At 51.7% G+C, this 50,262-nt stretch carries 60 protein-coding genes, 6 tRNA genes, 1 rRNA gene and 2 pseudogenes; 15 read left to right on the top strand and 54 right to left on the bottom strand.

All coding sequences use genetic code 11. From position 1 onward, the window contains the following. The 44 genes and pseudogenes from D5269_RS09130 to D5269_RS08915 form a co-directional block, all read right to left on the bottom strand. Window positions 1–488 (bottom strand): annotated as a pseudogene (locus D5269_RS09130) (hypothetical protein); the annotation flags it as partial. A 21-nt stretch (window positions 489–509) separates the two neighbouring features. Next, complete coding sequence (locus tag D5269_RS09125; RefSeq protein WP_120486177.1) at window positions 510–1,391, bottom strand: hypothetical protein; 882 nt, start codon at window positions 1,389–1,391, stop codon at window positions 510–512. Between the two features lie 2 nt (window positions 1,392–1,393). Continuing rightward, complete coding sequence (locus D5269_RS09120) at window positions 1,394–2,119, bottom strand: putative phage tail protein (RefSeq protein ID WP_120486178.1); 726 nt, start codon at window positions 2,117–2,119, stop codon at window positions 1,394–1,396. Beyond that, window positions 2,113–3,318 (bottom strand): baseplate J/gp47 family protein, encoded by a 1,206-nt coding sequence (locus D5269_RS09115; protein ID WP_120486179.1) that lies wholly within the window; start codon window positions 3,316–3,318, stop codon window positions 2,113–2,115. Before D5269_RS09115 ends, D5269_RS09120 begins: the two co-directional genes overlap by 7 nt. Beyond that, window positions 3,318–3,725 carry a DUF2634 domain-containing protein gene (locus tag D5269_RS09110; RefSeq protein WP_120486180.1) on the bottom strand — a complete coding sequence of 136 codons (408 nt, stop codon included), beginning with the start codon at window positions 3,723–3,725 and terminating at the stop codon, window positions 3,318–3,320. Before D5269_RS09110 ends, D5269_RS09115 begins: the two co-directional genes overlap by 1 nt. Continuing rightward, window positions 3,722–4,132: a DUF2577 domain-containing protein gene (locus D5269_RS09105; RefSeq protein ID WP_120486181.1), complete on the bottom strand. Its 411-nt coding sequence runs from the start codon at window positions 4,130–4,132 to the stop codon at window positions 3,722–3,724. The genes D5269_RS09110 and D5269_RS09105 overlap by 4 nt, the downstream gene beginning before the upstream one ends. Beyond that, window positions 4,125–5,105 (bottom strand): hydrolase, encoded by a 981-nt coding sequence (locus D5269_RS09100; RefSeq protein ID WP_120486182.1) that lies wholly within the window; start codon window positions 5,103–5,105, stop codon window positions 4,125–4,127. Before D5269_RS09100 ends, D5269_RS09105 begins: the two co-directional genes overlap by 8 nt. A 10-nt stretch (window positions 5,106–5,115) precedes the next feature. After that, window positions 5,116–5,796 carry a LysM peptidoglycan-binding domain-containing protein gene (locus D5269_RS09095; protein WP_120486183.1) on the bottom strand — a complete coding sequence of 227 codons (681 nt, stop codon included), beginning with the start codon at window positions 5,794–5,796 and terminating at the stop codon, window positions 5,116–5,118. Next, window positions 5,796–8,423, bottom strand: coding sequence for a hypothetical protein (locus D5269_RS09090; protein ID WP_120486184.1), 2,628 nt, complete (start codon window positions 8,421–8,423; stop codon window positions 5,796–5,798). The genes D5269_RS09095 and D5269_RS09090 overlap by 1 nt, the downstream gene beginning before the upstream one ends. 201 nt (window positions 8,424–8,624) lie before the next feature. Next, complete coding sequence (locus D5269_RS09080; RefSeq protein WP_120486186.1) at window positions 8,625–9,056, bottom strand: hypothetical protein; 432 nt, start codon at window positions 9,054–9,056, stop codon at window positions 8,625–8,627. Window positions 9,057–9,083: 27 nt separating this feature from the next. Beyond that, window positions 9,084–9,566, bottom strand: coding sequence for a phage tail tube protein (locus D5269_RS09075; RefSeq protein WP_120486187.1), 483 nt, complete (start codon window positions 9,564–9,566; stop codon window positions 9,084–9,086). A gap of 18 nt (window positions 9,567–9,584) precedes the next feature. Next, a complete protein-coding gene (locus D5269_RS09070; protein ID WP_120486188.1) occupies window positions 9,585–10,922 on the bottom strand; it encodes a phage tail sheath family protein in 1,338 nt (445 codons plus the stop codon). Window positions 10,923–10,925: 3 nt separating this feature from the next. After that, on the bottom strand, window positions 10,926–11,135 hold the full coding sequence (locus D5269_RS09065; protein WP_147408000.1) for a hypothetical protein: 210 nt from the start codon (window positions 11,133–11,135) through the stop codon (window positions 10,926–10,928). After that, a complete protein-coding gene (locus D5269_RS09060) occupies window positions 11,098–11,577 on the bottom strand; it encodes a DUF6838 family protein (protein ID WP_199735744.1) in 480 nt (159 codons plus the stop codon). Before D5269_RS09060 ends, D5269_RS09065 begins: the two co-directional genes overlap by 38 nt. Before the next feature lies 1 nt (window position 11,578). Beyond that, on the bottom strand, window positions 11,579–12,148 hold the full coding sequence (locus tag D5269_RS09055) for an HK97 gp10 family phage protein (RefSeq protein ID WP_120486190.1): 570 nt from the start codon (window positions 12,146–12,148) through the stop codon (window positions 11,579–11,581). Further along, complete coding sequence (locus D5269_RS09050) at window positions 12,148–12,528, bottom strand: hypothetical protein (protein ID WP_243126872.1); 381 nt, start codon at window positions 12,526–12,528, stop codon at window positions 12,148–12,150. The genes D5269_RS09055 and D5269_RS09050 overlap by 1 nt, the downstream gene beginning before the upstream one ends. A 2-nt stretch (window positions 12,529–12,530) precedes the next feature. Beyond that, a complete protein-coding gene (locus D5269_RS09045) occupies window positions 12,531–12,926 on the bottom strand; it encodes a hypothetical protein (RefSeq protein WP_120486192.1) in 396 nt (131 codons plus the stop codon). An 18-nt stretch (window positions 12,927–12,944) separates the two neighbouring features. Beyond that, window positions 12,945–14,012 carry a major capsid protein gene (locus D5269_RS09040; protein WP_120486193.1) on the bottom strand — a complete coding sequence of 356 codons (1,068 nt, stop codon included), beginning with the start codon at window positions 14,010–14,012 and terminating at the stop codon, window positions 12,945–12,947. A 22-nt stretch (window positions 14,013–14,034) separates the two neighbouring features. Beyond that, window positions 14,035–14,619 carry a phage scaffolding protein gene (locus tag D5269_RS09035; protein WP_120486194.1) on the bottom strand — a complete coding sequence of 195 codons (585 nt, stop codon included), beginning with the start codon at window positions 14,617–14,619 and terminating at the stop codon, window positions 14,035–14,037. Between the two features lie 64 nt (window positions 14,620–14,683). Then, window positions 14,684–15,094 carry a hypothetical protein gene (locus tag D5269_RS09030; RefSeq protein WP_120486195.1) on the bottom strand — a complete coding sequence of 137 codons (411 nt, stop codon included), beginning with the start codon at window positions 15,092–15,094 and terminating at the stop codon, window positions 14,684–14,686. A 258-nt stretch (window positions 15,095–15,352) separates the two neighbouring features. Further along, a complete protein-coding gene (locus D5269_RS09025; protein WP_120486197.1) occupies window positions 15,353–17,860 on the bottom strand; it encodes a minor capsid protein in 2,508 nt (835 codons plus the stop codon). Next, window positions 17,847–19,385 (bottom strand): phage portal protein, encoded by a 1,539-nt coding sequence (locus tag D5269_RS09020; RefSeq protein WP_347707292.1) that lies wholly within the window; start codon window positions 19,383–19,385, stop codon window positions 17,847–17,849. Before D5269_RS09020 ends, D5269_RS09025 begins: the two co-directional genes overlap by 14 nt. A 68-nt stretch (window positions 19,386–19,453) precedes the next feature. Continuing rightward, window positions 19,454–20,722 carry a PBSX family phage terminase large subunit gene (locus tag D5269_RS09015; protein ID WP_120486198.1) on the bottom strand — a complete coding sequence of 423 codons (1,269 nt, stop codon included), beginning with the start codon at window positions 20,720–20,722 and terminating at the stop codon, window positions 19,454–19,456. Further along, the gene (locus D5269_RS09010) at window positions 20,703–21,134 is read right to left on the bottom strand and encodes a terminase small subunit (protein WP_207709113.1); all 432 of its coding nucleotides are present in this window, start codon (window positions 21,132–21,134) and stop codon (window positions 20,703–20,705) included. The genes D5269_RS09015 and D5269_RS09010 overlap by 20 nt, the downstream gene beginning before the upstream one ends. A 70-nt stretch (window positions 21,135–21,204) precedes the next feature. After that, window positions 21,205–21,681: a hypothetical protein gene (locus D5269_RS09005; RefSeq protein ID WP_207709112.1), complete on the bottom strand. Its 477-nt coding sequence runs from the start codon at window positions 21,679–21,681 to the stop codon at window positions 21,205–21,207. A gap of 40 nt (window positions 21,682–21,721) precedes the next feature. Then, window positions 21,722–22,606 (bottom strand): ADP-ribosylglycohydrolase family protein, encoded by an 885-nt coding sequence (locus D5269_RS09000; RefSeq protein WP_120486199.1) that lies wholly within the window; start codon window positions 22,604–22,606, stop codon window positions 21,722–21,724. 45 nt (window positions 22,607–22,651) lie between these two features. Then, a complete protein-coding gene (locus D5269_RS08995) occupies window positions 22,652–23,845 on the bottom strand; it encodes a ParB N-terminal domain-containing protein (protein WP_120486200.1) in 1,194 nt (397 codons plus the stop codon). Window positions 23,846–23,902: 57 nt separating this feature from the next. Then, a complete protein-coding gene (locus tag D5269_RS08990; RefSeq protein WP_166545162.1) occupies window positions 23,903–24,955 on the bottom strand; it encodes a hypothetical protein in 1,053 nt (350 codons plus the stop codon). A 22-nt stretch (window positions 24,956–24,977) separates the two neighbouring features. After that, window positions 24,978–25,748, bottom strand: coding sequence for a ParA family protein (locus D5269_RS08985; protein WP_120486048.1), 771 nt, complete (start codon window positions 25,746–25,748; stop codon window positions 24,978–24,980). A gap of 20 nt (window positions 25,749–25,768) precedes the next feature. Next, window positions 25,769–25,969 (bottom strand): hypothetical protein, encoded by a 201-nt coding sequence (locus D5269_RS08980; protein ID WP_120486049.1) that lies wholly within the window; start codon window positions 25,967–25,969, stop codon window positions 25,769–25,771. Beyond that, window positions 25,966–26,601 carry a hypothetical protein gene (locus D5269_RS08975; RefSeq protein WP_120486050.1) on the bottom strand — a complete coding sequence of 212 codons (636 nt, stop codon included), beginning with the start codon at window positions 26,599–26,601 and terminating at the stop codon, window positions 25,966–25,968. The genes D5269_RS08980 and D5269_RS08975 overlap by 4 nt, the downstream gene beginning before the upstream one ends. A gap of 18 nt (window positions 26,602–26,619) precedes the next feature. Then, the gene (locus tag D5269_RS08970) at window positions 26,620–27,081 is read right to left on the bottom strand and encodes an ASCH domain-containing protein (protein ID WP_158604984.1); all 462 of its coding nucleotides are present in this window, start codon (window positions 27,079–27,081) and stop codon (window positions 26,620–26,622) included. Next, complete coding sequence (locus D5269_RS08965) at window positions 27,044–27,532, bottom strand: DNA N-6-adenine-methyltransferase (protein WP_120486052.1); 489 nt, start codon at window positions 27,530–27,532, stop codon at window positions 27,044–27,046. The genes D5269_RS08970 and D5269_RS08965 overlap by 38 nt, the downstream gene beginning before the upstream one ends. Next, window positions 27,507–27,737 (bottom strand): hypothetical protein, encoded by a 231-nt coding sequence (locus D5269_RS08960; protein WP_120486053.1) that lies wholly within the window; start codon window positions 27,735–27,737, stop codon window positions 27,507–27,509. Before D5269_RS08960 ends, D5269_RS08965 begins: the two co-directional genes overlap by 26 nt. A gap of 12 nt (window positions 27,738–27,749) precedes the next feature. Continuing rightward, window positions 27,750–27,875, bottom strand: coding sequence for a hypothetical protein (locus D5269_RS18895; protein ID WP_256374372.1), 126 nt, complete (start codon window positions 27,873–27,875; stop codon window positions 27,750–27,752). Then, a complete protein-coding gene (locus D5269_RS08955; RefSeq protein WP_120486054.1) occupies window positions 27,872–28,420 on the bottom strand; it encodes a Holliday junction resolvase RecU in 549 nt (182 codons plus the stop codon). Before D5269_RS08955 ends, D5269_RS18895 begins: the two co-directional genes overlap by 4 nt. Window positions 28,421–28,437: 17 nt before the next feature. Continuing rightward, complete coding sequence (locus D5269_RS08950; RefSeq protein ID WP_120486055.1) at window positions 28,438–29,259, bottom strand: hypothetical protein; 822 nt, start codon at window positions 29,257–29,259, stop codon at window positions 28,438–28,440. Window positions 29,260–29,612: 353 nt separating this feature from the next. Continuing rightward, window positions 29,613–30,500: a site-specific DNA-methyltransferase gene (locus D5269_RS08945; RefSeq protein ID WP_120486056.1), complete on the bottom strand. Its 888-nt coding sequence runs from the start codon at window positions 30,498–30,500 to the stop codon at window positions 29,613–29,615. Between the two features lie 40 nt (window positions 30,501–30,540). Continuing rightward, entirely contained in the window at window positions 30,541–30,762 is a 222-nt protein-coding gene (locus D5269_RS08940; RefSeq protein WP_147407993.1) for a hypothetical protein, read from the bottom strand. 389 nt (window positions 30,763–31,151) lie between these two features. Then, window positions 31,152–31,301 (bottom strand): annotated as a pseudogene (locus tag D5269_RS18560) (AbrB/MazE/SpoVT family DNA-binding domain-containing protein); the annotation flags it as partial. Between the two features lie 121 nt (window positions 31,302–31,422). After that, on the bottom strand, window positions 31,423–31,689 hold the full coding sequence (locus D5269_RS08930; protein ID WP_120486059.1) for a hypothetical protein: 267 nt from the start codon (window positions 31,687–31,689) through the stop codon (window positions 31,423–31,425). Continuing rightward, window positions 31,686–31,847 carry a hypothetical protein gene (locus tag D5269_RS08925; protein WP_158604985.1) on the bottom strand — a complete coding sequence of 54 codons (162 nt, stop codon included), beginning with the start codon at window positions 31,845–31,847 and terminating at the stop codon, window positions 31,686–31,688. The genes D5269_RS08930 and D5269_RS08925 overlap by 4 nt, the downstream gene beginning before the upstream one ends. A gap of 18 nt (window positions 31,848–31,865) precedes the next feature. Further along, window positions 31,866–32,186 carry a hypothetical protein gene (locus D5269_RS08920; RefSeq protein ID WP_120486060.1) on the bottom strand — a complete coding sequence of 107 codons (321 nt, stop codon included), beginning with the start codon at window positions 32,184–32,186 and terminating at the stop codon, window positions 31,866–31,868. 15 nt (window positions 32,187–32,201) lie between these two features. Beyond that, complete coding sequence (locus D5269_RS08915) at window positions 32,202–32,363, bottom strand: hypothetical protein (protein WP_166545160.1); 162 nt, start codon at window positions 32,361–32,363, stop codon at window positions 32,202–32,204. Between the two features lie 119 nt (window positions 32,364–32,482). Between D5269_RS08915 and D5269_RS08910 the strand changes: the two genes are divergently transcribed. Then, window positions 32,483–32,914: a hypothetical protein gene (locus D5269_RS08910; protein ID WP_120486061.1), complete on the top strand. Its 432-nt coding sequence runs from the start codon at window positions 32,483–32,485 to the stop codon at window positions 32,912–32,914. Window positions 32,915–33,056: 142 nt separating this feature from the next. Here the strand turns inward: D5269_RS08910 and D5269_RS08905 are convergent, their stop codons facing one another. Beyond that, window positions 33,057–33,275 carry a helix-turn-helix domain-containing protein gene (locus D5269_RS08905; RefSeq protein ID WP_120486062.1) on the bottom strand — a complete coding sequence of 73 codons (219 nt, stop codon included), beginning with the start codon at window positions 33,273–33,275 and terminating at the stop codon, window positions 33,057–33,059. 153 nt (window positions 33,276–33,428) lie between these two features. Here D5269_RS08905 and D5269_RS08900 point away from each other — a divergent pair, with 153 nt between their 5' ends. The 6 genes from D5269_RS08900 to D5269_RS08875 all read left to right on the top strand — a co-directional run bounded on the left by D5269_RS08900 (window position 33,429) and on the right by D5269_RS08875 (window position 39,057). Beyond that, window positions 33,429–33,797 carry a helix-turn-helix transcriptional regulator gene (locus D5269_RS08900; RefSeq protein WP_120486063.1) on the top strand — a complete coding sequence of 123 codons (369 nt, stop codon included), beginning with the start codon at window positions 33,429–33,431 and terminating at the stop codon, window positions 33,795–33,797. 77 nt (window positions 33,798–33,874) lie between these two features. Further along, the gene (locus D5269_RS08895; RefSeq protein ID WP_120486064.1) at window positions 33,875–34,444 is read left to right on the top strand and encodes a Uma2 family endonuclease; all 570 of its coding nucleotides are present in this window, start codon (window positions 33,875–33,877) and stop codon (window positions 34,442–34,444) included. A gap of 122 nt (window positions 34,445–34,566) precedes the next feature. After that, complete coding sequence (locus tag D5269_RS08890; protein WP_158604986.1) at window positions 34,567–35,919, top strand: recombinase family protein; 1,353 nt, start codon at window positions 34,567–34,569, stop codon at window positions 35,917–35,919. Between the two features lie 228 nt (window positions 35,920–36,147). Beyond that, window positions 36,148–37,200 (top strand): ABC transporter substrate-binding protein, encoded by a 1,053-nt coding sequence (locus D5269_RS08885; RefSeq protein ID WP_120486066.1) that lies wholly within the window; start codon window positions 36,148–36,150, stop codon window positions 37,198–37,200. A 116-nt stretch (window positions 37,201–37,316) separates the two neighbouring features. After that, window positions 37,317–38,270, top strand: coding sequence for an ABC transporter permease (locus D5269_RS08880; protein WP_120486071.1), 954 nt, complete (start codon window positions 37,317–37,319; stop codon window positions 38,268–38,270). Then, the gene (locus tag D5269_RS08875; protein WP_120486067.1) at window positions 38,263–39,057 is read left to right on the top strand and encodes an ABC transporter ATP-binding protein; all 795 of its coding nucleotides are present in this window, start codon (window positions 38,263–38,265) and stop codon (window positions 39,055–39,057) included. The genes D5269_RS08880 and D5269_RS08875 overlap by 8 nt, the downstream gene beginning before the upstream one ends. Window positions 39,058–39,166: 109 nt before the next feature. Here the strand turns inward: D5269_RS08875 and trxA are convergent, their stop codons facing one another. Next, a complete protein-coding gene (gene trxA, locus D5269_RS08870; protein WP_016315555.1) occupies window positions 39,167–39,484 on the bottom strand; it encodes a thioredoxin in 318 nt (105 codons plus the stop codon). A gap of 265 nt (window positions 39,485–39,749) precedes the next feature. Here trxA and D5269_RS08865 point away from each other — a divergent pair. The 6 genes from D5269_RS08865 to D5269_RS08840 all read left to right on the top strand — a co-directional run bounded on the left by D5269_RS08865 (window position 39,750) and on the right by D5269_RS08840 (window position 44,689). After that, window positions 39,750–39,823, top strand: a tRNA-Gln gene (locus tag D5269_RS08865). A 22-nt stretch (window positions 39,824–39,845) separates the two neighbouring features. Further along, window positions 39,846–39,922: transfer RNA gene (locus D5269_RS08860), tRNA-Pro, on the top strand. A 223-nt stretch (window positions 39,923–40,145) separates the two neighbouring features. Then, window positions 40,146–41,195: a glycoside hydrolase family 25 protein gene (locus D5269_RS08855; protein WP_022788357.1), complete on the top strand. Its 1,050-nt coding sequence runs from the start codon at window positions 40,146–40,148 to the stop codon at window positions 41,193–41,195. A 156-nt stretch (window positions 41,196–41,351) separates the two neighbouring features. Beyond that, window positions 41,352–43,103 carry a methyl-accepting chemotaxis protein gene (locus tag D5269_RS08850; RefSeq protein WP_120486068.1) on the top strand — a complete coding sequence of 584 codons (1,752 nt, stop codon included), beginning with the start codon at window positions 41,352–41,354 and terminating at the stop codon, window positions 43,101–43,103. 140 nt (window positions 43,104–43,243) lie between these two features. Continuing rightward, window positions 43,244–44,113 (top strand): polysaccharide deacetylase family protein, encoded by an 870-nt coding sequence (locus D5269_RS08845; protein ID WP_243126863.1) that lies wholly within the window; start codon window positions 43,244–43,246, stop codon window positions 44,111–44,113. 63 nt (window positions 44,114–44,176) lie between these two features. Then, window positions 44,177–44,689: a hypothetical protein gene (locus D5269_RS08840; RefSeq protein ID WP_016315551.1), complete on the top strand. Its 513-nt coding sequence runs from the start codon at window positions 44,177–44,179 to the stop codon at window positions 44,687–44,689. A gap of 104 nt (window positions 44,690–44,793) precedes the next feature. Here D5269_RS08840 and D5269_RS08835 read toward each other — a convergent pair whose 3' ends face one another. From D5269_RS08835 to D5269_RS08825, 3 genes are all read right to left on the bottom strand, one after another. Beyond that, window positions 44,794–46,389 carry a peptide chain release factor 3 gene (locus D5269_RS08835; protein ID WP_120486070.1) on the bottom strand — a complete coding sequence of 532 codons (1,596 nt, stop codon included), beginning with the start codon at window positions 46,387–46,389 and terminating at the stop codon, window positions 44,794–44,796. A 149-nt stretch (window positions 46,390–46,538) separates the two neighbouring features. After that, complete coding sequence (locus D5269_RS08830; protein ID WP_016315549.1) at window positions 46,539–47,594, bottom strand: nitrilase-related carbon-nitrogen hydrolase; 1,056 nt, start codon at window positions 47,592–47,594, stop codon at window positions 46,539–46,541. A 6-nt stretch (window positions 47,595–47,600) separates the two neighbouring features. Then, window positions 47,601–48,314: a hypothetical protein gene (locus tag D5269_RS08825; protein WP_016315548.1), complete on the bottom strand. Its 714-nt coding sequence runs from the start codon at window positions 48,312–48,314 to the stop codon at window positions 47,601–47,603. A gap of 239 nt (window positions 48,315–48,553) precedes the next feature. Here D5269_RS08825 and D5269_RS08820 point away from each other — a divergent pair, with 239 nt between their 5' ends. Continuing rightward, a complete protein-coding gene (locus tag D5269_RS08820; protein WP_016315547.1) occupies window positions 48,554–49,165 on the top strand; it encodes a hypothetical protein in 612 nt (203 codons plus the stop codon). 23 nt (window positions 49,166–49,188) lie between these two features. Further along, window positions 49,189–49,497 (top strand): hypothetical protein, encoded by a 309-nt coding sequence (locus D5269_RS08815; protein ID WP_016315546.1) that lies wholly within the window; start codon window positions 49,189–49,191, stop codon window positions 49,495–49,497. A gap of 198 nt (window positions 49,498–49,695) precedes the next feature. On the opposite strand, the gene D5269_RS08810 is transcribed toward D5269_RS08815, so the two are convergent. From D5269_RS08810 to rrf, 5 genes are all read right to left on the bottom strand, one after another. Next, window positions 49,696–49,771, bottom strand: a tRNA-Thr gene (locus D5269_RS08810). A gap of 31 nt (window positions 49,772–49,802) precedes the next feature. Further along, window positions 49,803–49,878 (bottom strand) — tRNA-Trp (locus tag D5269_RS08805). A gap of 47 nt (window positions 49,879–49,925) precedes the next feature. Further along, window positions 49,926–50,002, bottom strand: a tRNA-Ile gene (locus D5269_RS08800). 39 nt (window positions 50,003–50,041) lie between these two features. Continuing rightward, a tRNA-Asn gene (locus tag D5269_RS08795) sits at window positions 50,042–50,117 on the bottom strand. A 6-nt stretch (window positions 50,118–50,123) separates the two neighbouring features. After that, window positions 50,124–50,240 (bottom strand): 5S ribosomal RNA (rrf, locus tag D5269_RS08790). Window positions 50,241–50,262 lie beyond the last annotated feature (22 nt).

Here is a 50,262-nt window from a genome sequence, read left to right as displayed (position 1 = left end):
TGCACGATGCCTTTGGCATCCAGTGCGGCATCGGGTACCTCCAGATCGTCCCATGTGATGGTAACCGCCCCGGTTTTGCCGTTGACCGAAATCACCGCGCCCCGTGTCGCGCTGTCGATCCAGCCTGCCGGTTCGCCGTCAGCGTCCCAAATCCAGACGGTATCGGTCAAGCCAACGACCGCGAAATCTCCGGCATTCGCAGAGGGCAGCGCTTCTCTCAGGGCTTCCGGGGCCGCGTAGTAGCCCTTGTTGTGCTCCAACAGCGACGGGATCAGGGACAGCGGCAGCCGCCCTTCCTCATCCAACCCCGCATAACCACCCGGTTTGTTTTTGCTGGCTGCATCCTCCTTTGCTTCAAAGGCCGCGATCTGACCGTCCGTCAAAAACCGGTGCTGCGGGTCGGTCTCGACCTGTGCCGCCACCGTTTTGGGATAACGGTCCTCCCATTTTCCGTTCACAAATACTCTCTGCGTGTAGTTCTGCGCCATGTCTACATTCCTCCTTTTTCATCACAGCGCTCCCCAGATTACCGAGGTATCTCCGGGCGGGTCTGCGCTGAATACCATATTTTTGACCGCAATTACGTCTGCGGGAATCTCAGGGACCGTCCCTGCATTGCAAAGCAGCTGAATATACAAACTGTCGGCATCGTTCCCCTCAAAGGTGACAATATAACGGCAGTTGTCCAGCCTCCGGACGACCGGTGTTCCCATCTGAAAAACCGGACGGACGGTCCGGATGCTCAGGCTATACGGGTCGTGATGGATCACCTTGACCGGGTGCATCTCCATATCTGTGCCGCCCGCGGGTGTCTCACCAGACCGTCCAAGACCCGCGCCATACCTGAGCGCGCCCAGCTCGACCAACGGATAGCACCCAAGCCCATGCTGAATCCGAAGCAGCGTATAGTTGGTCAAAAGGGGTTCCGCTTCCTCATGTGTCAGGAACGCCATAGGCGGATAATCCAGTTCCACCTTCAGCTCTTTTGACAAAACGATCGCCACCGGATACCGTCTGACGTCGATCCGTCCGCTGCCATATGCCGAAACATATTCCGGATAATCTCCCAGCGTTGCATAATACAGCATGATCTCTCCGTCGCCGTCCTGCACAAAAACGCCAAATTCGGTGAGCCAAAAACCTGTTGCAAGGCCGCCGTTCATGTCGTTCCGGTACTCTACGATGAACGAGACTTCCAAGCCGTTGACCAGCTGCTGTGTCGATGCCGCATCGGCAACCGGGTTGACCAAATCGGTCAAATCCGCGGGATTGGTTTCCTCCGGCAAAACGCCTTTCCCAACGGCGACACGTGTAATGTGGAGCGTATCCCCGGCGACCATCCTCGCCAGTTTACGCCATCCGGCAGCGGTAATGGTAAATCCAGATTCCAAGATCAATCATCCCTTTCTGAAATTGGTGGCAGACGTGTAACGGTGTATTTCCAGCGGCCTACCGCAGCCTGCACAGATGTCCGAAGCGTGTAATGCCGCGGAAACGCAAGCATTTTTGATGACGACAGGCTCCCCGCGGTCATCGTCCCTGCTCTCACAGGCGTCCGGAACGCCCGCACCCACGCAAATTCCGACAGCTTCGAGGAAGATATGACCGGTATAACCGCACCGCCAATCCGCATCTGTGCGGCTGGCAGCGGGGTTGTCTGCTCAAAGACAGCGCCCCAGATGATGTTGGCCGGGACGATATGGTCCAGCAGTTCCCGTACGATCGGGAATAAATCCGGTTTTCCGTCGAGGACATTCACTTCCAACGTATACCGGTCTGTGTCCACACCAGCCGACCGGAAGCGGTCTCCGCAGATGTTTCCAAGCAGTTCCCGCAAGGCGCGGAGCGTATACGGCCGGCGCTCGTTCAAACGGGCGAGGATATGCAGCCTGCGTTCCTCCAGGGTTTCACTTTTTCCCGGATGAATCTCGAGGATTTTTTCAAACCGCGAAAGCCCATAACCGTCCGCACTTACTACAAAGTTGTTGTCCAGAATCCATTGTGTTTCCTTCCAGACGGCCTTGAATTCTGGATTTTCAGCATTCAGAGCCTGCATCAGCTCCCGGTATTCCTGTAAATAGGGCGGCAGATAGCCGGGCAGGTCTACATTCCTCAACATGCCGCCGCACCTCCAAACACCGGCACCTCGTATCTGCCAAGGACCAGATTTTCCGGGCTTCCGTTCAGCGCCGTATCCTGAATATCAATCACCCCTTTGATCGAAAGGAGCCGCGCTTCGATCTGGCTGAGACGCACAATCAAACAGCTGGCGTCCTCCCACCCTCTGCGCAGCTCCAACAGGTAATTTGAAATTACACCTTCAATCTCCGCCTGGAGATTGTCCCAACTGTATCCCTCCTCAAACAAAAGCCGGGTGGTGAGGTACACCGCTGCCGCGTCCGCACTTTTCACCGTGACGACATGCCCGATCGGGGCCAGCCCATACCCCTCTCCCGCATCTTCAGGCGGGTCGATGGTGTTCTGTACAGTCTCTATGAGGACATCCGACGCCGGGTTGTGATCCGCGCCGAGGATGGTCAGGAGCACGGTACCGCCCGTGGTCAGCTTCTTTTGGCTTGCCGCTGCGTATACCGCGTCCAGCCACGACCGGATTTCCCCGACCTCCAATGTCCCGATGATCTCCCGATACCACGCATTCACCCGCGGCGTGGGGATCATTTCAGCAGGCCGGATGTCACAGTTCCAGACCCTTGTGACCTTCACGCTTCCAACACCGGGGATCGCGTGCACCTTTTCCAGGTAATCCCGCACGTTCCCGCCAAACGCCTCCCCCTTGAAGGAATCGAAATACCGCTGGCGCAGCGCTTCGGTCTCCTCCTCATCCTCCCCAGGGATCAACACTTCCACCAGCTCGGCATTCGTAAGGCCGTTTATGTATTCGATCGGGATCAGTTTTCCCAGATGCTGATGTCCAATGATGCCGGGAGTTTCGCACCGCACCTGATAGGCATCCCCTGAAATCCGTTCCAGAACGACATAGTTCAGGACATCCAGGCTGAATTTTTTTCCGGTCACATCAATGTCCGCCGGAGAAAAAATCCCTTTCAAAACAGCGTGGGATGCCGGATATGGCGTAATGCCGCGCTCCTTGCAGCGCCGGATCAGGAATTCCCGTGCCGCCGTATCTCCGTAAGAATTCCGGATGATGGTGTCCAGCTCCAGATACAGAATCTGAAACTCGATCGCTGTTGGCGAATGGGAATCCCAGATCACCGATCCTTCCCGTTTATCAAATTTATCGGACACCCGGCCCAGCATCCGCTCCAAAAGGAGCTCATAGGTTACATTCTCGTACATCAAATATTCACCGTCTTTTCTGCCTGCACATCCCCAAAGATGGTATGCACCGTAAAGGTGGTATGCAGCACGCCCCTTTTCGGGCTGTCAAAGGCAAAATCCGTTACATCCAGGATTCTCTGATCCCAGGTCAGCGCTTCCACAATCCGGCGTTCCAGTTCAGGGCAGACATAGGAGATCGGCTCCCCAAACAGGTCCGCCAGCTCGATCCCGTAATTCCAGGAATAGATCAGATACTGATACCGTTCGGTGTTCAATATCTTGAAGATCGCCTGCTTCATCGCTTCCAGCTCATCCGTATAGCCCCGGATGTTTTTCCCGGTTTTCAGGTCCATCTGATAGGTTTTGGTGGGCTGCTCGGCAAAATCAAAGGTCAGGTTCAGCAGGTTTGTATTTGACGGAATCATAGCCACTGCCCCTCCACCGTGTGGTCGCATACCCGGTCAACCACCAGAAATTTCTGCCCTTCCTGAAAGCGGATGATAATCACCCGTTCCCCGGGCTTCAGTCCGTTGTAAATCATGATTTTTTTTCGCCCCTTGTACTCGTGTTTGTGCTTTTCGTAGGCTTGCGCGCCTGTGCCGCCTTCCTTTTCCTCGGTCTCATGTTTTACCTCAATATCGACGTAATGATCCACGACCGCCCTTGTCAGGACAAGCTGTGCCTGCGACAGGGTCATCTTCTGCTCGACGTCAATTTTCAAAGGGGCCGCGCTCAAAACCGTCCCATAGTAGACCGCAGCCGGCTTTTTCGCGTCGACCGCATCAAGGGCGGTCTGCTTGAGCATCTTGACGAGCTCTGTGCAATCAGCCAACAAATTCACCTCCGCGCAGATTCAAAGTCATGAAATGCTCATGCTCGCCGAAAACATGGACTGCTTTCTCCACCAGCATATAGGAATTTACAACGATGTCCCCCAAATCCAGGGACACCGCCACCATTGACCCAGCCCTGACCCGCACATCCCCGAACGCCCTGGTGATCTTGAGCCGCCGGGTCTTGCTGTTGTAGAGGGACAGCAGCGCGTCCGCCTTTGCCGCGCCGTTTTCCCCCTCCTTCAGCGTGCCGAAATACTGCAAAACGCCCCATTCGTTGATGTGGGCGCTGTCCTTGGCAATAAAGATGTCCCGCTTTCCGGTGTTTTGATTGTCATAGGCCAGCTTGATCTGGTTGTAGGTCTGTTCGTCAATGCTGGATGTGTAGTCATAGTTCTCCCCGGTCTGCGGATCAATCAACAGATTCAGCCGCATGTTGGAAATATTTTTCAAGGTGAGCTTCCCCGCATCGTCATACAGGACGAACATCTCCTTCTGGTTGGTCAGTTCCAGGTCAAGGGCGTTTTCGATCATATCCAGCAGAGTCGCGTTCTCCTCGGTCCTGGACGGGATGACATAAGAGGTGCTTTCGATCTCCCCCAGATTCAGCCCATAATCGGCAGCAACCATCTTGATAAACACATCCGCGGTCTTGTTTTCATAAACATAGGTATCCTTGTTTTTCAGGTAGCGGATCTGGTCATAGGCGGTGCAGCGGATCACCCCGCCGCCGTTCGTCTTATCCCGCTGTTTGGTAAAGACGAAGCCATAAAAGACGGTTTTTCCATTTACCAGCAGATTCACAGCCGAGCCTTCGCCAAACTCGCCGATATTTCCCAAAGCTTTGTCTTTGAGCACAGTGAACTTCAAGGTACCTGGGGAACCCCTGCGGTCGGTGGTCCATTCCACCCCCTCTTCCACCAACGGGAAAAAGGAAACACCTTTTTCATTTGTAATCAGAAGCTGTGCCATACTCCCCCTCCTATGATTCTTTGGGGATGGTCAACGCATCCCCGACATAGAGAACGTTGGGGTCACTCATGTTATTTGCCTTTGCGATCAGGGTGTATTTCGAGCCGTCCCCGTAATATTTCTTTGCCAGATTCCAAAGGCAATCCCCGCTTTGAGCTTTGTAGGACATGGGCAGTCCGGGCGTATTGTCTGTGCTGGACGGGGCGCGTTCCACCTGCTTGGTTGCCGTTGCGGTGTTCTGCTGCACCTTGATCTTACAGATTTTTGTAGAATAGCTCCGATACTGTTTCAACTTGATTTTCACCATCAGGTCAAACCCGTTTTTGCTTTCGTCTGTGATCGAATAGCTTTCCATCGAAACCTTGATATTCGTACTGAACAGAACCTTGCCGCTCGGCAGTGTCCGAGAAACAATAAACTGAAATGGTTTCCGGCTGGTTTTTAGCTTTTCAAAGTAGTTTAAAAAATAGGACGCCTTTTGGAATCCACCGGAATAGACCGCGAACGGATACCGGACCTGCGGGATCATGCATTCAAATTCAATGTCCGTCAGCTTGGCCTTTTTCAACACATTGATCTGCCCTTCATCAATCAGGATATAGGTGCTGTTGTTATTGTTGATGGTCAGCTTCAACTGCGAGGGAGCGACAGGCAGCAGACATTTTTTCAGATAGAAATGGTATTGACTCATCAGATATGCGTCCCTTCTGTGATCTTGTCCACCGCTTCACTCACACCGTCCGTCAAGCCGGTTACAAGCCCATCCAGGTCCATCCCGCTGCTGACGTTGTTATGGTTGGTCTGCTTGATGGTAATTGCGGCGGTTGTGTAACGGTTGATTGTCTCCTGTTCCGCGATGTCGCGTAAATATTTCAGCTCTTCGCCGGTATCGGTCAGACCGTCCGCCATACTGCCGGTATGGTTCGCAATGTCGGCAACGTTCCCGGCCAGTCCCGACCGGGAGAGATAGTCGGACATATCCAGCGGTTCCACGCCGAACAGGTCATTGATCGAAAAATTGGAGATGGTCTCTTCCACTCCCTCGCCGAACCTGTAACCAGCAGCCGCGGCATCGGTATAGTCGATATAATCCATCTTCTGGACGTATTCCACCCAGCCGGATTCATCCTTCACCTTCTGCTGTGCCTGTTCCAGCCCGCTGTAAAAGCTGTCCAAGCCGCTTGTGATGTCCACCGTCACGCCGGGGATTTTGTTAATCACCGCTTCGATGGCCGCGGCCATATTTTCGATGTAACCGATCACGGTCAGCGCCATGTCGTAAAACAGGACGGTCACAGCGCTTGTTTTGCCATGAAACACATTGCCGAAAAAATTCGCGAGGGAAGCGAACCCGTTCCAGAGCGGGATGGTGAAGGTGTTCAAAATGTGTGCACCTGCCACTGCAAATGCGCCTGCTATGATTCCGGTGGCACTGGCGCTGGTTCCTGTAAAATGGTTCACCGCCGCCACAGCCGCATAGATCAGCGCGATCACAGCAATGACCGACAGGATGATCCATGTGATCGGACAGGCCAGCAGCGCCGCGTTCAGGCCGTATTGCGCCGCTGTTGCAAGGACTGTCTGTCCCGTACTCATTGCCAAAGCTGCGGCATGTGCGGTCTCCCGAATCTCTGCTGCCGCCTTGATGCCGTTGGTAATCGACTGAACAGTGTTATACGCAGCCAATGCAGCAACATAGGCTGTCATTGCCGCCGTCGCGCCATAAACGATTGGGCCGATCCACGACCAGTTGTCGATCATCGCGGAGGAAACATTGACAGCCCCCTTCGCAACCATTCCAAGAATCCCGATCAGCAGCTGTAACCCCGTGGTTACCTTGGCAATCACAACTTCGATTGTCCCCCAGTTTTCGTTGATTGCATCCACAATTTTGAGGATATAGGGATAGACCCCCGCGCCTACCTGTTCTTTCAGGTCTCCGTAAGCGTTGGAAAGCTGGATAATCTTTCCCTGCGGGGTGTTGGACATGGCCTCGTACAGGCCGTCCCACGATTCGGAGACCACAGCGTTAATTGCCGCGGCAGCCTGCATATCCGCGGAAGCGTCCAGATATTCTTCACCAATCGCTTCTATAATCTGCGCCTGTGTGGCCGTCCCTTCGATCACCGCTTTCTGGGCGTCTGTGAACTCGAAGCCCTTTTTGGTCATGGCGTCATAGCTGCCGGACATAATCTTCCCGATCCCCGTCGCATAGTCGGTGATGGCCTTGCTGTCCAGCGCCCCGCCCCCGGACATCCCCATGGAATAATCCGCGAGGGTGTCCATCATGGACAGCAGCGCATCCGGATCGGAAAAATAGGTTGCTAACTCTGCGGCTCCGGCAATCATCGCTTCGTCCCCGTAGATGCCAAGACCCTGAATTTCACTCGCCTTGGCCGTAATGGTATCAAACGCCCCGTCCACATCCTCCTCCAGCATATTCCCCAATACGGTGGAGAGCTGGATTTCAGCATTTAACTGTGTGTCGAACAGGCCGGCGCTTTCCTGTATGACCCCGAATGCCTTTCTCATCCCAGCCAACCCGACAAACCCGGCCACCGCATTCCGGATGGCGTTGGACAGGCTGTCCGCGGCGCTTACCCCTTGATGGATCGCGTTGTTGAAACGGCCCTGTTCGTCCACGTTATCCCGGATATACTGTTCGGTTCCCCCCACAATCTGGGACAGACGATTATACGCATCGTTGGCCGCTCCCACATCCATATCTGTAACCGCGCGGTTCAGCGCCTCCTGCGCTGTCAGGGCCTGGCCTAACTGCATCCGCAGCTGTTCCAATTCATTGTTTGCCTGCTCCGAACCCATGTTGATGGGGTTGTTGGCAATCTGAGAAATCCGGGCCTGAATGGCCTGCATCCGGTTTTGTATCCGGTTCAAATCTGCGGCAGCGTTGGGAGGCAAAATCTCGGCTGCCATGGCCTGCGCGTTGATCTGAAGCTGTGCATGATTCAAATCGCTCATCAGGTCTGCGGCGCTCTGAACCTCCTGCCGGAATCGCTCGATCCCTGTACCTGTAAAAACAGGCATCTGGTCCGTCTGCCACACGACAGGGACCTCGACGGGGGCGGGAACCTCCCCGCCCCCGATTTGAGAATACGCGTCATTGAGCGCCTGCATCGCCATGGTCGCCTTGTTTGCGGCTTCCCACGCTCCATCCAGGGAACGGGTATCCACATCATTGCCGCTGATGCGCTGCATGTCCCCAAAGGCTGAAACGGTAAGGTTCAGGGCGTTTATGATGTTGTTTAAGACCGGGCTGAAACCGTCGTACAGCTCAACCCCGCTCTGCAAAATTCCCATATTCTTACCTTCTTCTCCTTCTCCGGCCTTTTGGACGTTCCGCCTTTTGGGCAGCTTTTTTCTCCTTTTCGAGCTTGATGCGGATCGCCGCGATGATGAACGCCTTTTCCTGATCGTCCATCCTCAGATACTGATTTGGGCGGATGTGCAGTTTGTGGAGACAATAGTAAGCGTAGTTCGCTTCCGGATCGTCCCCCTCGATCAGTTTTTTGCCTCTTCCACCTTCTCCTCAAAGGATTTGGTAAACCCGTTAAAGTCCTGCACAAAGGCTGTAAATGCGTCATACTCGCCCGGATCGTCCACCAGCGCGAACAGCAGGTCCTCCGGGGACATCACCCCGTAGGAATCCTGCAATTCCCGGTCGTAGAGGTCCGGGCTGACGCACGAGGCGACCAGTATTTTGGAGATGTATTTTGCGGTATTCATCTTCTGCCGATACGCATTGGGCTTGCCGAGGACCTGCACTTCCTCCATACAGTCCTCCCGGATCTCGGCATTTTCCCGGCTGGAAACCGGTCTGAGCGTCCACAAAACCGGCTCGCCGTTCTTATCCACAATGGAACGGGTCGCGGCATAGGTTGTGTTTTCCTTCTTTTTCTTGTTCTCTTTCATGAACTGTGTAAAAGTTGACATGCTGCATCTCTCCTTTTTGAATAAACACTAGTTGGTGAGGAACCCGTCCAGATGCCTGAAAGTCTCCGGCATCTTGAAATCTTCAAAGGTGAAGTCCATATCCTCATCCAGATATTCGCCGTCCGCGTCGAACTTCGCCAGAACGCCGCCATCAATGTTGCAGTCGATCAAAACGATCGTCTGCCGCCCCACCTTGGAGGTCGGGTCCTCGTTGGTGATCTGGATGTCAAAATAAACGTCCTCGCCCGTGTCCTTGTACTGCTGCATCATCTGGCGGAAGATCGACGTGTTATAGTGGAAGGTTGCCGATCCGGTTCCCTTCCATCCCGCGGCCTTGTTGCCCTTGCCGGGCTTCCCCAGAATGGGAACCTCCACCTTGTTTTTCTCAAACTTTGCTTCCAGGTTGATCGCCTGCATGAAGTTATACCGTCTTGTTCCTACGGTGATATAGCATTCGGCAAGCGCCGCAAAAACGGTATCCTTGCCGTGCATGATAACCCTGCTCCCCATCTTCCTTTATCCCCTTTCTCAGGATACGGTTACGGTCATATACAGCTTGCCCATCGCGTTGATGACCGTGATCGCGTCTTCTACAACAACCGCCATCTTGGTGTCGCCCTGCGCAATCGTGATGTCCGTATCCTCAAAATTTTCAATCGCCCGGATGTCCTGCAATTGCTGGTGCAGCTTTACGATGTCTGCCCAGAGGGAGGTCCGGCCATCCGCATCGTTGGGCACCACGCCCAGGTACTTTGTGTTGAACACCACCGCCACATCGTTCGCAATCTGGTCGCAGACATGGATCGTCTGGTTGCTCTTGAACACGTCTCCCATCGTGTCGCTGGTGGTGACAAACGTGTTGATGTCCTCCAATACCCGCACATCATCCCCCACCTGATGGAAGATGAACCTGCCCGCGTCAATCGCATTTTCAAGCTCTTTCTGCGTGTAGTTGACATCGACGGTGTACTCCCCGTCGTACTTTTTGTTCATGGCGGATTTGTTTACAGCGATACCGCCTTCGACGCCGGTCACCCAGTAGACCAGCGCGGCTTCATCCGGGTGCACCATCTTCCCATCGACGCGCTGCGCCCCGTCGGTGCAGATGTTTTCCACGCTCACCGCGCCCATATAATCAGGCTTGGTGTACCGGTGGAGGACCAGCTGGAACTTCATGCCGACCTCATCCCGCATCCGCTTGACAAACGCCGAAAACAGGGATTTGACCGTATTGTCGGTCGTGACAACACCCATGGCGTTGAAGGTATATTTTTCGATCGCGTCAAGGTATTTCTGATAGCTGCCGCCCGTGACCTCCCCGTTGGTTCCGCCCTCCAGCGGCATACCCGCCGTTTCCTGCAATACCGCATCGGTGTTCCACTTCACATAATCGTTGTCGAACAGCTCCTTCATTTCGGTTACCGTCTGGGTTTCGATCTGGTCAACGCCCATGTAGGTCGAAACGTCGAACAGCTCCGGTTCGTCCACATTCGCCGAGATCACGGTAATCAGGTCGTTGCCCCGTGTGCCGCTGTACCTGGCCGTGGCATAGGCGTTGGCGGCTTTTTTCCCGCCGCCGTTCAGCCGGTAGGCATGCAGGGTGATCGCGTTCATGAACAGGTCGCGCAGGCCCTTGAGTTTTTCACTGGTATAGTCATAGCCGAAATATTTCATCGAATGCTTGATGAAATCCCCATTCTCGACGGTGAACACGGCGTCATCCGGTCCCCAATCGAGAGCAAGCGGCATCGTCACCGTACCGCGGTCCGAAAGGGTCGCGCTCGCTGTGGGCAGGCTCACAAAGTTGATGTAGCTGCCCGGAAGTTTTTTGTTCTGCACCAGAAAGGTGCCGCCGCCAAGTGCCATTCGTTATCCTACCTTCTTTCCGAAAAATGCGTCCAGCAGGTCCTGTGCCTGCCTGACGGTGTACCGCTTATCCTCTTCCAGGACGGCCAGAAGCGCGTCGCGCCGGTGCTGGAAATGCTTTGAGGCGGCGAGCTGTTTCCTTGTAAATACCGCCTCTGGCTTTACCGCTCCTGTGTCAGTTGTTTCGAGATGCATGGGTTTCTTTCCCGCCATCGGTTTTCTCTCCCTTCTTTTCCTGCATGGTATGGTTCAACTTCCCCATAAAGTTGTAGTCCGCCTGTTTCATCACAAAGAGGTCGTAATTCACGAAGAAATGCAATACGCCGTCAACCGTCTTATGGCGCATCTTTTTCCCGCCCAACAGCGTTTCCTCCTCGTGCAGAGCCAGCCATTCCAATGCGCTGTAGAGCTGTTCGGCCGCGGCTTCGCATTCGGCCCGAGGGGTATCGGTTGAAGCGGGGAAATATTGGATGCAGAACTGGTGTGTCCGGTAATACCGCTTCCCGCGAAACAGGTTGTTCCCCGCTTCCAGACACTGAATAAAAAAACAGGGCTCTTTCAAGTCCTGTTCCACACCCTCCCAGTAGATTGTAACGCCCTCACCGAAAGCCGATTCCAGCGCGATCGCAATGGATTCAATCAGAAGCTTTATCATCTCATGTAAAATATCCCTCCAAAAATGTCTTTAACCGCTGCGCGAGCAGATTCGGAGCAATCTGCCGGATATGCTCTTCCGCAATCGTCAGCATGAATTTTCCCGGCACCCACCCTTTATGATCCGGCGTCCGGTGCCCATACTCCACGTAGGAAGCGTATTCAACCGGATTTACCAGTTCAATCCGGTAGGTATCCCCCACATGGGTGACGGTGATCTTGTCCAGAAATTCGACGACATTGGAAAGCCCGCTTCCGTGCCCTGCCGCCGCTTCCCCCTTCGTCTGGGAGGTCCAGCCCCGGCGCAGTGTACCGCCTGTCTTGCCGCTCCGGTTTACCCGCTTGGTGTAAGTCTCCCCTTTTTTGTGGTGTTTGGAATCCTTCTTTGCAACCACCTTTACTTCCGTGGAATAATCACCAACCGGGGTATTGCGGATCACGTCCCGCAGCAGACGGGCGGCAAGCTCTTTCGCACAGGCGGTCAGGAATGCGTCCATGTCCGGCTGCTGCACCTTGCTTAACTTCTCCTGCAATTTTTTCAGCCCACCCAAATTACAGCTTCCAAACTTCATCACGCCCACCTCTCAAAAGCGACCAGCACTACCTCCTGATGTGTAGGGTACACAGCAGGGATGCCGGACCGGCTGTATTCCGCCATATGCCCCTCGTGCGTCACTACCAATTTGGAGCCGGGAGGGACCGTCACCTCGGGGGCGAGGAACAGCTTGATCGTCTGTGAAACAGCGGCGGCTGTGTCCGTCCCTTCCGCGCTTTTGACCGTCTCAAAGGACAGCTTGCATGGGACATCCTCCAATAAGATCACTTCCTGCTTGCTGGTCAGCTTGGTTTTGGGGTCTTTCCTGTCCTGATACACGCTCACACTGCACAGGTCTTTGTAGTGAAATTTCTCAAGGGCGGTCCGCGCTGCCGCTTGTGCTTTCTCTATGTTCATGGCTACCACCTGATCCGCCGGAACGCGGAAAACTGATCCGCACCGTAGGAAAGCAGATGGTTGATGAAGGCTGACAGGCGGCTTCCGTCTGTTTCCGTTCCCTCACCGGATGCGAGCACGAAATTGGTATCCCCGGCCTGGATCTGCCTGACTGCCGCGCCGGACAAGTCCAGCATGGAAAGGTCTGCGGGGGCAAAGGTCTTTTTGTGCAGGAGAAATTCGCCCACCACACGGCAGACGAGGACGTTTTCCAGCTCCCGCGGGACCTCTTTCCAGTTGATTTCGTTCCGGATCTCGCTTTCCACCTTGGAAATGACAAAACGCAATGCAATTTCGTCGCTGTCTGAAACCGCGCCGTATCCTATGGCCGCAAGCAGTTCGACTATCTTCTCATACACAAAAGCCGCCGCCTTTCCTTACCCCTGCGAAATGATCCGCACAATCGCGATCGCCTTATGGGAAATGGCCTCTTTCCCGTCGTTGATGACGTTCCAGTTGGCCCCGGCTTTCAGGTCGGCATTGGAAGCGGAAGCGGTCACACTTGCGGGCTTCTCAAAGGAAATCCCATCCACGCCGCAGATATAGCGGTCCCGCACGAAAAGCGTATCCTGCCCGCCGTTGGTCTTGGGGTCGCGGCTCATCTCGTAAGGCACCGAATCTCCAATATCATCAAGGACAATCGCGCCCTCGCCCAGAACATAGGTTGTGTACTTGGTACCGCCTGCTTCCAGGCTCTCCGCGGGCATGTCGTCGTCGATGAGCACGGTGCGTCCGTTCCACGTCCCAAGCGCAAGGTCATGCTGGATGCCGTCTTTGTCCGTGTAGGTCATGTATTTCAGGAGCCTCAGATTTTCCAGCCGGGTTGCAACCGCGCTGTGCATGATAACCAGCTTGAAGATGTTCTTGTTGTCGCCGCAAGCCTGCTGGATCGCCGTATTCAAGGTAGTTGCTCCCACAAGAGCATCTTCTCCGGTCTTACCGGAGATGTCATAGGTGTGCTTGTCGATAAATTCCTTCGCAGCCTTTGCCGCAACACTGCCGCCCGTGGTAGACATCGAGAAAACGCCGTTCAGGATCGCAAGCAGCATAGCCTGTTTCACTTCCAGCTTGTAGTCGGCGATCTGCCGCGCTACATTGTCCATAAAGTCAACGCCCGCTGTGATGTTCTTGCTGAAGCTGCGTTCTGTCCAAGAATCCATCCGGGATGCGGTCACGAACCCCTGTTCATAGGTGGTCGTGCTGGTGGAAGTGATGTCCGTGCCGCCATCGTTGTTCTGTGAGGTTGCGCCGCTGATCCGCCCAAAGTAGGGGATGCGGGCATAGAGGGAACCCGTCTGACTGGCAAGGGCGGTTTTCGCGTTCTCGTTTGTACCGACCGCGCCGGACTGGATCAGCTGGTTTTTCTTGACGTTGGGGATCCGCTCGACATATCTGCCGAACGCCTCCGGATTGAAGCTTTTGGAATCAAACTTCGTATTGGGCATGCTTTACCATCCTTTCTCTGGTTCAAATTTTCGCACCGGGATTCGCTTCCAGATACGCGACCATCTCCGAATAGGTCATTTTGGAAACGTCCACATTGCCGTCCGGCTTCACGTCGCCGGAAGCCCCCGGCTGAAAGCCCCGGAACTGCTGTTGCTGCTTTCCCGCGAACAGGTAGTCGTCCGACTTCTGGATCGTCTTGATCTGCTCGGAAAGGCCGCTTACCGTACCGTCCTTTTCCAGCTTCAGCTTGTCAGCGTCCATCAGAGCGCGGACCGCCTTGACGTTTTTCGCTCCCGCTGTGAGAAGCGCCGCTTCCACGGCATTATCCAGCCGCAGCTGTGTGATCTCCGCGTCATGGGCTTTCCGCTGCTCCTCGTTCGCTTTCTGCAAGTCGGCAATCTGCTGCTGCAATGCCGCGTTGTCGCCGCTGGATTTTTTCAGGGTTTCCAGCTGCGTATCCCGCTCCGCAATCGTGGCTTTCAGACTGTCCCGCTCCTGCTCCACCTCCCCAAGCTGTGTTTTGGGGACGTACTCTTTCACTGCTTCAAGGACCTTTTTTGCCTGTTCCTCTGTCAGGCCCAGCGCAATCAGTTCTTCTTTTGTCATGATCTTCTCCCTTTCTGATCTGAGTTTTGGGTATAAAAAACCGCCCTTCTTCAAGGCGGTTCAATCAATATAAAATCTTCAACGACAGGAGTTCATCAACTTTGACTTGATCCTCCATGCTGAACTCCCACCGGTCACGGGGATCAATCAGCTCCGGATACAACTGGGAAAGAGAAATCTGCTTTAGAATATTCCCTTCCAGCAAAACATCCGCAGTTATGTCGTATCCGGAAACCTTTTGCACCAGATTGTAATCAACCCCCGGCGCAAGGGATGTCCCGTCACATAAGACAATTGCGATATGATAGCTTTTCAGCGCATGGGATGTCCTTCCCAATACAGTTATCGGATTGTCCTGCCGGTACACCTCAATGACAGGCTCGCATTCTGCTAACATTTTTCGCTGCGTCCCTATCGTCCCGAAGAGTTTTCCGTTCGAACACGGGATTGATTTTATAACCCGTTTCGTTTTCATGTCACTACCTCCATTGAAAGTTATTTTTCAAACTTCCCTTTGTCCGGCTCGTAATACTCGCACGGTGCACCATCAAACGCAACTTCATCTGGTTTTAAATCTGCTCCCTCGTAAATCATGCAGTTTGCAAGGTCAGGAAGCCGCCCGAAAGGTTCCCGCACAGTTGCAAATCTACACGTCCGACAATACACCGGGTTAGGCCTTTTCCATCCCAACATCGGTTGATGGAGATTGCTTTCTTTCTGCTCTCTCACGCTATCACTTTCCTTTCTTTGTACTACCCGTCCATTCGGCGGGGTCCTGTTGGAATAGGTCGTATCCTTTTTCCGGATGGACTTCCATATCAACAAAAATTGTCCCGCTGTCGGACCGCTCAATTTTGGTAATCTTAAAGTATGTGCCGCGCTGAATAATCATTTCCGATTCGATTCCAAAACTATTTTGCGGAGAAATGCCGTCCCACCCAGAACCACCTCCATTGCCGAAAGCGGAAAACGGCTCTGCGTACATCATCTGTGTGCCGGATGGGGCATAGATATTCATAATCACGTCCCCGCTGAATCCCTTCCCCTTTGCAACACCAGTAGAAGTAAATGCCGTACGCCGCCCAAACTTATCAATAAACTGCTGAAGTTCAGCTTCCGACATACTTTTGAATGTGCCCTGGGCAAGGCCCAACAGGGAATCCATTTCCGTTGCCGCGCCGCCGCGCTGCAACCACACATCGAAGTCATAGGTGGAACGGCTAATCAGCTCGGTCATTGCCCGTATCTCGTCACCGGCCCCTTCAAAGTCAATCCAAACCTGATTGACGCCCTTAAAATACTTCGGCTCCCATCCGGTTCCCGGTTCATAATATGGCTTTCTAAAACCGGACAAAGGTCGGTTAAATTTTCCGGAACCGCTGGTATAATCATAAATCGCGTGGCGCTCACTGCTGCTGGCTTTCTGCCACACCTGCCCACATACTTCCCGGAGCCGATCATCCGCGGCCTTTGTGCTTTTAGCCCACAACGCGGCATCTTTCCGGGCCTGTGTGTAAGCATCCCCCGCACTGTTTATTTTACTACTATTTTGAAGAAGTTGCAAATCCCCCTGAAGCTTCTTCCACTGTGACTGGAGGTCATAATACGCCTTGCCCTCTGTGTCGAATGCTTCAAGCTGTTGGAGCAGCGTTTTCCATTTGTCCGTTTCATCTGCATCTGCGGCATAAAGCAGCTTATCGTTGAAGTAGTCCTTCTTAGCTTGAATAGAACCGTGCTTTGCCAGCCAGTCAGCAGTTGTCACATCGTCTTTCCAAATACCCGTATAGGTCTTGATGTCGAATGCGTCAATCTGGTCTTGCAGCAGAAAAGATTCTTTTTTCAGCTTCTTGATTTCAGCGGCAGCCAATTTTTTGTTTAAGGCTTCCCGCCATTGATCCTTTTGCGAAGTAAGCTCTCCAAGCTGATCCTGTAGGTCTTTTAACACAGCCAGTTTTTTGCCCTGCGCGAAATCTTCCAGCTTGCCATGCTGCGTTATCACCTCTTCATAGCTAAACCCTCCGCTCGCAAACTTGAACTGTTCCTGCAAATCCGCGATCTGGGTATCAACGTCTGCAACCAGCCCTTCCAGCTTCTTTTTTGTCATATACTCCTTCTTGGCTGGAGGTGGTGCGGGCGCCTGATAGGATGTAAGCCCAGATTTCGCGTTTGCTGCCACATCAAACCCGGACTTGTCCCCGTCCACAAAAGCGTCTTTCCACTCTTTATAGGTCGTATCCCCGGGAACATAGTATTGTGTACCGTCTGCCGCCCGTGCGATACGGGTGCCGTCCTTGGTAAACTCGTCGTTGAAATGCGGACAGGTGCAGCCCCTGCACCATGGATGAAAAGGTGGAACGGTCACCCCAATTTCGTATTCAGACATCGGAAAATGCTGTCCATCCATTGTCCCGCATACCTCGCATGTATGGGAATCCAGCGTTTCCACAACCTCAAATTCTTCCACACCCAATTCCCCAAAAGCGTCCTTTTGCCCCATAGCGGACACCGCCGCCGATTCGGTCATCACCAGCCGCCCCGCGTTGGATTTGGAGGTATTCATTTTGGACTGCATCTCCGCAATCAGCTTGTCCGGTTTCTTGCCGGTCAAGATTCCCTGGGTCAAGGTGCTCTGTAGCTCCTGAATCAGCTTTTGCCGGTTTGACCAAAGCCGGTCCGAAAAGGTATTTCCATCCGCCGCCCAAGGCGTTGACAGGACCGCCGACAGCTTGTTCTGATCTATAGCCGCAATGTTCCAGCCGATCCCAAAGGCTTTGTGCATCTCATAGCAGGAATGATAGTAGCTGCTCTGGTAGATGGAACACAACGCCCCGGAAAGGGACTGATACTGTCCGCCGAACAGAGCTTCGATCGTGGCCTGGTTTTGCAGTTTTAAGGCTTCCAGCTTGGTAATATGCCATTTCGCGGAGGCGTTTTCGAGCTGCCGCATCCATGCCCCGTTCAGGGCGTTTTCCTTCCCATACTGGATATACTCCTGTACGGTCCATTTGAATTCTTTCAGAGAATCCCCGGCAAGCAGCTGCCGAGCCTCCTGCATGGTAATCCCATTGTTGTTCGCGAACCGGATATACCATGTTGCAATCTGCGCTTCAATCTCCTTTGCGGCCTGCTGGTATTGCTCCGCTATGTAGGAAAGGCTATCTGCACCGGCTGAATTGGCCTGATTCTCAATCTCCTGGAACCGCTTTTTCCAATAGGCCGCATTCAGTTTAGCCGCTGCCATCCTTCACGCCGCCTTTCCCATCTGCTGTGCCGCTCTGCTTTGACCGAAAGGGGCTTTCTCCGCCGCCATTAGGGAAAACGGACTGATTGAACATGTCCTCCTGCGCCTTACGCTTCTCCTCTTCCACCCGTTCGAGCTCCTTTTGAGGATCATCAATCCACGGATGCTGCCCTATAATCGTTTCGTTGGAGAGAATCCCGACAGAATTCCGGATGTTCGTAATGATCTGCCCTTCATCCATCATCATGTCCCGATTGAAAATGACCTCCACATCCTCCCCTGTAAAATCTCCAAGACCGGCGTTGGCCAGGTAGACGTTTACAAACCAGAGGATTTGCTCAAAAGCGGCCTGTAGTTCTGTCTCCATGTCGTTCGCGTCCAGATCAATATCGCTGTACATCGACTGTATGTTCATCTGATTGGGATTCCCGGACAGCCGGTCGTCCTTGGCGTCGTAGCCCATGCCGTTTTCGATCATGGCCTTTTTGAAGATTTCAACGATGGATTTATAGTTTTCGGCATTCACGGCGATCTGGAGGGTTTCCACTCCACCCTTCATGTCCCCGTCATACCGAATCTTAACGGCTCCGAATGTGGCAAGGTTGCGCCGGAATTCCCCTAAATTTGTCCCGTCATAATTCTTCAGGACGATGATCGTGTTCCTTGCGTCCTCCTGCATATTGTTTTCAAAGTCTGACAACATAAGGTTGATGCTGTCCTGAAGGGACTTCACCTTTTTCAGCAGGGGAATTTCCTGCTCATTGTACTTGACGGGGATGAGCGGTATACGCTGCCAGTTGAATCCGTTCCCATCTGCGGCGGTAATCTGGCAGATGTCCGGAACCCCCTCTGGCGTATCCGGATCAGGAACCAGCCGTTCCCCCTCATAGAGGAAGCGGTGAACCCCTGTCTGGTCATAAAGCTCCACCTTTTCGATTATGACAGGGGTTCGGCCTTCGTACCCCTGCACCAGGTACAGGCGTATAGCGGAATCCAGGACAGTGTGTTCACTGTCCTTCCAAAACGGCAGGACCTCATAGCCGGGAAATAGTCGAAACGCAAGCTTCCCTTCCCCGTCATAATAGGGGTACAGCCACGCAATGCCGTTGTTCAGGCTGTATTTCACCGCATTCTTCAAGGTTCGCATAAAACCTTTGTCAAAAACCGGTTTCAGCAGTTCGGCGTATACCTCGTTCCCGCTTTCCACAACAAAGGGCTGCCCTGCAATGTAGTTGGCTTTCTGGTTTACCAGTTTCGCGTACTGGTTGTCTATGATCCGGTTATTGGGAAGATTCTCGACTGTTTGCAGTTTCCCGTCCTCTCCGATCATAGTGCGCTTCCGGTGCAGGATGTCATGTTCGTTCTCGTAATAAAGCTGCCCTTTGATCTGCATGATCCGCTGCGGGCTTTGCCTCCATCTTCCAATCTCCAATTCATAAAATTCCTTTTCGGTCAGAGCTGTATTTCTGCCTCGAAGAATGATGTTGGAGATGCGTTCCATCACCTTGTTGATTCCGAATGCCACCTCTGCACCGCCTCCTTCCAAAACGAAAACCGGGAAAACTCCCGGTTTTTCTTGCAAATCTGTCATGCTTACTCGAAACTGAACGTATCACCCCGGCTGAAATCTTCCAGCGCATACCGCATGGCGTCCATCAGGTGGTTGAAATCGTCAATCGGTCTGTTCAGCTTCTTCCCGGTCCTGCTGTCCGTATCCCAGGTGTAGTTGCTGATTTCAGTAATGAAGTTGACGCATTTCGGATGGATGATGATGTGGTAATCTTGTATGAAATCAATACCATTGTTTACGCTGTCCCTTCCCTTCCGCGATCTGTGGATATGGGAAAGGCCCAGCGTATAAAGCCGGTCAATGCTTTTCGGCTCCGCACAGTCAGCTTTGATCCGCTCTTTTGCGTATCCTGCCCGCGTAACCTCCTCTGCAATGGCTTCATTGCTCATGCCGCGCTTGTAGATTTCATCGAATACCCAGATGGTTTTTGTCCGCTGGTCAATCAATCCGCAAAAGAATGCGGCGGGATCGTTGGTATAACCAAAGTCAAGGCCAAAGGCAGAGCGGATGCCCGGCAGTGCTGTGATCTCCTGTACAGAAAACGGCTTTTCCTCCCAATTCTCAAAGATCAACCCATCCACGATGCCCCAGTCCCCCAGCCCGGCCACGCAGTAACGCCGAGGGTTGTTCCGCTTCATGGTTTCAAACTCTTTGCGGTCCGCATCATCCAACCACTCGTTGCACAGATAGTTGGTCGTCATGGCAAGGGTCTCATCGTCCGGATTGTCAAAGAATCGTTTTTTGAGCCAGTGGTGTTCGTTCCATGGGTTAAAGGTTAAGGTGACCTGCTTAAACAGTCTGGTTTCCGGAGGGATCGCTCCACGGATTGATTCATTGAGCATATTGAAGTCGTCTTCGTCGCTGATCTCATAGGCTTCCTCTATCCACATCCAGCACAGATAGCCATGCTCAACCGTGATCGACGTGACCTTCAAAGGATCATCCAGCCCCCGAAAATAGATTTTCTGGTTCGTAGGCTTATAGGTCATTTCCAGGGGGCTTTCCTTGATCTCCCAATGTTCCGGAACACCCAAGCGGTTGATTGCCCACTTCAATTCTGTGAAGCAGCTGTCTTTCAGAGTACGGAATACCTTACGCACTACAAGCAGGTTTGCGTCCGGATATTTCATCATGGCCCAGATATACCACAGCGCCGTTGTCTTGCTTTTCTTGCTGGCCCTGCTTCCCTTGCACACCCGATAGCGGCCCTTCCAATGCCAATAGGTGCCGTAACCCCTGCCCACACAGTCGGGAAGATAGATCTGCTTTTGGTTAATCTTCAAGCGCATCATCCCCAGAGATGACAACCGGAACAGAACCGGAAACATTGCTTTCCGTCTTGGTGGAATAGCCGTATTTGCTCATCCAGAGCGCCGCAAGTTTCGGATCAATCACGCCCAATTCGAACTTCATCCGAGCATCTATTTCACATTCTTCCTTCATGCGCGTTACGATGTCCCGAAATTTCTCATCCTCCGCGTAGGTTTCATAGAAATTGGACCGGGCCAGCCCCACCCATACGCAAAAACCCTCGATCGTATAGGTCACGCTGCGCGTGAGCTGTTTGCTGACAAACTCTGAATTTTTCGCGCTGAATTCATGTGTCAGCACAGTCTGGCTATTGCACCACTCCTTATATTGCTCCCACGCCAGTTCCAGCGCTTTTGTTGTCTTAAATCTCCGGGGTCTGCCTCTTATGCTCAATGAATTCACCGCCTTTCAAAGTGCAATTAAAAATCCGGGGCGCACTCGTCCCCGGATTTCCACGGTATCATTATAGCATGTTTAAATGTTCCTTTGTGTTCCTTCTTTTCTCAAGAGCTGTCTCATAGTCCGCAAGCACCTCTTTGTGAATCTGTTGAAATTCTTTCAAGGCGTATCCATGCATTTTTCGCACGTACAGATATGTATAATTCATTTCCGCAGCGATTTCCTCAAGCCGCTTGAACTCCACATACCGTTTATAAAGTAAAGAAACGTAGGTTTCGTTCGTCAGCCGCTGAATCTGATTTATGATTCGGTGTTTCCGATCTGTGAAATCGTCAATCTGTTTGTCAATTTCGGCCTCAAGATGCAGAGTCCGTTGTACCAGGTCCGGTATGACATCCTTCGATCCGGAAGTCTGCACCCGGTCCGCATCCATCCGGACAGCCCCCATTGTGCTGGTATATAAAGCAGCTTTCTCCTGCAACTTCTGTCGGATACAGGTATCCAGTCGTTTTAACTCTTTCAGATATTGCTTCGCCTGCACCGGTACAACTTCCTCCTTGTCCTTTTGAGCTGTTCCTTTTTCAGAAATGAGCTTCCATTTTCTCACACAATGCCTGAATCCATTCCCTTCGGGGAACCTGTGCGATCCATTCATCAGGAATCCCGTTCGCCCCACCGCAGCCATAGGCAATCCCGGCAAGGCCCCCCGCTACAGCTGCAACGGTATCCGTATCTTCCCCCAGATTCACAGCGGTAAGAACACAATCCCGATAACTGTCTGTTTTCAGGACACACCACAGCGCCGCTTCCAGCGTATCCACCACATAACCGGAGCTTTTGATTTCTTCGCGGCTCAAACCTTCCAGACCGGCAATGCGGTTAAACTGCTCCATCAAACGGACTGCTGTCAACCGTCCTAAAGCATGGATTGCAGCTTTCATATCCTGAATCTGTCCATACTGTTCCACTACGTAGGTGTATAGGCAGCAGGCAGTCCGCGAAATCTCGTGTGCATGGGTGAGCTGTCCAACATGCCGTATCTCCTCCTCTGTATGCGGGATCAGCGCGGCCGGAAGAATCCGCATCAAAGCTCCGTTGCCGTTGTCCATGATGGATGCTCCGCCGCAATCAAGTGGGGCTGTGCCCTGGTCAAACCTCTGGATCGCCTTGTGGGTTGCCCCGCCCACGTCGAAAACGCTATTATAGGGAGTGAATTCACCGTTATTTAACCATTTTGAAAAGTTCAGCATAATATCATCCGGATCAATCTTTCCCAGCCGTCCAATGCTTTCCACTGTCGCAAGGGTCATGCTGCTGTCGTCCGACCAAGTCCCTGCCGGTTGATTGTATGTCCCGTAGCCGACCATGTCGGTTGCCGTGAAACTGTCCCGGCATTTGAACTCATAGGGGACGCCCAGCGCATCCCCGACTACCAGACCCATGATCCCATCATAAATTTTACTCATTAGAGCACCTGCTTTCTATTTTATATCGTGGGTTTACTCCCATTATCAGCCGCAGCTATCCAAATAGTCAATAGCAAATAATAAGGCTCTGACATCCTGCACCCAGTCCCTTGAGCGATCGCCCTTTTCTTCCTTGTCCATACAGTAGGAGACCAGGTCGTTCAACCGTTCCAGCACTTCTTCCATCTCTGACGTGCCGTCCGCTTTCTCCGCTGCGGGTATCTGTGCGGGCTGCGGTGAAGGTACGGACGCGGGCTGTTCTGAATTTGGCTTCACTCTTTTCTCCGGCGGTTCCATGGCACTTGGCGGGGTGGGAGCATCCACAATCTTTCCCGCTATGTCACATGGTGTTTTTTCCTCTGTCCCAGATGCTTTCATAAAAGTGGGCGGGGATTGTCTCTGTGGAGGCTGCATGTCCTGCCTTTCTTCCTCCAACTCTTCCAAAGTAATCTGTCCAGGCATCGGTTGCTTTTCCTCTTCCTCCTGTCTGCGGCGCTTCACATCCTCAATAGATAAACTGCCTTTTGCTTTATATTCCGCAAGGGCCGCTTTTTGGATCTGTTCCGGCAATGTGGACAATTCATAGGCTACCGATATTCCCATCCGTTCGGCCTTCATTGCTTCCTTGAAGTCCGGCAGCAGATGTTTGTCGATACTCTCATAGCGTCCCACCTGCGCTGGGGTCGTTCCAAGCTGCTCCGCAATGATTTTGCGCGTTTGACCGGGGATTTTCTGAAACTGCCGCTTTCGTTCCAGCAGTGCCCGGAGACGCATGACCTCCTGTACCCGTTCCCAGTCTGTTTTTTCCCGGTATCCGTTGGTTGCAATCAGAAGGATTGCTTCGTCTATCTCCCGAAGTGCTTCTTCCTCTGCAATCCCAGCTACGTCCTTCGGCTCCTCTCCATGGACCGTCTCCACTATACAGGGCATCTTTTTGTATTCCTGTTTTCCCCGTTCCACAAGCAGGACTGAGGCTAACCGCCGCCTGTGTCCGGCGATGAGACGGTATTTTCCACCGCCCAGCGGCACTGCCAGTCCCGGCTGCTTGATACCACCTGAAAGGGCAATCAGGAAAGCCAGCTCTTCAATAGCGGACATCGAGTAGAAGTTCTCTGTAGATGGTACAAGATCGTCAACGTCTATGTATTTCAGCACCGCGCGGCCTGACTGTTCATCCGCTCTGCTTTTTGCCTGGATCGCGCTCCGGTTGCGGTTCAGGCTCATGATGTCAAATGCCACTGTTATCCCTCCCGCTGGTTGACCGAATTGGTCAAGATCAGATTTCCAATGCGTCTTTTACCGGTAAGGCACACCAATATAATCAAGAACGCGGCCCCAGCCGAACTTCTCTCCGGTTTTAGGATCTGTAACGCAATAATGCATCCAGAATTCCCATTCGTCCGGGTTCGCCTCCCTTAGCCGGTCGAACCGGTGTGGACGTTCTTCCAGATGAATTCCAAATCCGCACATGCTGCACCCGGTACGCTGCGCTTTTGTGGTGTAGAGTTTTCCCTCCGAATCTCGTGCAATCTCTCCATAGATTTCTGGGACAGGCACAGTTAGATCAAGCGCAAGCTGCAACAGGTCTTGACGGTCAAATATCGCAAAGGGGCAACTGCGTGTTACGGTTTTCCCGTAATAGTTGCATCCATTCATCATCAGGGCCTTTCGCCTGCGTCCTCCTTCTGACGCCATCAGGCCAAGATACGGATAACTATCATGCTCTTTTGCGTAGTTGCCGCAGGGTTTTTCTTTCAGATAGTAGCAGCATTTGTCCGACACCTTGAAAGGTGCAACCTGATAATTAACGTTTTCCTCCTCGTTTTCATACCCTCCAAATAGGTTTAGCCACTTTTGCGACAGCTTCATCCGGGTTCCTGTGCGGTTTCCACCGTATGTGCCAGTTTCTCCAGTAATAATGGCGTGTCTCACAGTGGCATTCCGTTCACTTGGGCGTTGGAGCAGATCAATCTTTCCCGCTATTTCCTTTGACAGTACCGGGAAACCATACTCCTGTAAGACTTCGACCTTGCTTTTAAGCGGCTTTAAGGGAATAACGCCAAGTTTTTTGTGTATCTGCTGGATGCTCTTGTCCTCCAGCGCGGATACGGATATAGCCGGGACATCATCAAGGCCGATGGATCGTAAAAACAGGAGCAGTGTGATACTGTCCAAACCGCCGACCGATACATGGACGTTGTGTCCCTCTCCCAGTATTTGATCGTAAAATTCCTTTGCCCGTCTTTCGGCCAGGATAATTTTCTGGTCATAAGGCAGCTTTTGTTTTACCAGAAAGGCCTCAACTTTTGACGCAGTCCGTTCTGCTTTATAACGTTCAACACAGTTCATATCGTAAAACGCATCCTTTCATTCAATTTGACGAATTGGCCAAGATCAGATATTCCGCGACCAGTTTTTTATACTGGATCGCCGCCCAGCTTCGTCTGGCGAACTCACAAAGCGGTTGGTTCGCAAACGTGCTTTCGGATACTCTGGGATTGTAGGAGATAGCCGTTTTGAATACGGGGCAAATCCCGCTTTTCTCCAGTTCCTCCCGCGCCCGCTCAAATACTTCCCGGCGCTGCCAGTGCGTAAAGAATGCGCCTCTCAGAGACAATCCCGGGTTCAATGCCTTTGCACTCTCTACTTGTTCCGCGAGGTCCACCAGACCGGAAAAGGAGAAATCATCAGGCCGGATGGGGATTAACACATCATTAGAAGCCACCAGAACGTTCAAAGCCACTGTATCAATAGATGGGCCATTGTCAATCACGCAGTAATCATAATCCGGTTCGATCTGGTGCAGGACAGATTTTAATGTCCTTGCCGTATCCCTTCCCTCATCTCCGTAAATCTCGCGGTCAGCTGTGTAAAGGTCCATATTGGATGTGATAACATCCAATCCCCTGTAGCGGGTCGTATAGATGGATTCCAGAATGTCCTGCTCCGGGTTCAGAAGCAGGGCTGCAAGTCCGTCCTGTTCCCCATACAGCCGGAAATACTGGGAAGCGTTGCCCTGCTTGTCCCCGTCCACCAGAAGGACGCGCTTGTTGTGGATTGCCGCAAGAATGTGGGCAAAATTGGCCGCTGAAACGGTCTTTCCCACACCGCCTTTCAGGTTGATAAAAGAGATTGTTCGCATGGTTGGTCTTTCCTCCGTCTCTATCGTGTTTTTGATCCGGTTGACGGCTCGAGCATAATCAGCCGCCCGCTATTATCCAGTTCAAAGCGAAATTCCACTTTTCCTGTACGAACACGATGGACACATGCAATGTCGGTGATTTTATGGATACGCCCGCCCATATCCCGTATGTAGTCACCGATTTCAAACGGGCAAACAGCGTTAAAATATACCGTTTTCACAATTCTTTCCTCCCTGCTTCTTCGTCAAAATCAGTGTCGTGCCCGTCGTCCGGTTCTGTTTGGTGGATATTCTGCTGCTCCTTTTTTCTCAATTCCCAACGGCATTGCGCTGTTAAATCCTCCATCTGTTCGACAAACTCTTTGTTGATGGCGTCATAAGGGAACATGACCGCGACAGTCAGCAGACCAGCCTTGGCAACGATATAGGTATTACCGCCCTGTGTCTGTCGTTCAAACAGCTGCACCATATCCAGAACATCCTCAAGCGGCTGAAGATATTGGCTCTGGATAAATGTAATGCCATTCCGCGTTTTCAAATGCTTCAGAATCCTTCCGCCGTGTACTACCGAAAGTCCCGCCTCTTCAACCTGCCTTTCTCCCTGCGCTATATCATCCACATTCACCGTTTCCGGGAATGCGCTATGACGAAACAGAATCTTTTCCCACTTCTTTTCAGGAATATCAAAGATAGTGCGCAGGCTTTCTCCATCCAAAATTGGGAGGCCGTCCAACGGGTAGGCGGCTGACCCGTCACCAAGCCACTGTGTGATCTCGCCATTTTTACTGATCCTGTCGAAGAGGACAAAACGGCCTGTCCTGATGCAAATGGATGCAATTTTCTTGATCTTCACTTTTTGTCCCTCCAAATTTCAGATATTTTTCAACTGTAAGCTATTTTCATCCCAATTCCACCAACCTTGTTTCCCTCGCGCCGGGATTGCCTTGTCAAACATAATCGGATTTTTCAGCACCCATGCGAACCTCCCCGGCGTGTAATCGCCTAAAACCTGCTCCCGCTCTGACAGCTTGCCTATAAGGGCCTCCACGGGGACACAATCGACAATTTCAACTGTGCCAATCACTGCACTAAAAACAAGCATGGAAGGAACTCGTACAGCCCCGTTTGCCTGTTTCAACTGATACTCTAACAACATTTTTGAATGTTCTTGTATATCCTTCAATGTAATCAATCTTTCAACCCAAATATCGGTTTTGGCGGCATGTATAGCAACGCGCCCTCGAATATTCGTGCGGCGCGGTCGTGTCTCATACTGTTTTAATCCCGCTACAATCTCAAACGCGTAAGGCTGATATACCGTAATCGCTCTCATTTTTCCCCTTCTCTCTTCTATTGTAAATAACCAGCATCGAAGGAAACGGTGCCCGTGAATATGCGTTCCCATCTTCGTCTGTGAAGCATAAACGACCTCGCAAAAAACGAATTTCCGCGTGTCTATAGATATATTCGTGAAAATACGTTGTATCTGTCCGGGCTGGAATCAGCAGTACGATGGTTGTGCCGTGCTGCGCTTCCTCATATGCCTTGCGGACCCACTTCCCGATTTCACGCCCATATGGAGGATTGCAGAATACAGCGCCACCTGAAATGTTCCACGGACTTTTCAATCCGTCCGTTTCTGGTGTGTAGTACACTGGGCATTTTGCGCTTTTGTCTGTTGCCGCCGCGTCAAGCGCAAAATGAAATTCCGTGTCCAGCTGGTCAAAGAATCCCTGCGGCGTGCAATAGCCCATTTTTTTACTGCTTAACAGCACCGCGTTCATCCCCCGGCCCGCCTCCTTCCTGCGGTTCGAGAATCAGGCTAACCAGTTTCCCGTTTCCGTCCAGCTCGTGGAGGAACCGAACCGTCATTGTCTTTACAGAATGAAGGGCCACAATATCCGTGATCGTGTGTCCCTGCCCGTCCGTTCCCTTGCTTCCGTCCCCCAGTTCATAAGGGCAACGGGCATTAAAAGACGCAAACTTCATTAATTCACCTTCTCAATTTTCCGCTGTCCGGTCCAGGCTGTCTATATGGTCCACCCGATCGAAACGGTAAAAGAATCTGTTTCCCAGCTTGTCCACCGCTTCAAATACGGTTCCTTCTTGTAACTGTTCCAGTTTCATTTTTCAGCCCCCCTTTTCAAACTTGGCTGCTTCTGACTTACATAATCCAAAAACAGAACCGCGCCGGTGAAGCGCACACGAAACGGTTCCAGGTCCTGCGCGGTCACATATTGCCTCCCGTATAGGATTTTCATGCTGTCCCACACCTCCCACGGGACAAAGAAGAAATCATTCCCGATCCCGGCGCATACACCCGAGAGCGCACCCCGTCGGTCGTGCTTTTTCAAGGTCTCCATCTGCTGGTCGGTCAGCACATCCTGTTTGAGCCGGTCTGTTGTGGTGTACTTAGCTTCAAACACGATCGACCGGCCACCCGCAAGCGTCCCCTGAAAGTCCGGTTGGGCATGGGCCGTGAACCGGCCTTTGAATATCCCGTCCCGGCTCTTCTCCATCACCCGGAATGGTTCCGGCGTCTTGTCAACCTCCGCTCTACCCTCCATGGAGTACACGACACACGCCGCTTTGATAGATTCTTCGAAGAAATGCCCCTGTGCGTTGTTGACCCGGTTCTGCCATTGGCGGCGGATGATTTTCGCATCTTTCATAATCTCAGTCTCCTCCTCTACTCTTTCTTCCTCAGCTTCAGGTAAATGGCCCAGCCTGTGATTTCGTTATATTCGTACCGCACCCCGTAATCTTCACTGGTCAGGATCCAGCCCGGATATTTCTTTTCCCAAAAGGTTCTGTCCGGACGTTCGCGCACCAGTTTTTCAATCTGCCGTCGTGTATACTTTCCATCGTTGGTGCGGCTCTCCGGCCGTTTCAGGTTGTGAGACGAGGACCAGCGCTTTTTTCCTCCGGTCTGCTTCACAAGATAACTGCAAAGGGCCGCTATCCCGTTTTCGTCCGCCTGTAGACGGTCGGCATTGCAATAACCGATCTTGTCGCCCTGTTTCTGTCCTTTACGCCTCGGCTTCCGCCACAGTTCCTCTACGGCATCGCGGGTCAGGCCACCGTTCATGATGATGTGATGATGGATACGGACCGGCTTGTCACAATCTCTTCCAATGGCAGATGCAGTCACAAGGATGTATTTCAGAGGTGGTAACCCTGCCTTTTTCCGGGCATACTGGATACGGCGCAAATAGTTCGAAATTTCCTTCTCCGCACCCTCCATGGTTTCCGGGAGATACTTTGAACTGTATGTAGCTGTTACGTGGAGTGCGTCAGGATCAGCCCCGAAATTCAGTTCCCCGATCTGTACCAGATACCTCCGGGCGTTTTTGTCATTCAGGTTTTTCTGCTTGGGTGGGGATTCTTTGATCTTTTTAGATCGTTTGCCGCGGCCTGACGTGCTCTTTTGAGCGTCAGTGTAGGGGAATATGTCAACCTCCCGGTAGTGGTCCCCGCAGAAAATCTTCTTTTCTCTGATAAAACTTCTCATTTACGCTTCATCCGCTTTCCGCTGGATAGTGGAGCGGGCAGGTTCCGTGTCCCAGCCGTTTTTGAAATATTGAAATCATAGTTTTCAATATTTCAACTTTTCAACAATTCCGACTTTTTTCAGGACAGTGGAAAAAGGAGTGTCCAAAATCCCCCTGTTCTAAAAAAAGGCTTCGCTCAAATGATAATACCCATTACAAGCCCGCCCACCGCCAGACGGCGGCGCGTTTCCCTTGACTTTTGCCGCGCACTTTGTTACAATGTGAGTGTTCAAGTGGTTGGTTTTTGCGACAAAAGCCAATTTCAGAAAGCCGCCCTGTGCTTGCTCTCGGAAGCGCGCACAGGGCGGTTTTCCTATCCTGTTATTGTCAGTTGTTCATGCTGTACAGTTGCTGCACGAATCCGCTCATCCGCCATCCTGCAATACTCTGGGTTCAGTTCTATGCCAATAAAATTCCGCGCCAAATGTTTGGCCACTACGCCAGTAGTCCCGCTTCCCGCAAACGGGTCTAAAACAAGTCCCCCTTCCGGACATCCGGCCAGGATACACGGTTCCACCAGTTTTTCAGGGAATACCGCGAAGTGAGCGCCTTTAAAACCACCTGTACCGATTGTCCACACATCCCGCTTGTTCCTGCGCAAATTCGGAACTTCATTCCTATATCCCTTTCCTCCGAAACTTTTCAGATACCTCGTTACATTGATTTCTGCAATCGGTTCGCTGATTGCAGCTGCATCGAAGTAATATCGGTCTGATTTTGACAGGAGAAAAATATACTCATGGCTTTTCGTGCAACGGTCCCGGACACTCTCCGGCATACAGTTGGGCTTGGCCCAGATAATATCCTGCCTCAAATGCCATCCATCCGTGCGTAAGGCAAACGCCAGCATCCACGGTATCCCCATCAAATCCTTATACTTATAGCCGGCCGGCAGTTGCTTTGCTGTGTGACCATGAATATTTCTGGTGTTTGTTGGCGGCTGCGCCCCTGATCTGGTGGCGTAGCTGTCTCCGATATTGATCCAAAGAGTTCCATTTGGACGAAGAACCCGCTGGACTTCCCGGAATACCTTCACCAGATTTTCTATGTATTCTTCCGGTGTGGCCTCGGCACCGATCTGTCCAGCCGTTCCATAGTCCCTCAAATTGTAATAAGGAGGGGAAGTTACACAGGTATGGACACTATCCGGCTCCAGTGTTCTTAGTTGTTCCAAGGCATCGCCGCATAATATGGTTTCCATGCTCTAAACTCTCCTTACATGTCCATAGGGGATTGCTCTATCATGATTGCTCCAAAGCTCCTGTATACCGGTTTCGACCCTGCTTTTCCAGAAGATCACCGATTCTGCGGCGTACCCGGCTGTCTGCGGAATCTATGAACCTTGTCCATGCTTCTATCGGATTTTCGTAGGTACCTCCCGCTTCCGGCTCTCCATCTATGCACACCACATACTGACCGCCTCGCTGCGTCAGGCGGACCGGCCCCAGTTTATAGACTGCCATGGTCTCATAGCCCTCCTTTATCGTCTGTAACGCTTCATGTGCGATCTCCTTTATTTTCCGGCCTTTTCGGGCACCATGCCGGAATATACGGCAAAAAATGTTCGCGTCCGATTGTATAGCCCTGCCACCGGCCATGTGCCATACATCTATACGCCGCTTTCGCCTTTACTCCCGATTCTTCCACAGCGTGTTCGCATCCTTCACACGTTCTGGTGAAGTCAGCGCACATGTTTTGCTCGTGTTCCGCCGCCTGATTCATGACATAAATATTGGAGCGCGGTATTGATTTCGTTTACCGCCCGGTTCAGATGCTCGTTCGCCTCCGGATCATCAAACTGAATCAGATTCTTGAGCGTCCTTTTTACGCTCTCGATACTGTCAGCGGTTGCGGGCTGATATTTCTGTAGGATTACCTGCCCGTCTGCCACGAAGAATTCCATTGGTGTTCCCTCCGTCCATCCGTTGGCGTTCCGGATGCTCTTCGGGATTGTTACCCGGCCCAGGTTGTCAATCCCTCTGACGATACCTGTCGCTTTCATGTTTTATCACTCCTTTTCTGCGCTGCGCCAGATTGCAGCAGCTGCGATTGCGGCAATAGCAATAGCCGCATAGACTGCGCACAAACTGATCTTACTGATGGACAAAGTGAGCTGCCACCCACTAAACGCGATCCCGTCCATTGTCCTCTCCAAGCCAGATGCTGCGATACCCCATCTTGACCTGCCACGCGAACATGCGTAGCCCTTCGAACGACTGCGGCCAGCCGTACAGATCGCATAGTCTTCTGTAGGCTTTTAACGTGTTGTATTGCAAAGTTCCGCCTCCTCTCATGCTGACATCTGCCGCGCCAGACCGACTGCAAGCCCCGGTTTCCTGGTTGAATTCGATCCCGTCCATGTCGTACGCTGCGATAGATATAGCGATCATCCGACCTTCTGCTCCGACTTGCACTCTTCTTTCAGTCCGGCCACCGTCGCCTCGACCGGTACCCCCAGCCTTTTGGATGCAATCATCGCGCACCATTTCACGTAGTTTTCAATTCTGGGGACGCCCTGCCAATTTGCAGGCGGTACAAATTCTTTCATAGGGTCTCCTTTCTAAGCCTAGATGTCTTCTCGTATTGCTTCAAACCTTCCTTCTTCTGGATCGCATACGACTGTGACCCGAAATTTCTTATCGCTGACCCACAGCAGCTTTCCAAGCTCGTGCATCATCATGGCTGCTTTTTCCATGCAATCCAGTTTTCCGTTCAAGACTGGATTGACAGGTGACGGTACCTCACTGAGTTTTGCACCTTGGGACTCCTCCAAAGTGGATAACTGGCGCAGCTCTCTTAAAATCTGCACTAGAAGAAGCGTTTCTCTGCTCCGCTGCTTCTTTTCCATTCCTTCCATGGCATCAAGCTCTTTGGTTGAGGTGACCACTCTGCTTTGCCCTCCTCACTGTACTTTGAAAGTGATTTCATGACCGGGATTCTCGCGGATCAGCAGAGCTTTCATATCTTCGACCATCATGTTGTTATCCAAGGCCGCCTGAACCACGTCTACCAGTTTCTTTCCATCCAGATAGGCCCAAACAGTTGTTTTCTTTTTTCTACACATGCTCTTATGCTCCTTTATCATTTCGTTCCTTAAATTATTTTTTCCAGAAATTCACGCAGGATTGGAACTATTATTGAGGCTGCTAACGCGACAATAGATACCCACAATGGGAAATCTGGATGTCGCTCTTAAAAACGCTTCATGATTCTGGCGATTTTTTTATAGCTGTATGTTATGCTTCGGTGGAAAAGGGGCGTGAATACAATATGGATACTACTCGTGATTACTCACTTATTATCCTAACTAATGAAGAACAAATCCTCTTTGGTCGTTTCAAACGATCAGATTCAGTCTGTCTAACCAAGGATGAATTTGAAGTCCTTCGAAATCGCGGTTTAGTTAAAGGTCTTTTAGGCGGAAAATCAGATTTCTTTGACCTTCCATCAAGTGGTATTTGCGAAATTTCCGAGCTTGGAAAACGACTTCGCGTTTACCAAACTCGGTCAAAAAAGCAGCATGTTTGGACCGAGTTTCGCGCATGGACTACGCTTGCAATCGCTTTGATTGCCCTAATTGTTTCTATCGCATCCTTATTACTACAACTGAGATAATGATTGAAATAACGCAAACCAAGTCTACAATCCACCAAACCACCTCATGCACTATGGGGTGGTTTTCTTTCAACCATTTCCAAAACAAGAACTTCACCTCTCTTTCTCCGCCGCCCGCTACGGGCGGCTTCTTGTTGGTGAACTAGTTCGACTTACAGTCATTACATTGAAATAATTCTCGTAGCCCTATTGGGCTATCTGCAAAAAAGGTATCCTTAATTTGAAAAGCTTCCTCAATAGTAAATCTGCTTTTTCCATTAATTTTGTTGCTGATAGAGTTTTCATGGATTCCCAATGCTTTTGCCATTTCAGACCGTTGGATTCCTTTTTTGGCAATCTCCCCTTTTAAATTTGCATACATTTTATCACCTCTTTTATATGCAAATGCATAATTTTTATTTTATTATATATTCAAACGAATATAAAGTCAATAATAATTTATGAAAAATCATAAATTATTATTGACTTTCATTTTTTCGTGTGTTAAATTGTTATTGAAAGAAGGGGATAAAATTTGATCGGGACCACGCTGCAACAATTAATTACTGAAAAGGGTACTAATGTAAATGAACTAGCTAAAAAAATTAAGATAAGCCCTCAAACCCTGTATAGTATTATCAAACGGGATAATATGAAAATAGACTTCGACGTTTTGCTACGGATTTGCGACGCCTTAGATGTAGAAGTTGAAGTGTTTTATAAGGATTATATAGAGAATAAAAAGCCATCTTTTCTTTCACATGAGGCAACGGAGGTGGCTCAAGCCTATGAAAGAGCCACTATTAAGGAGAAAAATACTGTCCGGCAGGTTTTGGATTTGAAACCATTAGAGCCCTTTGCTAAAGAAGTTTCTAGCTCGGATGATCGAAAATTTGCAGTTTGATAATATAATCTGGTTGGATGATTTCCGATAAATAAAAAAGCCCGCTACCGAGCGGGCGTGCGAAAGGAGCAGATGCTATGAACGGGAACCTCGCATACAAAGGGGATTGGCGGGAAGAACTAATCGGCGGGAAGATCGTAATGATGTCCCCCGCTGCAACCAACCACAATCGTATTTCAGGAAATATTTATGGAATTTTTTGGAGCTATTTAAAAGGAAAAAAATGCGTCCCCTTTGGCGACGGGGAAAAGGTTTTTCTCACGGAGACGGATCATTATGTCCCTGATTTTATGGTGGTTTGCGATCGGGATAAGATCAAACCAGACGGGGTCCATGGTGCGCCAGACTTGGTAGTAGAAATTCTTTCCCCCAGTACAGGCCTGAATGACAAGGGCCGCAAAAAACGTACCTATGAGCAATGCGGTGTCGGAGAATACTGGATCGTTAGCCCGGAGGCCAGATCTATTGATATTTATTTGCTGAAAGACGGATATTTCGAGTTGGATAATTCCTACTCTCTTTATCCAAGCTATATGCTTGCACACATGACGAACGATGAGAGAGTAGCGGTAGTGACCGATTTCAAGTGCCACCTTTATGACGATCTCATCATCCGTCTGGATGATGTCTTTGACGACTTGTTTTAAATAGAAAACCGCTCCCGGTGTTACCAGCACCGAAAGCGGCTTCATAGGGGCAGTAAAATTTTCTCGAGCTTACTGCCCCTTTATTTTAGCATACTCTTATGCAAAAAGAAAGGGGATTTTTTATGTTGCGGGCAGGTTTATACATCCGGGTTTCCACCGAAGAACAGGCTTTGCATGGATACTCTCTGACGGCCCAGCGCGAAGCGCTGACAAAGTACGCTCAGGAACACAGCTACTGCATCGTAGACTACTACATGGACGAAGGGCTGTCCGCCCGGAAATCCTTCACCAAGCGAAAAGAATTCATGCGCCTGCTGGATGATGTCAAGGCGGATAGACTTGATGTCATCCTAATTATTAAACTGGACCGCTGGTTCCGCTCCATCCGGGATTATTACAAGGTACAGGAAATCCTTGAAGCTCACCATGTAGACTGGAAAACGGTCTATGAAAACTATGACACGTCCACCGCATCGGGCAGGCTGCATATCAATATCATGCTGTCCGTAGCGCAGGACGAAGCCGACCGCACCAGCGAAAGAGTAAAATTTGTTTTTGCCAACAAAATCCAAAGAGGGGAAGCCATTGCCGGAATTGTCCCACGTGGGTACAAGGTGGAGAACAAGCACATCGTACCCGGTGAGCCCAAAGATGTCGAAATGGTGCAGGATATTTTTTCGAAGTTCCTCCTCTATGGGTCCGCCTATACGACAGCCCGCTATGTTTGGGAGCACTGGGACTGGAACCCCGCGCCTAAAACGATAAAGAACCTGCTGAAAAATCCAGTCTACATAGGCACTTATTATGGGGTGGAAAATTACTGCGAAGGGATTATTGATAAGGATACCTTTGCACAGGTGCAGGAAGTCTTCGAACGCAAGGTGACAACTAAAAGCGCCCCCACCGGACGGATCTATCTTTTCAGCGGAATGCTCAGGTGTGCAAACTGCGGACGCCTCATGTCAGCGTTTTACGCCCCCAATTCAGGCAAATCAGATGGCCGTGTGTATTATAGGTGTGAGAGCCACGCCCGTCATGGATACAATGTGTGCACCCACTCGAAACATCTGAATGAGAAAAAGTTGGAAAAGATGCTGCTTGAAAATATCGGTCCGTACATAGACCAGTATCTGATAGAATACCGTGCCAAAACCACGGCGTCGAACCCCGCGAAAGCAGAGCGTGCAAAAATCTCTGCGAAGCTGGAAAAGCTGAAGGAATTGTACCTGAACGATCTCATCTCTTTGGATGAGTACCGGAAAGATTACGCCCAATACATGGAACGACTGAATCAGATCGTGGTGGTTGACTACCCGAAACTGAATACCTTAGCTCTGGAAAAGTTTCAGGTGCAAGATTTTCAGGCCGTTTACACAACAGCCGGTCGGGAAGAACAGCGCTCCATGTGGCGCGGGATCATCCGGGAAATTGCCATCACTCAAAACAATGAGATTGAGCGAATTTATTTTGCCTAAAAATTATGGTAATTGGAAATAGACTAAGTGAAAAAGCCCCCTTGCATCAATAAAATACGCAACAGATTCTTGGGGCGGCAGCCTGCGTGGGCCGGAATGTTTTTCTTGACAGCAGCGGCAGAACGCGCTATACTTATTCGCGTGAGAAATCACATTCTTTTTTTGCGCTGTTGCTTTTATAACAAAAAGCGGTAAAGCGTTGAATTGTAAAAACTGGAGGAATTTTGAATGAGAAAGACTTCTAAACCCTTCATGCTGGTGCTTGCGCTGGCTCTGGCGGTATCTCTGGGCGCCTGCGGCGGCACCAGCAGCCAGCCGGCGGCTTCCTCTGCCGGTACGGAGAACAACCCGTCTCAGGCTTCCAGCCAGGCAGCGCCTGCTGATCCGACCGAAAAAAAAGACGCCTATGTAGTCGGTATCTCACAGCTGGTTACACATCCCGCACTGGATGCAGCCACTGAAGGCTTTCAGGATGCGCTTAACAAATGGCTCCCCGGCCAGGTGACCTTTGATTACCAGAATGCGGCCAATGACCCCGCTACCTGCGCGACGATCGCCAATTCCTTTGTGTCCAAAAATGTGGACCTTATCATGGCGAACGCAACCTCGGCGTTGCAGGCAGCTGCAACCGCGACCGCAGATATCCCGATTCTGGGCACCTCGGTCACCGAGTACGGCGTCGCGTTTGGGATTACAGATTTTTCCGGCACAGTGGGCGGCAACATCTCCGGCACCTCTGATCTGGCCCCGCTGGATCAACAGGCGGCCATGATCAAAGAGTGGTGTCCGGATGCAAAGAACGTCGGCCTGGTCTACTGTTCCAACGAGGCAAACAGCCAGTATCAGGTAGACACCGTCCAGGCAGAGCTGGAAAGCCTGGGCTACACCTGCACCCAATACCCCTTCTCCGACTCGAACGATATTGCGGCTGTTGTCCAGACCGCAGCCGACAACAGCGATCTGCTCTATGTACCTACCGACAATACCGCTGCCTCCAACACCCCGATTATCGATAACATCTGCCATGGCTCGATACCGGTGTTTGCCGGCGAGGAAGGGCTTGCCGCCGGGTGCGGTGTTGCAACCCTTTCCATCAGCTACTATGATATCGGCTACAAGACCGGTGAAATGGCCGCAAAAATCCTGACGGGCGAGGCTGACATCTCTACCATGCCGATCGCGTATGCGCCGGAATTTGTGAAGAAATATAACCCTCCGATGTGCGAGGCTCTGGGCCTTACACCGCCGGAAGGCTACGTTGCAATCGAAGCTGCTGCATAATGTCAACCGGCGAAAGCTGCTGACCCATGGCGGAAAAGGGGTTCCCCTTTTCCGCTATTGTGTATAACGCGGGTTTGCCTGAAAGCGGCATCAATCATATGGAGGAGGAGATTCCGATGATCTCTTTTATTGGTACGCTGCCAGGGGCCATATCCCAGGGATTGATCTGGGGAATCATGGCGATTGGCGTATATATCACCTATCAGATTCTGGATATTGCGGACCTGACGGTGGATGGGTCGTTCTGTACCGGGGGCGCTGTCTTCGTGGTATTGTTCGGCTCTGGTGTAAATGTCTGGCTGGCGCTTTTTGCCGCGCTGCTGGCGGGAATGGCAACCGGCATAGCAACCGGTCTCCTGCACACGGTCTGTGGAATTCCCGCGATTCTGGCAGGGATCCTGACACAGCTCGGCCTGTGGTCGATCAATCTGGCCATCATGGGGATGAAAGCCAATGTTGCGATCAATGTCACCAATCCCGAAAATCTGGATAAACTGCTGGTCTCCCTGCGTTTTGTGCAGGATGTGGCCAAAGGCACACGACCTTTCACCCGCCACCCGATCTTTGTGGTGGGCCTGTTTACTATCGCAACGATCGCGGTCCTGTATTGGTTCTTTGGCACCGAACTGGGCGCCTCCCTGCGTGCGACTGGTGCAAACCAGAACATGGCCCGCGCACAGGGCATCCATACCGAACGCAACAAGGTCCTGGGATTGATGCTTTCCAACGGGCTGGTTGCATTTTCCGGGGCGCTGCTGTCCCAATACCAGAGCTTCGCTGATGCCAGCATGGGCAAGGGCGCAATCGTGATCGGGCTGGCTGCGGTCATTATCGGGCAGGTACTGTTCTCGAAACTGTTCCACAACTTTGCCCTGCGGCTGCTGGCGGTCTCGATCGGCTCAATGATCTATTATGTCGTCATACAGGCGGTGGTAAGCCTGAGCGGAATTGACACCAACTATTTAAAGCTGATTTCAGCTGTTATCGTAGCCATTTTCCTGGCAATCCCCTATTGGAAAGCCCGCTCCTTTTCCAAACCCGTAAAGAAAGGAGGCAAAGTCCATGCTTGACATCAAAAATATCTTCAAGACCTTCAACGCCGGCACCGTCAACGAAAAAACTGCTCTGAATGACGTTTCCCTGTGCCTGAAGGACGGCGACTTTGCCACTGTGATCGGCGGGAACGGCGCAGGCAAGTCCACCCTGCTGAACGCGGTTGCCGGCGTATGGATGGTCGATTCGGGCAGTATCTCGATTGGGGATACCGATGTCACCAGCCTGCCTGAGCATAAACGTGCCCGCTATATCGGACGTGTCTTTCAGGACCCGATGATGGGGACCGCTGCCACCATGCAGATCGAAGAAAATCTGGCGCTGTCTGCACGCCGCGGAAAGTCCCGTACCCTGCGCACCGGCATCACCAAAAAGGAACGGGAGGAATATTACGAACTGCTGAAAATCCTGGATTTGGGGCTGGAGGAGCGGCTGACTTCCAAGGTGGGGCTGCTCTCCGGCGGTCAGCGACAGGCGCTGACCCTTTTGATGGCGACCCTGCAAAAGCCGCGTTTGCTGCTGCTGGATGAGCATACCGCTGCGCTGGACCCCAAAACAGCGGCAAAGGTCCTGGATACGACCGAACGGATTGTCCAAAAGGACCATCTGACAACGCTGATGATTACGCACAACATGCGGGACGCCATCGTTCATGGCAACCGTCTCATCATGATGCATGAAGGAAAAATCGCTCTGGATATTTCCGGTGAAGCGAAAAAGAAACTCACAGTGGAAGACCTGCTTGCAAAGTTCGGGCAGGCAACCGGTTCGGACGAAGCGGATGACAAACTGCTGTTGGGCTGAAAAACGAAACTCCCCCTGCTGCCGGTTCAGGCGCAGCAGGGGGAGTTTTTTGTCCGGGGAAAACCGGGCCGGGATTGTCCTTCCCGATCCCGGCAAACGAAACAGGCTCCTATGCGTTTTCGATCATCTGGACCAGCGCCTGCTTGGGCTGTACACCCAATACGCGGCTGACTTCTTTCCCGTCTTTAAAAACGATCAGGGTCGGGATCGACATGATCCCGTACTGGTCGCGCAGTTCGGGCTGCTCGTCGATGTCGACCTTTCCAACCACCGCTTTGCCATCCATCTCGCTGCCGAGCTGCTCGATCACCGGGCCAAGCATCTGGCAGGGGCCGCACCACTGCGCCCAGAAATCTACAAGCACGACACCTGTGCTCTCAAGCACGCTGGCCTGAAAGGTATCTTTCGTAAAATGTTGAACTGACATCTGGAAATTCCTCCTGTACCTGTAATGTTTTACTGCCTTTATTATACACCAAAAAAGTATATAATCAAGTCTTTTTTTGTTTTTTTCTATTTTATCCTTTGGGGCTCGAAAATAGTATCGGTATCTTTTGCAGCACTCATCCGTCCAAAAGGAAAAGGCATTCCAGCACAGCCCAAAAAATTTTCATCTTTTTCTCGAAATTGTCAGAAAAGGTATTGACTTTTTGAAAAGTTGAAGTATAATATGACTTGTGACTGAAACATATTGCCCGATTGTGTAATGGTAGCACGACAGACTCTGACTCTGTTTGTCTGGGTTCAAATCCTAGTCGGGCAGCCACCATGTTTCAGTCACTTCTCTTCGAGGTGTGGCTCAGTTTGGTAGAGCGCTGCGTTCGGGACGCAGAGGCCGCAAGTTCAAGTCTTGTCACCTCGACCATCCTGAAAGACCTGTTGATCAGTTTAGAAGCTGATTTGCAGGTTTTTTATTTGTCTCCTAAACTTTTTGTGAAGCCATTTCCCGTCTCTGTCCCGAGCAAGGCCCCTCTGCCAGCAACCGGCAGTCAGAAGCCCTGCATTTTCCACAGGATAAAGCTTGCAGCTTTGCGCCGGATACATTATAATGGAGAGGAATTCTGTCGAAAAAAGGGGAAATTGCAAACATGAATTGGAACAGAGGCACGAAGCGGATGCGGGCACTGCTGTGCGCAGCAGCGGTATGCGCGGGGATTTTGCAGACCGGCGCCGCCTATCCGGAGGGGCTGGAGCCTGTGCAGCAGGGGATCGCGCAGGAAGCCGCCAGCCTGATCCCGGTGACCAGCCTGTGGAATCTGGCGGAAGACTATGACATTGACGAGGATTTTCTCCGGGAGATTGCAGATCTGGACGGATTGACCCAGCGGGAGCTGACAAGCCTGGCGGTTGAATACCAGCTGCCTGCGCAGTATGTCCAGCGTTTTGTGGACAACATGTTCGTCTTTAAAAAAGGGAACGGATACGAGTACATACCGGTTGACCCTTCGCTGCGCAAAAACAGCTATGACTGGGACTATCTGAAGGACAGCAGCCGGGACAAGCGGTATGACGACGGGCTATTCACTGGGATCAAAATGATCGACGTATCCGCATTCCAGGGGGATATCAACTGGAATGCCGTCAAAAACGACGGTGTAAACTATGCTTTTATCCGGCTGGGCTACCGGGGGTATACCGAAGGGAAACTCCATGTTGACAGCAAATTCCACCAGAATATGCGCGGCGCGGCCAATGCGGGGGTGCAGGTCGGGGTCTACTTCTATTCGCAGGCGGTCAGCCGGGCTGAGGCCATCGAGGAGGCGGAATTCGTACTGGACAATCTGGGGGACTATCAGCTCAGCCTGCCGATTGTATTCGATATCGAGGGCGCCCAGACGACCGCCTACCGCACCTACCGGATGGGGGTCCAGACCGCCACCAATATCGTTAAAGCGTTTTGTGACACCATCCGGTCCGCCGGCTATGACTCCATGTATTATTCCTACAGCAAATTTCTGATCGAAAATCTGGACATGGCCCAGTTGGAGGGGTACCCGCTCTGGATGGCACAGTATTATCAGGTTCCGTTTTTCCCGTATGATTTCAAAATATGGCAGTACAGTCCAAAAGGACGGGTGGCAGGCATCCCAAACAGCGTTGACCTGAACCTCTTTTTCTACGACTACAGCCAAGCCTGACCGAAACCGTTCCGGGTGCAAAAGCTGCATCCGGAGCGGTTTTTTTGGATTTTTCACAAACAGGCGTTAGAAAACTGTGGATTTTCGATGCGTATTGCGCTATACTGAGAGCAATGGCAAGAGGTACATGGAACATTGTACAGAGGGGGCGATACCATGCGTTGGTTGATTCGGAATCTGAAGATCAGGGCAAAACTTTATCTTCTTGCGGGGTTGATGCTGGTAGGGATGCTGGCTGTCGGGGTGCTTTCCCTGCTGATGATTGGGCGGATGAACGACGAGACTGCGGAAATCTCCGATGTCTGGCTGAACGGGGTCAACGAATCCCGCATGATGAATACCATCATCGCTGATTTCTGTCTGAACGAGCTGCGGTATGTCACCGCAACCTCGGACGAAAAGCGGGAGGCGAGCAGTGCCAACATGGCGCAGCTTCAATCGGAGATGGATGCACTGCTGCTGGACTATGAAAAAACACTGATGGAGGGAACCGACCGAACCAGTCTGGAGCAGGCAAAAAAAGAATGGGGAAACTATCTGGAGATTCACAGCCATCTGCTCCGCCTCGGGCAGCAGGGCCGGTTTTATGAGGCGCGCAGCGTGCTGGATGAGGAAGGCAAGCCCGCTTACGACATCCTGAGCGCGACCTTTCAGGAGATGACCGACGCCATCACCATGAATGCGGAGCAGGCGAAGCTGTCCTCGGAGCGGGTTTATCAGTATATGATCTGCATTATGGCAGTGTTGATCGTGGCGCTCGCAGTGATCGGCATCCTTCTGGCAATGGCAGTCACCAGAGGGGTGCAGGCGCCGGTTGCGGAGATCGAAAGGGCCGCAATCGAGATGGCCAAGGGAAACCTCGATATTGAAATCCGCTACCAATCAAGGGACGAACTTGGGGTGCTTTCGGACCAGGTACGGGAACTGGTGCGTAAGCTGCGGGCGATCATTGAGGATGAAAACGCGTTTCTCGCCGGCATGGCGGCAGGAGATTTTACCGTCGATTCCTCCTGTGAACAGGAATATACCGGTGGGTTCCAGCCGCTGCTGGCCTCCATCCGCTCAATCGCCGGGCAGTTGAACCAGACCATGTCCCGGATCAGCCGGAGCGCGGATCAGGTGGCAACCGGTTCGGGCCAGGTCGCGGAGGGCGCACACGCGCTGGCACTTGGGGCAAGCCAGCAGGCAAGCTCGGTCGAAACGCTTTCCGCCACAGCGGCTGGCATCTCTGCGCAGATCTCCCAGACCGCCGAACACGCGCAGCGGGCGCGCTCAATCGCCAACCAGGTTGGCGATTACATGGAAGAATGTAACGGCAGGATGCAGCGCGTGACGCAGGCGATGGATGAGATTACCCGCAGTTCAAACGAGATCGGCAAGATTCTCAAGGTGATCGAGGACATCGCGTTCCAGACCGATATTCTGGCGCTGAACGCCGCCGTGGAAGCGGCGCGGGCCGGTTCGGCAGGCAAGGGATTCGCCGTCGTGGCGGACGAGGTGCGCAATCTGGCGGGCAAATCGGCCGAAGCCTCTAAAAATACGGCACAGCTGATCGAAAGCGCGATCCATGCCGTACAAAATGGTTCGCAGATTTCGGATGAAACTGCGCAGTCACTCCAGCAGGCAGTGAAAGGTGCAAAAAAAGTTGCTGAAACCGTCGACCTGATCTCGGAAGCAAGCAGTTCCCAGGCGGAAGCCATCTCCCAGATCACCCTCGAAATCGACCAGATTTCCGGTGTCGTACAGACCAACTCGTCGACCGCCGAGCAATCCGCAGCGGCAAGCGAGGGCCTTTCGGATCAGGCGCAGATGCTGAAAGAGCTGGTTGAGGGGTTCCGTCTCCGACAAACAGACCGGGAACACAGCCATTCCGCCCCCGGCGGGTATCGGGCTGCTGTAAAACGATGATGGAAGCAGGCATCCCGCTTTTGGGGCCGGGGTGCCGCACGCCTGCCTGCAAAACCTGTGCAGGCCCGGCAAAAGCGGTATAAGACGGTTTGTCCGCAACATAGACTGAAACCAACAATGCGTTTCAGGAAGTGATGCAGATGAAGCTGATAGATAAACTGATCCTGCCGGTTGCGCTGGCGCTGATCGTCTCGGTCGCCGGGATCGTCGCGCGTGTAGCGGTCGCCACCAATGCCTCGGCCCAGCCGGAGGGGATTGAACTGCCGATTGTGATGTACCATCACATCCTGAAGGATCAGTCCCGGCTGAACAAATACACCATATCGCCCGATGAATTCCGGCGCGACATGCAGTACCTTCAGGACAATGGCTATACCCCGGTATTGATGCAGGACCTGCTCCTGTTCGTGCAGGAGGGGGTGCCGCTGCCCGACAAACCGGTCATGATTACCTTTGACGACGGATATGAGAGTTTCCATGAATACGCTTATCCGATTCTGAAAGAGTTCGGCTTCAAGGCGGTCTTTTCGGTGGTCGGCACCTATGCCGACCAGTATACCCGGGTAGACGACCACCACATCCGGTATTCCCACTGCACATGGAACCAGCTTGCGCTGCTTCAGGAGAGCGGGCTGGTGGAGGTACAGAACCACTCTTATAATCTCCATCTCAACGAGAACGGACGTCATGGAGCAAAGATGAAGCGTGGGGAAAGCCCAGTCCTCTACCAGAAGCTGCTCTCGGAGGACCTCTCCCAGATGCAGAAAGCCTGTCAGGAGAACCTGCGCGGCTGGACGCCCACCACCTTTACCTACCCGTTCGGGCAGATCAGCCCGGAAGCACTCCCGGTCCTCAAACAGATGGGCTTCTCGGCCGCCCTCACCTGTCAGGAAAAGCTCAACTATCTGACGGGTGACCCGGAACAGCTTTACCATCTGAACCGCTTTAACCGGCCGCACAACCTGCCTCTCGCTGATATTCTGGAGAAGGCCAGGAACGGGAAATCATAAAGATGATATCCAGAATGGTGGAATCAAAACGATAAAGTGACCTAAAATCGACGAGGGAAAACCATGGTTCTTTTAATTACCGGTGCTTCTCATACAGGCAAAACCGTATTGTCACAAAAGCTGCTTGAAAAATACAAGTATCCGTATCTATCCATCGACCATTTAAAAATGGGGCTGATCCGAAGCGGGAATACCGGACTAACCCCTGAGGATGACGACAAATTGCAGGCCTATTTGTGGCCTATTGTTCGGGAAATTATAAAGACCGCTATTGAAAATAAGCAAAATCTCATCGTTGAGGGCTGCTACATTCCTTTTACCTGGAAAGAAGAGTTTGCCGAGGAATATCTCAATGACATTCACTACTACTGTCTTTTGATGAGCCGAAACTATATTGAGCAGCATTTTTCTGACATAAAAGAACACGCGAACGAAATCGAGCAGCGCCTGGATGATACAGGGTGTACCATCACATCTGTCCTCGCGGAAAACGCACATTATTCCGAACTGTGCCAAAAATACGGCTGCAACTATCTCTTGATTGATGACTGTTATCAGGTTGATATTGATTTATAATACTGGATTTGCCGCAGGGTTCCTTCCCAGCGCCGATTGGGGAAAATAAAAAAAGCGTGCTTTGAACCAAAAGCACGCTTCTTTTTTTGGAATCCATGCAGCGCTCACACCCTGCCAAATTCAGACAGGATCAGCCCAGGGTTGCGGTCGGTCGCCCAGCGGATATTCCACTCATCGGTGAAGAGCAGCAGATACCGGTCGCGGAAGTCCTGCACCACCTTGGTATCTGAACTTAAGTCGAGCTTTTTGGGGTCGACCTCCTCATTTTCAATCCAGCGGATATACTGGTAAGGCAGCCCCTCCATCCGGATATCAACATTGTACTCATTTTTCAGACGGTATTCAAAAACCTCAAACTGTAGGGTCCCCACCACCCCGACAATGACCTCTTCCATACCGGTAAGCGGTTCGTGGAAGATCTGGATGGCGCCTTCCTGCGCGATCTGGGTGGTGCCTTTGACAAACTGTTTGCGTTTGAGGCTGTCGAGCTGGCGCACCCGGCAGAAATGCTCGGGGGCAAAGGTAGGGATGCCGCCGAATGTGAACTTTCTGCCCGGCGCGCAGAGGGTGTCCCCAATCGAAAAGATGCCCGGGTCGAACACGCCGATAATGTCCCCTGCATACGCCTTTTCGATGATCTCGCGCTCCTGCGCCATCAGCTGCTGGGGCTGGGCCAGCTTGATCTTTTTGCCCCCCTGCACATGCAGGACCTCCATGCCTTTGTCGAACGCGCCCGAGCAGATGCGCATAAACGCGATCCTGTCGCGGTGGGCCTTGTTCATATTCGCCTGAATTTTAAAGACAAACGCCGAAAAATCCGGGCTGAACGGGTCTATCCGCCCTTCACTGGACTCCCGCGCAAGCGGCGGCGGGGTCATCCAGAGGAACTCCTCCAGAAACGGTTCCACGCCGAAGTTGGTGAGCGCAGACCCGAAAAAGACCGGTGAGAGCCTGCCGCTCTGCACCTTTTCCATGTCAAATTCGTAGCTTGCGCCGTCGAGCAGCTCAATGTCATCAACCAGTGTCTCATGCAGGGCTGGCCCGATCAGTTCGGCGAGACGGGGATCGTCCAGCTCGAGCTTCTCCTTCTCCACCTGCCGGACTCCGTTGGCCAACCCATCCGAAGTAAACTTGATGATCTCCCGTTTGCCGCGGTCGAACACCCCTTTGAATTCCTTGCCGCATCCGATCGGCCAGTTGACCGGATAGGTCTGGATGCCCAGCTCCTGCTCGATCTGCTCCATCAGGTCAAACGGGTTGCGGGACTCGCGGTCCATCTTATTGATGAAGGTAAAAATTGGGATATTTCGCATGACGCAGACCTTGAAAAGCTTGCGGGTTTGCGGCTCTACCCCTTTTGCCGCGTCGATCACCATAACAGCCGAATCCGCCGCCATCAGGGTGCGGTAGGTGTCCTCCGAAAAATCCTGATGCCCAGGGGTATCGAGGATGTTGATACAGAAGCCGTTGTAATTGAACTGCATAACCGACGAGGTGACCGAAATCCCGCGCTGCTTTTCAATCTCCATCCAGTCGGAAACCGCGTGACGCGCCGTTTTTTTCCCCTTGACCGAACCTGCAAGCTGGATCGCTCCCCCATAAAGCAGGAATTTTTCAGTCAGGGTGGTTTTTCCCGCATCCGGATGCGAGATGATTGCGAACGTCCGGCGGCGTTCAATCTCTTTTTGATAGTTTGACAAACTGATTCCTCCGCGTACTCAAAATGCTTCTATTACTATATCATCTTCACTGAATCCATGCAACTATATTCTATGCAAAATTCCGCCCAAACCAGGCGCGGCTGTCCTGCGGATTTTCGGCCAGTTCCTTATAGAAGGAACGTTGCAGGTTATCCCGGCAGTTCAGGCGGGGTGAGTACCATTCCGCTATAGCGGTAGCTGCGCAGGTAATCCCCTGTGAGGAAGGCGCGGTTCGGCTCGCTCTCGTGGAAAAGGTTTTCCAGCTTTTGCAGATTGATCCGCGACGCAGTCATGTTTGGCTCATGGGTTTCGAGCATCGAAAGGATTCCATTCCGGTCGGGGGTGATGTCGAACGGCGCGAGGATCGCTGCACGCGACTTCTGCTGTTCTCCGGTCAGGCAGGCATGGAGCAGATAAAGCCCCTCCTGCTGGGCACGACAGCGAAGCAGATCGTGCATCACAGGGCCTCCACCTGCATCCGGCACCGCGACAATCCTTGCCCCCTTCTGCCGCGCGATCCGGAAACATTCGAAGTAGTAAGCATCCGATCCCAGCACCACCGCGACCTTTCCCATAGGGGTCTCGACGATCTCCATCTGATCGGAAACTGTCACTCCAAGAGCTTCATCCAGCCCAAGCGCTGAAGTCTTGTCCTGTGTCCCGGCCGTATTGCCCAGCGGGTCAAATACCATCGAACGGTTATAGATCTGCCCCTCCTCGTAGTAGGGGCAGCTCCCCGCCACTACATAGAGATGCTGGGAGCGTGCAATCGCACTGAAGGTATAAAAATATGCCTCCTGGAGATACTCCCCAAACGCCTCCGCATAGGCAGCAACCTGGTCAGGATGCAAAACGATCCGGCCGTCCTTGGAGAACCGCTCGGCGACCACCTTGTTGAGCAGACGGTCAAACCCCGGGATCATCGTGCCCGCGAGCAGGCCAACATATTCCGGGTAAACGACCATCTGTGCGCCCGCTTCCGCGGCAGCACGCGCATGTCCCAGCATCTCGCCCACATATTCCCGTACACCGGTATAGGGATGAATATTGAGCTGGACCGCTGCCACCCGCACCGTTTCAGGCGCGATATATTCCAGATTGTTTTTGGGATATTCCCCCGCCTCCTCAACCACCCGCAGGATTTTCTTTGGAGTGACGCGGTAGGTCATCAAAAACGAAAGCAGCTCAAGATAGATGCCTGACATCTCTGCTCACCTCCCCAATCCAAGTTCTTCTGCGTAGTTCTGGATCAGGCTGGCATTCATCCGCTCCATGACCGGAAACCCTTCGCGCACCTGATCGAGACGTTCTAGATTTAATCCAAACCGGCAAGGGGAATTCCCGGTGTGCCGGACAAGATATCCGTCTCCCGCCCGGGTGACCGGCGCGGGGCAGCAAACAGTGCGCGCCCCTCCCGACAGGTTGACAACATATAGATTATTGGTCTGCGCCGCATTCCAGACGGATTCCATAATCCGCCCAGAGGTTTCTGTCACCGGGTCAATATGCTGCACTGAAAAAACCACATCCGCGCCCTTGAGCGCTGCCGTCCGTACTGTCTGCGGGTGGAGGATGTCGGTATCCACACAGAGATAGAAGCTGCCGAGTTCGGTACGGGCCAGTTCGATCTCACTCGCCGCTGCCAGTCCAGCGGTGCGCAGCGGCAAGGAGAGGTGCAGCGCAGGTTGGCGCAGCACCGGTTCCCCTTTTGGGCCGAACATACAGAGACAGAGATTTCCGTCCAGCTCGAGCAGGCCGCTGATGAGGTAGACTCCGTATTTTGCGGTATATTGGGTATATTGGTGAAGCTGACGGGCAACCTCAGCGCGATCCCGCCGAATGGCCTCGTCAGTGAAAAGTACGAGGCGGGCGTCCCGTGAGGGCGCTTGGAACGGCGGCAAAATTTCAGTGATAAAGCTCTCCAAGAGGAATTCTCCTTTGCGTGAGTGTCATAGTTTTAGTATACCGCAGTCAAACAAAATTGACAAGTAAGAAAATAAATGTAGAAAATGAAATATAAAATTTATATTTTTTAATATATTGAAATTATATATATTATGATATAGTTAATTATAAATTAAAAATGGAGGTGATCGTTTTGTTGTAAAATGGGAGTTAAGGTCCACCAATCGTATCAAGAAGTAATGTTTAAGGAGTATTGACAATGAAAAAAATATTTAGTAGAATTTTAGCAGTTGTTATGATTATGAATTTAGGGGTGTCCTCGTTTGCTTCCCCAGTAGATTACAATACGCAAGCGAAGATTGCGGTTGACCGTATTAACGCAATGTATGAAACAGATATAGTCATAGATATATATGGGCATTCTGTGGATGCCCGTCAGTATGATGAAACGATCGAGTTTCTAGAGGAATTTGCAGAAGATCAGTATCGAATTAAAACGGAACTGGAGAATATTAAAACCTACACAATAGGGGAATTGTCATATCGTGCCAATCCAGAGCTCGATATGGCATATGAGAAATCTCAGCTTTGGGAAAAAGAAATAACAGATTCGTTGAGATCAGTGCTCATTAAGCAGACTTTAAAAGCTATCTTAGATAGTGACAGAAGATGGAAGTCTGTTACTTCTATAAAAACGATTTCTGGCAATAATTCTACAACATGGACTTCGACAAGCCAGCCCCGATATGCATATTTAGACCAAGGCATTACTTTAAAAACTTATCAAACCGGTAGTGTAAAGTTTGATGATAGACAAGGGATTACATGGAGTTCTAAAAGCGTAACCGTTGAATTTTATTGGCCATTCTAACATCAAGAATTGGGGGCGCAGTGATGAAAAAAGCTTGTATGGCGCTCGGTGCACTTTTCATCCTATTTTTTCTGGTGATTGGAAGCATCTTTTTGATCAATCAGTATCGCCGTCAAGAGATATTGCGTATTGAGCGGGAATTTACAGAAAAAACAGGAATTGATTCTCATTATGAGATGGATCCTGGCTTATTTCGTTTGCGTCCCTCTCCCCAAAAATTCAAGGATTGGCTTTACATTGAAATTGGTCGGGATCAGATTTTACACGGAGACTATCCAAAAGAATTAAAAGATGAATTTCGGAATTACACAAAAGGATCAAAAGAGGATTAGAGTGAAAAAGCATGCGTCAAAATGCATGCTTTTTCACTATCGCCATGATTTCCTTTGCAAAACAACTCCTCTGTCTGAGTCCAAATCGCACAGCACTACATACAACGCAAACCATACCGATAATCCAATCTCTTTTAATATTTTACATTAGAAAAAGAAACCTTGTAAATCACCAGAGTGACTTTACAAGGTTTCTTATGGAGCTGATAATCGGATTCGAACCGATGACCTCATCCTTACCAAGGATGTGCTCTGCCTGCTGAGCTATATCAGCGTTTACAGGTCGCCCAACCTGTTAGAGAAAGTGGCAGGGGCAGAAGGATTCGAACCCTCGGCACGTGGTTTTGGAGACCACTGCTCTACCAGCTGAGCTATACCCCTATTTATAAACAATCAAGGGGAAGAACCCGATTGATGACTCAACTTGATGGTGGGCCATCAGGGACTCGAACCCCGGACCAACCGGTTATGAGCCGGTGGCTCTGACCAACTGAGCTAATGGCCCATAAAAGTTGTGCCGCCACCGAAGTGACGGCGGTACATTTGGCTCCCCAAGTTGGACTCGAACCAACGACCCTGCGGTTAACAGCCGCATGCTCTACCGACTGAGCTATTGAGGAATATAAAGCTGGCATAGACCTATCTTCCCAGGCAGTCACCCACCAAGTATTGTCGGCACTGTTGAGCTTAACTTCTGTGTTCGGAATGGGAACAGGTGGATCCTCAACGTAATAAACACCAGCCTTTGGTGACCCGTGCGGGAAT

It is taken from the genome of Anaerotruncus sp. 1XD42-93 (assembly GCF_009917605.1).
Classification (GTDB): Bacteria; Bacillota; Clostridia; order Oscillospirales; family Ruminococcaceae; genus Anaerotruncus.
This window is presented reverse-complemented; position numbering and strand designations above follow the sequence as displayed.

Coding starts and splice junctions, on each gene's coding strand:
- D5269_RS09120 (WP_120486178.1), bottom strand. CDS start 2,119: ATGTTGAGGAATGTAGACCTGCCCGGCTATCTGCCGCCCTATTTACAG.
- D5269_RS09115 (WP_120486179.1), bottom strand. CDS start 3,318: ATGTACGAGAATGTAACCTATGAGCTCCTTTTGGAGCGGATGCTGGGC.
- D5269_RS09110 (WP_120486180.1), bottom strand. CDS start 3,725: ATGATTCCGTCAAATACAAACCTGCTGAACCTGACCTTTGATTTTGCC.
- D5269_RS09100 (WP_120486182.1), bottom strand. CDS start 5,105: ATGGCACAGCTTCTGATTACAAATGAAAAAGGTGTTTCCTTTTTCCCG.
- D5269_RS09095 (WP_120486183.1), bottom strand. CDS start 5,796: ATGAGTCAATACCATTTCTATCTGAAAAAATGTCTGCTGCCTGTCGCT.
- D5269_RS09090 (WP_120486184.1), bottom strand. CDS start 8,423: ATGGGAATTTTGCAGAGCGGGGTTGAGCTGTACGACGGTTTCAGCCCG.
- D5269_RS09080 (WP_120486186.1), bottom strand. CDS start 9,056: ATGTCAACTTTTACACAGTTCATGAAAGAGAACAAGAAAAAGAAGGAA.
- D5269_RS09075 (WP_120486187.1), bottom strand. CDS start 9,566: ATGGGGAGCAGGGTTATCATGCACGGCAAGGATACCGTTTTTGCGGCG.
- D5269_RS09070 (WP_120486188.1), bottom strand. CDS start 10,922: ATGGCACTTGGCGGCGGCACCTTTCTGGTGCAGAACAAAAAACTTCCG.
- D5269_RS09065 (WP_147408000.1), bottom strand. CDS start 11,135: ATGGCGGGAAAGAAACCCATGCATCTCGAAACAACTGACACAGGAGCG.
- D5269_RS09060 (WP_199735744.1), bottom strand. CDS start 11,577: ATGATAAAGCTTCTGATTGAATCCATTGCGATCGCGCTGGAATCGGCT.
- D5269_RS09055 (WP_120486190.1), bottom strand. CDS start 12,148: ATGAAGTTTGGAAGCTGTAATTTGGGTGGGCTGAAAAAATTGCAGGAG.
- D5269_RS09050 (WP_243126872.1), bottom strand. CDS start 12,528: ATGAACATAGAGAAAGCACAAGCGGCAGCGCGGACCGCCCTTGAGAAA.
- D5269_RS09040 (WP_120486193.1), bottom strand. CDS start 14,012: ATGCCCAATACGAAGTTTGATTCCAAAAGCTTCAATCCGGAGGCGTTC.
- D5269_RS09035 (WP_120486194.1), bottom strand. CDS start 14,619: ATGACAAAAGAAGAACTGATTGCGCTGGGCCTGACAGAGGAACAGGCA.
- D5269_RS09030 (WP_120486195.1), bottom strand. CDS start 15,094: ATGAAAACGAAACGGGTTATAAAATCAATCCCGTGTTCGAACGGAAAA.
- D5269_RS09025 (WP_120486197.1), bottom strand. CDS start 17,860: ATGGCAGCGGCTAAACTGAATGCGGCCTATTGGAAAAAGCGGTTCCAG.
- D5269_RS09015 (WP_120486198.1), bottom strand. CDS start 20,722: ATGATGCGCTTGAAGATTAACCAAAAGCAGATCTATCTTCCCGACTGT.
- D5269_RS09000 (WP_120486199.1), bottom strand. CDS start 22,606: ATGAGTAAAATTTATGATGGGATCATGGGTCTGGTAGTCGGGGATGCG.
- D5269_RS08990 (WP_166545162.1), bottom strand. CDS start 24,955: ATGAACTGTGTTGAACGTTATAAAGCAGAACGGACTGCGTCAAAAGTT.
- D5269_RS08985 (WP_120486048.1), bottom strand. CDS start 25,748: ATGCGAACAATCTCTTTTATCAACCTGAAAGGCGGTGTGGGAAAGACC.
- D5269_RS08970 (WP_158604984.1), bottom strand. CDS start 27,081: ATGAGAGCGATTACGGTATATCAGCCTTACGCGTTTGAGATTGTAGCG.
- D5269_RS08965 (WP_120486052.1), bottom strand. CDS start 27,532: ATGAACGCGGTGCTGTTAAGCAGTAAAAAAATGGGCTATTGCACGCCG.
- D5269_RS08960 (WP_120486053.1), bottom strand. CDS start 27,737: ATGAAGTTTGCGTCTTTTAATGCCCGTTGCCCTTATGAACTGGGGGAC.
- D5269_RS18895 (WP_256374372.1), bottom strand. CDS start 27,875: ATGAAACTGGAACAGTTACAAGAAGGAACCGTATTTGAAGCGGTGGAC.
- D5269_RS08955 (WP_120486054.1), bottom strand. CDS start 28,420: ATGAAAGATGCGAAAATCATCCGCCGCCAATGGCAGAACCGGGTCAAC.
- D5269_RS08950 (WP_120486055.1), bottom strand. CDS start 29,259: ATGAGAAGTTTTATCAGAGAAAAGAAGATTTTCTGCGGGGACCACTAC.
- D5269_RS08945 (WP_120486056.1), bottom strand. CDS start 30,500: ATGGAAACCATATTATGCGGCGATGCCTTGGAACAACTAAGAACACTG.
- D5269_RS08940 (WP_147407993.1), bottom strand. CDS start 30,762: ATGGCAGTCTATAAACTGGGGCCGGTCCGCCTGACGCAGCGAGGCGGT.
- D5269_RS08930 (WP_120486059.1), bottom strand. CDS start 31,689: ATGATCGCTATATCTATCGCAGCGTACGACATGGACGGGATCGAATTC.
- D5269_RS08925 (WP_158604985.1), bottom strand. CDS start 31,847: ATGAAAGAATTTGTACCGCCTGCAAATTGGCAGGGCGTCCCCAGAATT.
- D5269_RS08915 (WP_166545160.1), bottom strand. CDS start 32,363: ATGTGTAGAAAAAAGAAAACAACTGTTTGGGCCTATCTGGATGGAAAG.
- D5269_RS08910 (WP_120486061.1), top strand. CDS start 32,483: ATGTCGCTCTTAAAAACGCTTCATGATTCTGGCGATTTTTTTATAGCT.
- D5269_RS08905 (WP_120486062.1), bottom strand. CDS start 33,275: ATGTATGCAAATTTAAAAGGGGAGATTGCCAAAAAAGGAATCCAACGG.
- D5269_RS08895 (WP_120486064.1), top strand. CDS start 33,875: ATGAACGGGAACCTCGCATACAAAGGGGATTGGCGGGAAGAACTAATC.
- D5269_RS08890 (WP_158604986.1), top strand. CDS start 34,567: ATGTTGCGGGCAGGTTTATACATCCGGGTTTCCACCGAAGAACAGGCT.
- D5269_RS08885 (WP_120486066.1), top strand. CDS start 36,148: ATGAGAAAGACTTCTAAACCCTTCATGCTGGTGCTTGCGCTGGCTCTG.
- D5269_RS08880 (WP_120486071.1), top strand. CDS start 37,317: ATGATCTCTTTTATTGGTACGCTGCCAGGGGCCATATCCCAGGGATTG.
- D5269_RS08875 (WP_120486067.1), top strand. CDS start 38,263: ATGCTTGACATCAAAAATATCTTCAAGACCTTCAACGCCGGCACCGTC.
- trxA (WP_016315555.1), bottom strand. CDS start 39,484: ATGTCAGTTCAACATTTTACGAAAGATACCTTTCAGGCCAGCGTGCTT.
- D5269_RS08855 (WP_022788357.1), top strand. CDS start 40,146: ATGAATTGGAACAGAGGCACGAAGCGGATGCGGGCACTGCTGTGCGCA.
- D5269_RS08850 (WP_120486068.1), top strand. CDS start 41,352: ATGCGTTGGTTGATTCGGAATCTGAAGATCAGGGCAAAACTTTATCTT.
- D5269_RS08845 (WP_243126863.1), top strand. CDS start 43,244: ATGAAGCTGATAGATAAACTGATCCTGCCGGTTGCGCTGGCGCTGATC.
- D5269_RS08840 (WP_016315551.1), top strand. CDS start 44,177: ATGGTTCTTTTAATTACCGGTGCTTCTCATACAGGCAAAACCGTATTG.
- D5269_RS08830 (WP_016315549.1), bottom strand. CDS start 47,594: ATGTCAGGCATCTATCTTGAGCTGCTTTCGTTTTTGATGACCTACCGC.
- D5269_RS08820 (WP_016315547.1), top strand. CDS start 48,554: ATGAAAAAAATATTTAGTAGAATTTTAGCAGTTGTTATGATTATGAAT.
- D5269_RS08815 (WP_016315546.1), top strand. CDS start 49,189: ATGAAAAAAGCTTGTATGGCGCTCGGTGCACTTTTCATCCTATTTTTT.